This is a genomic window from Nocardia shimofusensis NBRC 100134 (assembly GCF_001613125.1).
Lineage (GTDB): Bacteria > Actinomycetota > Actinomycetes > Mycobacteriales > Mycobacteriaceae > Nocardia > Nocardia shimofusensis.
Window position 1 is genome coordinate 1 of the sequence record NZ_BDBT01000031.1, and the last position, 55,062, is coordinate 55,062.

Genomic DNA, 55,062 nt, shown 5'->3' on the forward strand with positions numbered 1-55,062 from the left:
CCCGCAGCCGCTGCCGCCGGCACACAAGCTCAGCGCTCGCGAAGTGCTCTTCGGCTCCCACGTCGCACCCAAGGCACTGGCCCTGCTGGCCGCGCTGGCGCTGGCCATCGGCGTGGTCGGCGGCCTGGTCGGCCGGCTGACCGCCGAGACCAGCACCAACCTGACCTCTCGCAAGGTGACCCTGGAGCAGAGCGAAGGCATCGACGGCCCGAGCGGCCGGATCGCCCAGGTCGCCAATGCGGTCCTGCCCTCGGTGGTCTCCATCCGCACCACCGTCGGCGACGGCAGCTCGACCGGTTCGGGCGTGGTGCTCGACGGCGAGGGCTACATCGTCACCAACAATCATGTGATCTCGATGGCCGCTCAGGACACCAGCAACCGGGCGAGTATCCAGGTGACCTTCGCCGACGGCAGCCGGGTGCCCGCCGAGATCGTCGGTCGCGACCCCAAGACCGACCTGGCCGTGCTCAGGGTGGACGTGAAGAACCTGACCGTCGCCGAGCTCGGCAAGTCCGAGGACGTGCAGGTCGGCGAGGACGTGCTGGCCATCGGGTCCCCGCTCGGCCTGAGCAAGACCGTCACCTCCGGCATCGTCAGCGCGCTGCACCGTCCGGTGAAGCTCTCCGGCGAAGGCAGCGACACCAACGCGGTCATCGACGCGGTGCAGACCGATGCCTCGATCAACCCGGGCAACTCCGGCGGCGCGCTGGTGAACATGGCCGGGCAGGTCATCGGCATCAACTCCGCCATCCGCAGCGAGACCGGCGGCTCGGTGGGCCTGGGCTTCGCCATCCCGGTCGACACCATGACCGAGGTCGCGCAGACCCTGATCCGCGACGGCGTCATGCACCACCCGAAGATCGGCGTCTCCGCGCGCACCCAGACCGTGGCCAACGAGGTCATGAGCGGCGCGGCGGTGGCCGATGTGGAAGACGGCGGCCCTGCGGCCAAGGCCGGCATCGTGGAGGGTGACGTGATCGTCAGGGTCGGCGACCGGGAGGTCACCGGACCCGAGGAGCTGACGGTGGCGGTGCAGTCCCGCGACATCGGCGAGACGGTGACGGTCCGGTTGATTCGCGACGGCAGGCAGGTGGACGTGCCTGTGACGTTGGAATCCGACTGACCTATCCGGCGTACGCCCAGGTAGCCTGGATTCGTGTTCAGCAACATCGGCTGGGGCGAGATGATGATTCTGCTCGTCGCCGCCCTCGTGATCCTCGGGCCGGAGCGGCTGCCCGGCGCCGTGCGCTGGACCACGAACTCGCTACGGCAGATCCGCGACTACGCCAGCGGCGCGACAGCGCAGTTGAAGGAGGAGCTCGGTCCGGAGTTCGACGACCTGCGCAAGCCGCTGGCCGATCTGAACGAGCTGCGCGGAATGACCCCGCGCTCGCTGGTCACCAAGCACCTGCTCAACGGCGACGACTCGGTGCTGCGCGACTTGGAGAAGTCGGTGCCCACCAAGGACGAGGTGTACGGCACCGGTTCGCCCGGCGGCGGTTCCTACGGGACATTCGGGTCGAAACCGAGCCTCAGCAAGCCGTCGCTGGAAAAACCCTTGGCCCGCAACGAACATCCCCCGATCGACCCTGACGCCACCTGAGTCACACAACTCGGCGTGTCTCGCACGAAACGCCGGGAAATTACCAAACCGACTGGGCTGTAGGAAAGTACAGCCGTCAAGTCGGGTATACACGGACGGCTGTCGAGCTGTCTAAACTTCGGACATGTCGGCCGATGACGTGGCGCGGGTCTTCGCGATAGAGGACAAAGTCGAAAGACTCAAGGCCGCGACCGAAGGGGTGGCGGCTGCGCAGCAGACGATCAACGAACTCACCAGAATTCGTCGAGCGGTGATCCGGGAACTGCACGACGAGGGGTGGACGTTCGCCAGAATCGGTGCCGCCGCGGGGCTTTCCCGCGCCCGCATCCATCAGGTGAGTACCCAGGGCCCCGCTCCGGAGGGATTGTTCTTCGGGCACAGCGCGATCACCGTGCTCACACCCGAGGTACGCGCGGGCAGACTGCTCGGCGCACCCGATCCCAGCGCGGCGACCAAACTCGTCGACCTGTTGCGCGACTTGGGTTTTCCGGCCACGGTGGAGTACTTCGCGCCGGGACGCCCGGTGGATCTCAACCGCGACGGCCTGATCGTACTCGGCGGCCCGGAACTCTCGCCCAGCCTGCGCCAGCTCGCCGCCGCCGATCCCCGGTTGCGGCGCACCGTCGTCCGCCCCGGCGACGCACGCCGTGGTATCGAGGACCGCGCCGCCCGCCGCGTCTACCGGCCCGCCGGTCCCGAGCCGCACGACATCGCCTATCTGGCCCGGCTGCCACGCCCCGACGGACGCGGCAGCTGCCTGCTCATCGACGGCCTGCATCCGCCGGGCTCGCTCGGCGCGGTTCGGCTGCTGGCCACCCGCCTCGCCGGGCTGCACGAGCGCGCCGAGCACCACCTGTTCTCCGTGCTGATCGCGGTCCGCTACGACCGGTCCAGCGGCGAACCCGTGGACGCCGATCTGCTCACCCCGGTCTACCTGCATCAGGGCGACCCGCGCACCAACGGTCGCGTCCGCCGCTGATCCGGCCGACCGTGCGGGAAGGTCAGGCGGCGACGCGCGAGGGACGCAGAGTGTTCATCGGCGGCCGGTCGTCCAACGAGACCTCGGTCTGGTGCGCGATGAATTCGTCGTCGATCACCGGGAACTGGGTCAGTGCCGCGCCGGAGTCGGCGACCCCGCTGCGCCCGAGCACCGTGCCCAGGATCTGGCGGCTCATCACGCCGAGATCCGACAGCGGGCGGTTGCGATGGGTGCGCACCCCCAGATTGACCTGGCCGATGGCCGGCAGGCCGAGCTGGTCGTAGGTGTCGAGCAGCAGCCCGATCTCCACGCCGTAGCCGGGTGCGAACGGCACCGAGGTGAGCAGTTCCCTGGTGCCCGCGTACTCGCCGCCGAGCGGTTGCAGGACCGCGGACAGCTCCGGGCGCAGCGCGGCCAGCAGCGGGCGCGCCACCAGTTCGGTGACCCGGCCGCCGCCGTACGCGTCCACCGCGCCGCCTTGGCGGAGCGGACGGCGGTAATAGGCCTTCACCAGATGCATGTTCTCCACGCACAGCAGCGGCCCGAGCAGTTTCGGCACGAAGGCCGGGTCGGGGTCGATGAGGTCGGAGTCGACGAAGGCGATCAGGTCGCCCTCGGTCACGGCCAGCGAGCGCCACAGCGCTTCGCCTTTGCCCGGCACCGGCTCCAGTTCGGGAACGGCTTCTTCCCTGGAGACGACCTCCGCACCGGCCGCGCGGGCCCGGTCCGCGGTGGCGTCGGTGGAGCCGGAGTCGAGCACCACCAACTCGTCGACCAGGGTACCGAGCAGCGGCCGGATACTGGCCACCACGTCGGCGACGGTGTTCTCTTCGTTCAGGGCGGGCAGCACCACCGAGACGGTGCGCCCCTGCTTGGCCTCGACGAGTTCGTCGATCGTCCACGCCGGGGTGTCCCAGGTGTTCGTACGTGCCCAAGCGGGCTGACGGTGTTGGGTTTTCATACCAGACCTCGCAAGGTTCGTGCGGGGGGCCGGAAGCCCTGGATCGCGGCGATCATGTCCACCACGCGCCGGGTGTGCGCCACCTCGTGGACACGGAAGACGCGGGCGCCCGCGGCGGCCGACCACGCCGTCGCTGCCAAGGTGCCCTCCAGTCGTTCGGAGAGTCCCACACCAAGAGTCTCCCCGATGAAATCCTTGTTACTCAGTGCCATCAGCACCGGCCATCCGGTTTTTACGAGAACGTCCACTCCCCGCAACAACTCGAGGCCGTGATAGGTGTTCTTGCCGAAATCGTGGGTCGGATCGATGAGGATCGAGTCCGTGCGCACCCCGGCGTCGGCGGCCTGCTCGGCGGCGCGCACCACGGTCTCGGTGACCTCGGCCACCACGTCGGCGTAGCGCACGCGGTGCGGCCTGGTGCGCGGAATGGCGCCGCCGGTGTGGCTGCACACGATGCCTGCCCCGAGGTCGGCCGCCACACGCACCAGATCCGGGTCGGCGCCCGCCCAGGTGTCGTTGATCAGATCCGCGCCCGCGACCACCGCGTCGCGCGCCACCTGCGAGCGCCAGGTGTCGACGCTGACGAGCAACTCGGGGTAGGCGGCGCGGATGGCGGCCACGAAGGGCACCACCCGGCGGGTCTCCTCCTCGGCGTCGACCACCTCCCCCGGCCCGGCCTTCACCCCGCCGATGTCGACCAGGTCGGCGCCTTCGGCGACGGCGCGGTGGACCGCGGCCATCGCCGCCTCGTCGGTGAAGGTGGCGCCGCGGTCGTAGAACGAGTCCGGGGTGCGGTTCACGATCGCCATCACCAGCGCCCGGTCCGTCGCCACCGCTTTGCCGCAGAGCGTGGGCTGCGGTACCGCGGGTGCCGCGGGCTGCTGCGCTCCTGGCTGCTGCGCTCCTGGCTGCTGCACTGCTGGCTGCGGCGTCGCAGACGGGCTGAACATGCCTCGACTGTACCGACCACAGTGGCGACCGCCGGGGCTCAGCCGGGCAGCGGACCGCCCGGCTCGGGCCGCAGCGCGACGAAGGCGGTGCTCAGATCGGTGGCGACGGTCAGCCGGGCGCGTGCCCGCGTGGGCACGACGCCCTCCCCCAGTCCATCGATCCAGTCGAACAGGCCGCGGTAGTACCCGTCGTGGTCGAGCAACACCACCGGCTTGCCGTGCTCGCCGAGATAGCCGCCGGTCCATGCCTCGAAGAACTCCTCGAGGGTGCCGATGCCGCCGGGCAGGGTGAGGAAGGCGTCGGCGCGATCCTCCATGACCTGCTTGCGCTGGCGCATCGTGTCGGTGACGATCAGCTCGTCGGAGTCGGTGTCGGCGACTTCCTTGTGCACCAGGTGTTTCGGGATCACCCCGATGGTCTCGGCCCCACCGGCCCTGGCCGCGGTCGCCACCGCGCCCATCATCGAGACGTGGCCGCCGCCGGAGACCAGTTGCCAGCCGCGGCGGGCGATCTCGGTGCCGACGCGGGCGGCCAGGTTCAGCAGTTCCGGATCGGTGGTGCTCGACGAGCAGTAGACGCAGACCGCGAACCTGTCGCTGCCAGGGGATTCGGCGCTCACCACAGATCCTCGGTGCCGTAGGTGCTCACGTCGGCGCGGAAGTCGGCGGCGCGGGCGATGATGTCGACCACCTCGTCGACATGATCGGTCACATACAGCAGGTCGAGATCCCCGGGCGAGATCTTGCCGAAGCCCTCGAGGGAATTGCGTATCCAGTCCACCAGGCCGGACCAGTAGGAGCGGCCGAACAGGATGATCGGGAACCGGGTGATCTTGCCGGTCTGCACCAGGGTCAGCGCCTCGAACAGTTCGTCCAGGGTGCCGAAGCCGCCGGGCAGACAGACGAACGCCTGGGAGTACTTCACGAACATCGTCTTGCGCACGAAGAAGTAGCGGAAGTTGATGCCCAGATCGACCCAGTCGTTGATGCTCTGCTCGAACGGCAGCTCGATGCCCAGGCCGATCGAATATCCGCCCGCCTCTCCGGCGCCCCGGTTGGCCGCTTCCATCGCGCCCGGCCCGCCGCCGGTGATGACCGCGAAACCGGCCCGTGCCAGCGCCGCGCCGATCGCGTACCCGGCCTCGTACTCCGGGTGGTCGACCGGGGTGCGCGCCGAACCGAACACCGTGACCGCGCGCGGCACCTCGGCGAGCGCACCGAAGCCCTCGACGAATTCGGCCTGGATGCGCAGCACCCGCCACGGGTCGGTGTGGACCCAGTCCGCGTCGCCGCGGCTGTCGAGCAGATTGCGGTCGGCGGTGCGGATGCCGGGCTTGCGGTCGCGCCGGTACATGACCGGTCCCCGGAACTTCGCGGCGGACCTGGCTTGCGCGGCGGCTTGCCGGTCGGCGACAGTTCCCCGGTGATCGGCGGGGTTCGTACCCGCGCCGCCGGAATCAGCGCCGCCGGAGGGGGAATGGCTGCCGGGGTCCGCGCTGCCGGAATTCGCGCTGTCCGGGTTTCTGCTGTCGGTGGGGTCGGCGGCGTCGGTGGACATGGGTCCACGCTACCGGGCCGGGTGCACCGCGATCTGTCGCCGTGGTGAATGCCCCGGGGCGGGGCGGCGACGCTTGTCAGACCGGTGCCGCGCCCCCGGTCAGGTAGGCGCGCAACATGGCGGCGACCGCGGTGATCTGCGCGGTCGGCACGTGCTCGTCGCGCTTGTGCGCCAGATTCGGATCGCCGGGGCCGAAGTTCACCGCGGGGATGCCGCGCGCCGCGAAGCGGGACACGTCGGTCCAGCCGTACTTGGCCCGCACTCCGCCGCCGCCGTGCGCGTTCACCGAGTCGATCAGCGCCTTCGCGGCGGGGGCGGTGAGTCCGGGCAACGCGCCCGCGGCGGCGTCGGTGACCTCGAAGCCGATGTCCGTACCGGCGAAGACCTCACGCACGTGCGCGATCGCCTGGTCGACACTGCGGTCGGGGGCGAAGCGGAAGTTGACCGTCACGCCCGCGGCGTCGGGAATCACGTTGCCGGCGACCCCGCCGTCGATCGCGACCGCCGACAGACCCTCCCGGTAGACGCAGCCGTCGATGTCGACAGCGCGCGGGGTGTAGTTCTCCAGCCGGGCCAGTACCGGCGCCAGGCGATGGATGGCGTTGTCGCCCATCCACGCTCGCGCCGAATGCGCCCGCACGCCCTCGGTGCTCAGCCGCACCCGCAGCGTGCCCTGGCAGCCCGCCTCGATCCAGCCGCCGGAGGGTTCGCCGAGCACGGCCAGGTCGCCGTCGAGCCAGGCCGGCAGATCGCGTTCGATGTGGCCGAGGCCGTTGTATTCGGCGGCGATCTCCTCGCCGTCGTAGAAGATCAGGGTCAGATCGTGCACGGGGTCGGCGACGGTGGCGGCCAGATGCAGGAACACCGCGTCGCCGGATTTCATGTCGACCGTGCCGCAGCCGTGCAGCAGCTGCTCGCCGTCGGCGCCTTCGCCGAAGCGGCTGGGCACATTGTCCGCGATCGGCACGGTGTCCAGGTGCCCGGCCAGGATCACCCGGGTGGGCAGGCCGCGGTCGGTGCGCGCCAGCACCACGTTGCCGTGGCGCAGCACTTCGAAGCCGGTGGTCTGCTCGCGCAACGCGCGCTCCACGACGTCGGCGATCGCGCGCTCGCCGAGGGAGACGCTGGGGATGTCGACCAGGGCGGCGGTCAGGGCGATCGGATCGGCGGACAGGTCGATGCTCACCGGGCCAGCCTACGACCTGCCCGCCGGGCCGGAGGTAGCTCACCACCCGCGCCGGGCGAGTGGGTAACCTCTGACGACGTGAGCATTCAGGGAGCAACAGCAGTCGGTATCGCCAACGTGACCGCGGACGGCACCGTCCTGGACACCTGGTACCCGAGCCCGGAACTCGGGTCCTTCGAGACAACCGGCACCGAGCGCCTCGACGAGGCCCCCGAGAGCTTCGCCGACCTGCTCGGCGTGGACGATGCCCGCGGTGTCGAGGTGATCGCGGTGCGCACCACCATCGCCGACCTGTCCGTCGCCCCGGTCGACGCCCACGACGTCTACCTGCGCCTGCACCTGCTCTCGCATCGCCTGGTCACCCCGCACTCGGTGAATCTGGACGGTCAGTTCGGCCTGCTCAGCAATGTGGTGTGGACCAACCACGGCCCGGCCGCCGTGGAGGGCTTCGAACAGACCCGCCTGAAGCTGCGCGCCCGCGGCCCGGTCACCGTCTACAGCGTCGACAAGTTCCCGCGCATGGTCGACTACGTGGTGCCCTCCGGCGTGCGCATCGGCGACGCCGACCGGGTCCGCCTCGGCGCGCACCTCGCGGCGGGCACCACCGTCATGCACGAGGGCTTCGTCAACTTCAACGCGGGCACCCTGGGCGCCTCCATGGTCGAGGGCCGCATCTCCGCCGGTGTCGTGGTCGGCGACGGCTCCGACATCGGCGGCGGCGCCTCCACCATGGGCACGCTCTCCGGCGGCGGCACCACCGTCATCTCCATCGGCGAACGCTCGCTGCTGGGCGCCAATTCCGGCCTGGGCATCCCGCTCGGCAACGACTGCGTGGTCGAAGCGGGCCTGTATCTGACCGCGGGCACCAAGGTCACCACGTCCGAGGGCCGGGTGGTCAAGGCCGCCGAACTCGCGGGCCGCGACAACCTGCTCTTCCGCCGCAACTCCACCACCGGCGCGGTCGAGGTCGTGCACCGCAAGGGCACCGGCATCGAACTCAACGAGGACCTGCACGCCCACAACTGATCCCCCACTCCTGACGCGCCCGCTCCGGGTGCGTCAGGGGATTCGGGTGTAGGCGACCGGGCGGCCGAACCGGATCAGGCCTCGGCGGCCAGAACCTTCTTCTGCACTTTGCCCATGGCGTTGCGCGGCAGCGATGACACGATCCTGACCTCGCGCGGGCGTTTGTGCACCGAGAGCTGTCCGGCCACCAGATCGATCAACTCCTCGGGCAGCGCGGCGGTATCGGCGTCGGCACGCGGGACGACGAACGCGACGATGCGCTGGCCCAGATCGTCGTCGGGCATCCCGACCACGGCCGCTTCGGCGACAGCCGGGTGGCCGAGCAGGGCGGTCTCGACTTCGCCCGCGCCGACGCGGAATCCACCGGACTTGATCAGGTCCACCGATTCTCGTCCCACGATGCGGTGGAATCCTTCGGCGTCGATGGCCGCGACGTCGCCGGTCTTGAACCAGCCGTCCTCGGTCCAGCTGTCCGCGGTGGCCTCTGGCCTGCCGAGATACCCGGCGAACAGCATCGGGCCACGAACCTGCAGACCGCCGATGCTCTCCCCGTCGTGCGGGACCGGAGCGCCGGTCTCGTCGCGCAGCCTGGTCTCGACACCGCGCACCGGCAGGCCGACCCAGCCGGGCCTGCGTTCGCCGTCGGCGCGGGTGGACAGGGTGATCATGGTCTCGCTCATGCCGTAGCGCTCCACCGGAGCGTGCCCGGTCAGCTCGCGCAGCCGCTCGAACACCGGCACCGGCAACGGCGCGCTCCCGGAGACCAGCAGCCGCGCCCCGCTCAGCGCCTTCGCGGCCGCCTCGTCCTCGACGATGCGCGACCACACTGTCGGCACCCCGAAGTACAGCGTGCCCTCGGCCTCGGCGTAGGCCTGCGGCGTCGGCTTGCCGGTGTGCACCAGCGGGCTGCCGAACCGCAGCGCGCCCAGCACGCCGAGCACCAGGCCGTGCACGTGGAACAACGGAAGGCCGTGCACCAGAGTGTCTTTCGAAGTCCAGTCCCATGCCTCGGCCAGCGCGTCCAGACCAGCGGCGATGGCCCCGCGGGTGAGCACGACACCCTTGGGCGGGCCGGTGGTTCCGGAGGTGTAGAGCACGAAAGCCGGTGTCCGGGCGGGCGGTTCGGGGTAGGTGTGCCACGAGCGCGCGTGCAGCCGGACCGGGATCACCGGCAGGCCCGCCCCTTCGGGCGCTTCACCGAGCCAGGCGTGGGCGCCGGAATCGGCCAGAATGTGCGCGAGTTCGGCCGCGCCCGAATCCGGCGGCACCGGCACCACGGTCACCCCGGCGATCAGGCTGCCGACCACCGCGAGCACCGTGCGCAGGTTCGGCCGGGCCAGGACGGCGACCCGCTCGGCGCGCGCGACACGCTCGGCCACCGAGGTCGCCGCGCCGAGCAGATCCGAACGCGACAGCGTCACACCGTCGATGGTGACCGCGTCGGGAATGTCCGCACCCGCCGCGACCGCGGCCGGATTCAGGGAACTGAGCAGCAAGGAGGGACCGGACGGCATGGTCTCGAACCTACTGTGCGGCACGCCGGGACCCGGCTACCGCCCCGCGACATCACACCCCGGCCTCGATCGATGGTGACCGTTGACACACCCCGGAGAGAATGAGAATGTCGAGTCACATCCTTCTCAACGACGAGAACGGGGATCGAGATGGCCAGCCCACTGCGCGCATCGCGCCCGACCGCGCCCACCTCGGGCAGCGCCGACGGTTTCGACATCCGCGACCACGTCGACGCCACATCCGCGTTCTTCGGGGCCGCCGCCAACGTCATCCTGCAATTGAGCATGCCGCCGGTCGGCTACGGCGTGGTGGAGAGCAAGGTCGACAGCGGCAACATCATGGTCCACCCGGTCAAGCGCGCACGCACCACGCTGACCTACCTGGCCGTGGCCATGGTCGGCACCGACGAGGATCGCCTGGCCTATCGCGCCGCCGTCGACAGCGTGCATCGCGCCGTGCGCTCCGGTCCCGAGAGCCCGGTGAAGTACAACGCCTTCGACCGACGGCTGCAGTTGTGGGTGGCGGCCTGCCTGTACTGGGGCGCGCGCGATCTGCACGAGCGCATGCACGGCCCCATGCACGCCGCCGAGGCCGACGCCTTCTACCGCAACGCCGAACGGCTGGGCACCACCCTGCAGGTCCATCCCGGGCAATGGCCCGCCGACCGCGAAGCCTTCGACGCCTACTGGCGCGAGCACCTGGCGACGACCCGCATCGACCCGCCGGTGCGCGAGTTCTTCTGGGATCTGGTGAATCTGAAGATGTTCCCGCTGCCGGTGCAGCTGACCTTGGCCCCGTTGCACCGCTGGGTCACCGCGGGCCTGCTGCCCGAGCGCCTGCGCGAGCAGATGGGAATGCGCTGGAGCCCGGCCGACGACCGCAGGCTGGCCGTGCTGCTGAGCACCGTCGGCGCGGTCGAGGATCGACTGCCACGAGCGGTCAAGACGCTGCCGATCAACGTCCTGTTGTGGGACATGCGGCTGCGCAGGCGGCTCGGGCTGCCGATGGTCTGAGCAGCCGAGCCGGTGGGAAGCAGAGCCGGTGGGATGCGGGCCGGTGGAAGCGGAGCCGGATGTCGGGCTACTCGCCGGCCCGGCCCGCGGGCACGGATTCGTTCTGCGGCTTCGCCGGGACGCGGAACGACACCACCACGTGATCGCGGGCGAACGCGCGCGCCAGCTCGTCGTCCCCCACCGGGATGACGGTCTGCGGGGTCAGCGCCATCGACACCGCCGTGCGGGCGATCATCTCCGCCAGCGGCTCGGGATCGTATTCGGGCAGCTTGCCCTCGGACTGCAACCGCCGGATGAACTCGGTGAGGTAGTCGCGGCCGAGTTCGATGATCGGCGCGCCGCGCGTGGTGAGGAAGGGCAGCACCAGTTCCGGCTCGGTGGCCAGCAGCCGGTGGATCAGCTGGTTCTCCCGGAGTCCGTTGATGAATGCCACGAACAGCTCGACGATCTGGTCTTCGGCGCCCGCGTCGCGGTCGACCTGACGGGCCAGCACCTCGTCGACGCCGTGGATGAACTCCCTGGACTGCCGCAGCGCCACCGCCTCGATGAGATCGGACTTGCTGGCGAACCGGCGATAGAGCGTGGCCAGCGACAGCCCGCAGCGCCGGGCGACCTCGACCATACTGGTCCGCTTGATCCCGAAGTCCAGAAAGGCCAGCAGGGCCGCGTCGAGGACGCGGGACTGGTTGCGGTCCTCGGGACCGCTGTTGCGGACCGCCGGGAGAAGCTTGTTCAGCCTTGCCATGTTCTTCCTCACCTCATCCGCCGCCCCGAAACGATGACACTTTCAGCATCGCATACCCCCAGCCACCGCCGGCTCGATTGACAGCAACCACGGACGATGAGAAGGTTCATGACACTTCATCTCATTAGGGCACAAAGTCCCATTGACACACAAGACCTCCGAGTGAGAGTCTGAGGCAATAACCTTCTCATCGTGTCACCGCGGCGCTGTATCACGCAGCACTGGCGACCGCGAGCCGGAAAGACGAGGAATGATGAGCGCGCCCCTTCGTGCAACGACGCCCGAAACACCGACACCGAGCCACAGCCGCCCCGGCGCCGCCGACGACTTCCGGATGGACGAATTCTGGTACGGGAGCACCGCCCTTCTCGGTGGCGTGGCCAACGTCATCATGCAGCTCAGCCACGCTCCGGTCGCGTACGGCGTGCTGGAGAGCACCGTCGACTCCGGAAAGGTCACTCTGCATCCGCTCAAGCGCCTGCGCACCACGCTGACCTACCTCTCGGTCGCCATGATGGGCACCCAGGCCGAGATCGCCACCTACCGCGAGGCGGTCAACACCTCGCACCGCACGGTGCGCTCCGGCTCCGACAGCCCGGTCAAGTACAACGCCTTCGATCCGAAGCTGCAGCTGTGGGTGGCCGCCTGCCTGTACTACGGCATCGTGGACCTGCACGAACGGCTGCACGGCGGTCTGGACGAGGCCACCCTCGACGCGCTCTACGCCAAGTCCGTCAATCTGGGCACCAGCCTGCAGATGCGCCCGGAGATGTGGCCGGCCGACCGCGCGGCCTTCCAGGCGTACTGGGACGCCGAGCTGGCGGAGAAGAAGATCGACGCGCGGACCAAGGCCTACTTCGACGGCCTGATCGATCTGACGATGACCCCGCCGCCGGTGCGCATCCTCTTCGGCTGGTTCCACCGCTTCGTGGTCACCGGCCTGCTGCCCGAGCACCTGCGCGACGAGATGGGCATGACCTGGTCGCCCATGAAGGAGCACACCCTGCGCCTGCTGCTGCTGGTGATCGGCAAGGTGCAGTCCAAGACGCCCAAGGCGGCGCGGATGTTCCCGATGAACTACTACCTGTGGGACTTCCGCAAGCGTGTGCGCAGCGGCAGGCCGCTGGTCTGATCTCTCAGTCCCCCATATGGGGATAGCGGTGGCCGGTGGGTGGCGCGAAGGTCTCCTTGATGGTGCGTGGCGCCACCCAGCGCAGCAGATTCAGCGGTGAGCCCGCCTTGTCGTCGGTCCCGGACGCCCGGGCGCCGCCGAAAGGCTGCTGACCGACGACCGCGCCGGTCGGCTTGTCGTTGACGTAGAAATTGCCCGCCGCGTAGCGCAGGACGTGCGCGGCGCGATCGATGGCCGCCCGCTCACGCGCGAAGACAGCTCCGGTGAGCGCGTAGGGCGCGGCCGATTCCGCCTCGGCCAACACCGATTCGAAGGCGTCCGGCTGACCGTCGTCGTAGACCCGCACGGTCAGGATCGGGCCGAAGTACTCCGTGCGCAGCGCCTCGTCGGCCGGGTCGTCGCAGAGCAGCACCGTCGGGTCAACGAACCAGCCCTGCGCATCGTCGTGCCCGCCGCCGGCCGCCACGGTGAGACCCGCGTCCCGAGCCCTGGCGAGCGCGGCCACATTCTTGTCGTAGGCGCGCTGATCGATCAGCGCGCCACCGAAATTCGCCAGATCGGCGACGTCGCCGTAGCGCAGATCCGCCACGCCGCCCAGGAACCGGTCGCCCATCTCCCGCCACACCGAGCGCGGAATGTAGGCGCGGGACGCGGCCGAACACTTCTGCCCCTGGTACTCGAAGGCGCCGCGAATCAGCGCGGTGGTCAAGGCTTTCGGGTCGGCGGAGGGGTGCGCGAGGATGAAATCCTTGCCGCCGGTCTCCCCCACCAGCCGCGGATACCCCTGGTAGCGGCCGATATTCGCGCCCACCTCGCGCCACAGGTACTGGAACGTCGCGGTCGAGCCGGTGAAGTGGATGCCCGCCAGGCGCGGATCGGCCAGGGCGACCTCCGACAGGTGCGCGCCGTCGCCGGTGACCATGTTGATCACGCCGGGAGGCAGACCAGCGGCCTCCAGCAGACGCATCGTGTAATAGGCCGAAAGCGTCTGCGTCGGTGCGGGTTTCCACACGACGGTATTGCCCATGAGCGCGGGCGCGGTGGGCAGATTGCCCGCGATGGCGGTGAAGTTGAACGGGGTGATCGCGTAGACGAAGCCCTCCAGCGGGCGGTACTCCATCCGATTCCACACACCGGGCGAGGACTGCGGCTGCATGGCCAGGATCTCGCGGGCGAAGTGGACGTTGAAGCGCCAGAAATCGACCAGCTCACAGGGCGCGTCGATCTCGGCCTGCACCGCCGATTTGGACTGCCCGAGCATGGTCGCGGCGGCCAGCGTCTCGCGCCACGGGCCCGCGAGCAGTTCGGCCGCGCGCAGGAAGATCGCGGCCCGCTCGTCGAAGGGCAGCGCGCGCCAGCCCGGACCGGCCGCGACGGCGGTCTCGATCGCGGTCTCGGCTTCGGCGTGGGTGGTATCGGTGTAGGTCCCCAGCAGCAGGTCACGCCGGTGTGGCGCGAGGATCGCGTGCCGCTCGCCGGTCCCCGGCCGATGCTTGCCGCCCACCACCAGCGGCACATCGACGGTTTCGGCGGAGATCTCCGCGATTCGCGCCAGCAGCAGCTCCCGCTCCCCGCTTCCGGGGGCGTAGGAGTGCACCGGCTCGTTGACGGGCGTCGGGACCACTGTGGCAGCGTCCATAACCAAGGCTAGCCCGGCTCCTGTGCCCCTGGCGACGATTCTCCGGCCCGCGAGTCGCCGCGCCCTCGGAAATCCGGCCGTTCGCCCGACCGGTGACCCGCTCAGGCCCGCGACGCCTTCAGCCGCGCCACGGCGGCCGCGATCCGTTCGTCGGTCGCCGTGAGCGCGATCCGCACGTGACTGCCGGAGGCCGGGCCGTAGAAGTCGCCCGGAGCGGCGAGGATGCCGCGCTCGGCCAGCCACTCGAGGGTCGTGCGCGCGGACTCGCCGCGAGTCGACCACAGGTACAGCCCGGCCGCCGAAAGATCGACGGTGAAGCCCGCCTCCACCAGAGCCGCGCGCAGCACCTCGCGCCTGGCCCGGTAGATCTCGCGCTGACGCTGTTCGTGGGCGTCGTCGGCGAGGGCGGCGGTCATGGCGGCCTGGATCGGGAAGGGCACCATCATGCCGGAGTGCTTGCGCACCTCGAGCATCTCGGCCACCAGGTCCGGATCACCGGTCACGAAACCCGCGCGGTAGCTGGCCAGGTTCGAGGTCTTCGACAGCGAGTGCACCGCGAGCAGGCCGGTGTGGTCGCCGTCGCAGACCCGGGGATCGAGGATGGACACCGTGGGCTCGTCCCAGGCCAGGCCCAGATAGCACTCGTCGGAGGCGACGATCGCGCCGCGCTCGCGGGCGAAGTCGACCACCTTGCGCAGGTGCTCGACGCCGAGCACCTTGCCGGTCGGATTCGACGGCGAATTCAGGTAGATCAGCGCGGGCGACTGCGGGCCGAGCTGAGTGAGCCCGTCGGCGCGCAGCACCCGGGCGCCCGCCAGCAGCGCGCCCACCTCGTAGGTCGGGTAGGCGATCTCCGGGATGACCACCAGGTCGCCGGAGCCGAGGCCCAGCAGCCGGGGCAGGCCCGCGATCAGTTCCTTGGTGCCGATCACCGGCAGCACGGCCGAGGCAGGCACACCGGTGATGCCGTAGCGGCGCTTCAGCGCGTCCACCGCGGCGGCCCGCAGTTCGGGAGTGCCGTGCGTGGTCGGGTAGCCCGGTACGTCGGCGACAGAGCTCAGCGCCGCCCGGATCACCTCGGGCACCGGGTCGACCGGCGTACCCACCGAGAGATCGACGATGCCGTCGGGATGGGAAGCGGCCTTCGCCTTCACCGAAGCGATGGTGTCCCAAGGGAAATCGGGCAGCAGCGCGCTGACCCGGCCACGTGCGGCCACTCGGGGCTGACTCACCCGGTCTCACTCACCCATCGGAGGGAGTTCCTTGACGAACGGCGGGTCGTAGTCGACCTTGCCGACCTTCGTCGCGCCGCCCGGGGAGCCCAGATCGTCGAAGAAATCGACGTTCGCGCTGATGTACCCGCTCCACTGGTCCGGAGTGTCGTCTTCGTAGAAGATCGCCTCCACCGGGCACACCGGCTCACACGCACCACAGTCCACGCACTCGTCGGGATGGATGTACAGCATGCGACCACCCTCGTAGATGCAGTCCACGGGGCATTCCTCGATGCATGCCTTGTCCTTCACGTCAACGCACGGTTCAGCGATGATGTACGGCACTGCCGTTCTCCTAGTCTGTCCTGACCTGTGGGGTGGTACGCCCTGCAAAACCCTATCCCGGCCGCCGCGCTCGACACCGACCAGCCTGCCCTAACTCGCCGGTATCACACGACAACCGCGACCGCTATCCCACCGTCGCGACGGGCACCTGCGCCCGGTCCACGCGGCCGTAACTCGTGGTGCGCTGACGCACCGGCCTGCCGATGCCCTCGGCGATCTCGGTGAGCTCGGCGACGGTCTTGGCAGATCCGTGCTGGGAGCCCGCCATCCGGGAGATGGTCTCCTCCATCAGCGTGCCGCCCAGGTCGTTGGCGCCACCCTGCAGCATCACCCTGGTACCCGCGATGCCGAGCTTGACCCAGCTGGTCTGGATGTTGTCGATGCGCCCGTGCAGCATGATCCGAGCCAGCGCGTGCGCGGCCCGGTTGTCGCGGATCGTCGGGCCGGGTCGCGCCGCGCCCGCCAGGTACAGCGGCGAACTCTGATGCACGAACGGCAGCAGCACGAATTCGGTGAATCCGCCTGTCTCGTCCTGGATTCCGCGCAGCACCCGCAGGTGCCCGACCCAGTGCTTCGGGGTGTCCACGTGCCCGTACATCATGGTCGAGCTCGACCGCAGCCCCACCTTGTGCGCGGTGGTGACCACCTCGATCCATGCCGAGCTGGGCAGTTTGCCCTTGGTGAGCACCCAGCGCACCTCGTCGTCGAGAATCTCCGCGGCGGTTCCGGGAATGGTGTCCAGGCCGGCTTCCTTGAGCGCGGTGAGCCAGTCGGCGATGCTCTGACCGCCACGGGAGGCGCCGTTGACGATCTCCATCGGGCTGAACGCGTGCACGTGCATGGACGGCACGCGGGCCTTGACCGCCCGGACCAGATCGGCGTAGCCGGTCACCGGCAGTTCGGGGTCGATGCCGCCCTGCATGCAGACCTCGGTCGCGCCGTCGACATGGGCTTCCCACGCGCGGTCGGCGACTTCCCGCGCGCTCAGCGTGAAGGCGTCGGCATCCCCCTTGCGCTGGGCGAACGCGCAGAACCGGCAGCCGGTGTAGCAGATGTTGGTGAAGTTGATGTTCCGGTTGACCACGTAGGTCACCTCGTCGCCGACGGTGTCGCGGCGCAGCCGGTCGGCCAGCGCCGTCACCGCGTCCAGATCGACGCCTTCGGCGGTGGCCAGCGCGAGGTACTGCTCGTCCGACAGCGCCGCCGGGTCGCGTTCGGCGGCTCGCAGCGCGTCCGCCACATCGGAGTCCAGCCGTTGCGGAGCCCCCACCGGCACTTCGGCCAGGCCGCGGGCGTGCTCGCGGATGGTGTCCCAGTCACCGAACGCGCCGAACGCCTCGCCCGCGCCGCCGAGCCCGGCATCGCTGCGGGTCTCGGTGTTGCGGCCCTCGGTGTCGATGGCGGTCTCGAGGTCCACCCGGCCCGCCGACTCCCACGACTCGTCGGGCTCCTGCCACGGCAGGCCCACCGGCAGCGCGTCGGGACGGGCCAGGCCGGTGGCCGGATCGGTGAGCGCGGCGACGTGCGCGCCGATGCGCGGGTCGATCCACGGATTGCCCGCCCGGACGTACTTCGGGTGTGCGGAGGTGCGCTCGGCCAGGGTGAACCCGGCGGCCTCGGTGAGCTCGCGCAGCGTCTCGAGGTTCGGCCACGGCCGCTCCGGGTTGACGTGGTCGGGCGTCACCGGGGAGACCCCGCCCCAGTCGTCGATGCCCGCCTCGATCAGGTCGCGGCACTCCTGCGCGGAGACCAGATTCGGCGGCGCCTGCACCGTCACGTCCGGCCCCATCAGCACGCGAGTCACCGCGATGGCCGCGCGGAACTCCTCGAGTCCGGCGTCGGGCCGATCGCGCATGGGGGTGTCGTCCTTGGCCAGGAAGTTCTGCACGATCACTTCCTGGATGTGCCGGAATTCCTTGTGCAGCTTGCGAATCGCCATGATCGACTCGGCCCGCTCGGTGACCGTCTCACCGATGCCGATCAGGATGCCGGTGGTGTAGGGCACCGAGAGCCTGCCCGCGTCGGTGATGGCGCGCAGCCGCACCGCCGGGTCCTTGTCGGGACTGCCGTGATGGCACTGCCCTTTTTCGGTGAACAGCCGGGTGGAGGTGGTCTCGAGCATCATGCCCATCGACTGCGCGACCGGCTTGAGCCGCGCGATCTCCGCCCAGCTCATCACCCCGGGATTCAGGTGCGGCAGCAGGCCGGTCTCCTCGAGCACCAGGATCGAGACGGCGCGCAGGTAGTCCAGGGTGGAGTCGTAGCCGCGTTCGTCGAGCCACTGCGCGGCCTCGGGCCACCGGTCCTCCGGGCGGTCGCCGAGGGTGAACAGGGCTTCCTTGCAGCCGAGTTCCGCGCCGCGCCGGGCGATGTCGAGCACTTCGTCGGGTTCGAGGAACATGCCCTTGCCCTCGGCGCGCAGTTTGCCGGGAACGGTGACGAAGGTGCAGTAGTGACACCGGTCGCGGCACAGCCGGGTCAGCGGGATGAAGACATTGCGGGAATAGGTGAGGACACCGGAGCGACCGGCCGATTCGAGCCCGGCGTCACGCACCCGCGCGGCGCTGCGACACAGGTCGAGCAGGTCTTCGCCGCGCGCCTGCAGCAGCACGGCGGCTTCGTCGACGTTGAGGCTCACCCCGTCCCTGGCCCGGCGCAGCGCCCGGCGCATGGCCGACGGCGAGGGCGGGGCGGGCGGAACGGGCGGGGTCGCTAGCTCGGTCACGCCCTCGATCATGCGCTAACCATCCTGGACTGTCTCCCTCCAGTGCGTCCGGTCGAGCCTAGCGAGCCGGTCGACGACCCGAGTGGCAGGTGGTCACGGGCGGCGCTCGCGAGACAGCGGACGCAGTCTCGTCGTGAGCGTTCACAACCTCTCCCGCGCTCTCCCTATTCCACCTCCGCGCACCGCCCCTCCCGAGCCGTCGTTCTTCATCGGGCACGGGCGGGCACGGCCGGCGCGTGCGAGTATGGCGGACATGGCACAGCCGCGAACGATCCTCGCCGGGCCGGCCTGGCGGCCGAGCCCGAAGGCGAAACTGCTGTGGACCGTACAGACCGCGAGCGGGTGGGCCGCGCTGCTGGTGGCCGTGATGGTATGGGCGGTAGTCGATTCCGGCCACCGCGGCTGGCAACTGCTCGCCGCGCTCGCGATCCTGGTGGCGGGCGCGATCGCCGTCGCGGTGGTGCCGTGGTGGCGCTACGCCGTGCACCGCTGGGAGATCACCGCCGAAGCCGTCTACACCCGGGTCGGCTGGCTGAGTCAGGAGAGCCGGGTCGCGCCGATCTCGCGGGTGCAGACCGTGGACATCGAACGCGGCCCGCTGGAACGGTTGCTCGGCCTGGCGACGGTGACGGTGACGACCGCGTCCTCGGCGGGCGCGGTGACGATCACCGGTCTGGATCTGCCGGTGGCCGAGAAGACGGTGGCCGATCTCACCGAGATCGCCGCCCGGCATCGCGGAGACGCGACATGAGCGCGTCCGAGGTGTCAGCACCGCCCTGGGCGCGGCTGGACCAGCGGATGCTGCTGGTGCATCCGGTGACCGAGGTGGTCAAGTTCATTCCGGTGCTGTTCGGCTCGGTACTGGTCGGCACGAGCAGCGGCAATCCACTGTGGAGCGTGATACCGCTGGTCGCGATCGTCGGCTTCGCGCTGTCCCGCTGGTTCACCACCACCTACCGGGTCGGCCCGACCCATGTCGAACTGCGCACCGGGCTGGTGCAGCGGCGCACCCTGTCGGTACCACGCAGCCGGATTCGCTCGGTCGACATCGAAGCCGATCTGCTGCACCGACTCCTGGGCCTGGCGGTGGTGGTGGTCGGCACCGGACAGCAGGCCGAGAGCGGGGAGAAATTCGAGCTCGACGCGTTGTCCGCGCAGGTCGCGCCCGTACTGCGCGCCGAACTGCTCGACCGTAGGGCCGACGGCGACACCGCGGTGAGCGACGGCGGCATCGCCGCCCCGCCGGGCGCGCGTGGCCGGGAAATCGGGCACTGGCAGCCGGGCTGGGTCCGTTACGCTCCGCTGTCGCTCACCGGTTTCGCGGTCATCGCCCCGCTGCTCGCGCTGCCCTTCCAATTCGGCTTCAGCGAGTTGTCCATCGATGCCGACACCCCGCGCTGGATCGAGGACAACGTCGTCCTGGTGCTCGGCGCCGCGGTACTGACGTTTCTGCTCGCCGTCGTCGTGGTGGTCAGCCTCGCCGCCTGCGGCCGCTACCTGGCCACCTACTTCGGACTGCGCGTGATCGACGACGGCCGCACCCTGCACCTGAGCCACGGGCTGTTCACCACTCGCCAGATCACTTTGGACCTGGCGCGTTTCCGCGGCGCCACGGTCAACGAACCACTGCTGCTGCGGCGGGCGGGCGCCGCCGAACTCGAAGCCATCATGGTCGGGGAGAATCCGCGCCAGAAGATCCTTCCGCAGGCCCCGCGCGCCGCCGTCGAACGCACTCTCGGCGAACTGCTCGGCAGCAGGCAGCTCGCCTCGGCGAAGAACACCGCGCCAGATCGCCTGGCGATCGACGCCACCGCTCACTTGTCGGCCCCGCTCACCCCGCACGGCCCCATCGCGCGCCGCCGACGCTGGTTCCGCGCCCTCGTGCCCGCCTGCGTCCCGGCAGTCGCCCTGCTGGTCCTGACTGCTTCCGGCGTGTCCTATTCGCCCTGGTTGTGGCTGCCCGCACTCGCCCTGATCGCGCCGGCCGCCCTGCTCGCCGAAGACCGCTACCGGGGCCTCGGCCACACCGTGCTGCCCCGCACCGCGCACGGCCCCGCCTGGCTCATCACCCGCTCCGGCTCCCTGGACCGCGACCGCGACTGCCTGGAGGCTCCCGGCATCATCGGCTGGACGGTCCGCCAGACGTTCTGGCAGCGCCGATCCGGCATCGCCACGGTCGTGGCCGCCACCGCCGCGGGCAAGAAGAGCTACCGCGTCATCGACATTCCGCTCGAAAGAGCTTGGGAAATCATCGAAAACGCCACTCCGGGCGCCCTCGGCCACCGCTAACGGGTCGGCTGGTGGCGATGCCGTCGCCAGGCCGCACGCTCGAGGTGCCCTTGCCGGTCCACCGACGCCGCTACCGTCGGGTCGGTACCGGGGCAGGGGGCGCGACGGCGGTACTCACGTTGAAGGCGTACAGCAAGGGCGGAACCGTTCCGCAGACCAGGAGCAGCAGCGTGGGCCAGTCGCCCATGAGCAGCGTGTCGGAGCCGGGGCCGGGGAAGGTGCACAACAGGAAGCCGAAAGTCCAGGCGAGGACGGGCAGCAGGGCAAGACGCAGACTGCCGGTGAACGTGCGCATCGCGGCGACCAGGGCGATGTTCACCGCGGCCGCGATCAGCGCCGTCACCGGGACCGGGATGGCCCCGGAGCCGAGCGGGGCGGCCAGGTGCGCGCCGGAGGCCAGCGCGAGATCGGAGGGCGTCACGGCGGAGGTCCACGAACCCCCGACGTAGAAGGGCAGATACAGCACTTCGACGAAGACGCTGAAGAGTGCGGCCACGACGAGCAGGGCCATCGTGAGTCCGCGTGCCACCGCGGCGAACCGGGCACGGGTCACAACATCGTTCACATCGGCCTGCCGCCCCGGGATCTCCACGGCAGCGAGTCTAGGCCGACAGTGCGCCGAGCCCGGCGAACAGATCGTGCTCGCGGCCGTCGGCCCCGACCGCGCCGCGCCTGCCGCGCACCAAGACGAAGTGTTCCTCCGGCAGGACCGGCTGGGCGATGTCGTTGGAAAGGGCGAACTCCCGGCCCGAGGGCGCGACGCTCACCTGGGTGACATGCGCGCGCAGCGCGGCGCGTTTGGCCGAGAGCACCTCGGAGACATCGACGACCGTGGTGATGGTCTCGCTCTCCACTCCGGCCAGCTCACCGACGGCGGGCAGCCGCCAGCCCGCGGGCAGTGCGCCCGGCAAACCTTCGGCGGTGCGCCGGGCCAGCGATTCGGTGTGCAGGGCGAGCAGATGGAGGTCGGTGACGGTCCAGTAGAACTTCGGTACGTCCCAGCCGAGTTCGGCCGCGGCCTGGACAGCGGCGGTGGTGATCTCGTGGGCGCGGATGTGATCGGGATGCCCGTACCCGCCGCGCGGGTCGTAGGTGATCACGACGTGCGGCCGCAGCTCGAGCAGCACCTCGACGAGCGCCTCGACCGCTTCCGGCCCCGAGTTCACGAACGCCCGCGGGTGCCTCGCCGCAGGGGTGTCCGCCATGCCGGAGTCGCGCCAGCGGCCCGCGCCGCCGAGGAAACGAGGCGCGCTCACGCCGAGCGCGGCCAGCGCGCCGGTCAGCTCCATTATCCGATAGCCGCCGAGCTGGTCGGCCTGGTCGGCGGTGAGCTGGGCCCACTGCTCGCCGATGACCTCGCCCTCCTCCCCGAGCGTGCAGGTCACCACGGTCACCGGAACACCGCGGGAACGGTAGAGCGCGATGGTCCCGCCGGTGGTGATCGACTCGTCGTCGGGGTGGGCGTGCACGAGGAGCAGTCCACCGGTGGTCACGGTCACGGGATCCTCCTCCACATCGCCGCATCACCGAAGATACCGACCGGGATGGCCCCGCTCAACGACGCGCCGTCCACGTGGGGTCCGGCCGCCGCGACCAGGTTGTCCTGCACGATCGGCAACACCGTCGACAGATTCCACAGCGCGGGCTCGGCCTCGGCGAGGGTCTTGGGTACATCGATACCGCGCAGCGCCGCATCGATCGCGGGTTGCAGGGCGACATCGCAGATCCCGGACAGATTGGCCGGTGCGCGCCTGGCCGCCTCGAGCACCGCCTCGACCTCGCTGTCGGCGGCGGGCTCGGCACTCGGCGGGCAGCCGTAACGGGAGGCGAGCATGTTCGCCGGATCGCCGCCCGCCACTTCCCAGCCGACGATGGCGTCGACACTGCCGTCCACCAGTTCCTTGCCGTAGAGCTCGTCGGCGGGCAGCGCGCGCACGGTCGCGTCGATGCCCGCGCTGCGCAGCTGGTCGGCGGCGGTGTGCGCGACGGCCTGGGCGGTCGCGTCGTCGGTCACCGTTCCGATGCGCACCGTCAGCTTGCGACCGTTCTTCGCCAGCGACCGCGGCTGGGGCGCGGGCGAGGTCGGCGACATCTCCTGCGGAGTCTCGGGTTCGCGCGCGAATCCGGCCTCGCCCAGCAGCGCGAAGGCTTCCTCGGCCGAGGGGCGCGGCGGATCGGTGGGCACGTAGCCGGGATCGGAGGGCGAGAGGATCTGCGCCCGCACCGGGTCCACCCAGCCGCCGGTCTGCGCGCCGACGGTGGCCAGCAGGGCCGGATCGAGCAGCGCGAGCACACCGCGCCGCACGCGCGGATCGACCAGATCCGCGCTGCGCCCGTTGAGGACGAGCCGCAGCGTGCGCGACTGCGGCATGATCGCGGTCCGCACCGAGGCGATCGCCGCGAGTTGTGCCTGGGTCGCGACACCGCCGTGCACCAGCGCCATCTGCGCGTCACCGGTGCGCAGCGAATCGGCCAGCTGGGCGGGAGTTCCGCCGCGGCGCAAGAGGATCTGATCGGGGGCGGCCGGGGTGCCCCAGTAGCGGTCGTTGCGCTCCAACAGGATCTCGTCGCGGCCCTGGTCCACCGATTTGATGGCGAAGTTGCCGCCGGAGACGGCGATCCCCTCGGCGAGCCCGTTGACGAACCCGCCCGGCTGGTCCTTGATCAGATGCGAGGGAAGCAGATTGGTGAACAGCTGGGGCCAGGCCGGATAGGGCCGGTTGAGCACCACGTTCACCGTCTTGCCGCCGCCGGAGGAGGTGACATCGGAGATCAGCCGGTAGGCCGCCGGATCGACCACGCCCGGCTGGGTGATCATCTGCTGCCACAGGAACCGGAAATCCTCGGCCGCGATCGGCGCGCCGTCGGACCAGTTGGCCTGATTGCGCAGCGTGTAGGTGATCGTGAAGGGCTCCTGCGCGGTCACCTCGGCGGAGGTGATCAGCGCGGTGTCGGGCACCCACAGCGCCGCGCCCGGCACCGCCGGATCGGGGACCGGACGGAACGGGCTGGGCAACACCATCGCCGCGACCGCCGAGGCGGCGGGCGACTGATCGGCGCGCAGATGCGGATTGAATCCGACGCCGACGTCGTCGATCGCCACCACGACGGTGTTCTTGCTCGGCTTCTCCGTCGTCGTCTTCGGAGAGTCCGTGCTCTCGATGGGCGGCGGCGGGTTCGCGGTGCAGCCCGCGAGCACCGCGACCGACACCGCGGCCAGCAACTGGATGACACGCGCCGTCGCGCGCCGTCGGGCCCCCGGAATCACGCTGGGCACTCTACAGCGCGGCCCGGTCCCGTGCCTTCCGCCGCGACAGCTCGCGCGCCCGCTCGTTGGCATTGAGCACGACCTTGCGCACCCGGATCACATCGGGGCCGACCTCGACGCATTCGTCGCCGGCGCAGAACTCCAGCGCGCCTTCCAGATCCAGCACCAGCGGGCGCGACAGCGTCTCCAGCACGTCGCCGGTGGCGCTGCGCATATTGGTCAGCTTCTTCTCACGAGTGACGTTGATGTCGAGATCCTCCGCACGCGGATTGATGCCGACGACCATGCCCTCGTAGGTGTCCGCGCCCGGCTCCACGAAGAAGGTGCCGCGATCGGCCAGCTGCAGCATCGCGTAGGCGGTGACGCTGCCCGCGCGGTCGGACACCAGCGAGCCGGTGTGCCGAGAGCGGATCTCGCCCGCCCAGGGGGCGTAGCCGTGCGCGACGGCGTTGGCGATGCCGGTGCCGCGGGTCTCGGTGAGGAAGTCGGTGCGGAAACCGATCAGGCCGCGCGAGGGCACGATGAATTCCATGCGCACCCAGCCGTGACCCTGGTTGGACATCTGCACCATCTTGCCCTTGCGCGCGGCCAGCAGCTGGGTGACCGCACCCAGATGCTCCTCGGGCACGTCGATGGTCAGTTCCTCGAACGGCTCGTGCACCTTGCCGTCGACGGTCCTGGTGACCACCTGCGGCTTGCCGACGGTGAGCTCGAAGCCCTCCCGGCGCATGGTCTCCACCAGGATCGCCAGCGCCAGCTCGCCACGGCCCTGCACCTCCCAGGTGTCGGGGCGCTCGGTGTTGAGCACACGCAGCGAGACGTTGCCGATCAGTTCCTGATCCAGGCGCGCCTTGAGCATGCGGGCGGTCAGCTTGGTGCCGCCGTTGCGGCCGGCCAGCGGCGAGGTGTTGATGCCGACGGTCACCGAGATGGCGGGCTCGTCGACGGTGATGCGCGGCAGCGCGACCGGATTCTCCGAGTCGGCCAGGGTGTCGCCGATCATGATCTCCGGGATGCCCGCGACCGCGACGATGTCGCCCGCGACGGCTTCCTCGGCCGGGTTGCGCTCCACGCCGACGGTGGCCAGCAACTCGGTGATCTTGACCGTCTTGGTGCCCTCGGCACTCATCCAGGCCACGTTCTGCCCCTTGCGCAGGGTGCCGTTGTGGATGCGGACCAGCGCGAGACGGCCCAGGAAGGGCGAGGCGTCGAGGTTGGTGACGTGCGCCTGCAGTTCGGCCTTCGGGTCGCCCTTGGGCGCGGGGACGTACTTCAGCAGCACGTCGAACAGCGCGTCCAGGTTGGGCGCGTCGGGCGCGTTGCCGTTCTCGGGCTGCTCGGTGGAGGCCTTGCCCTCACGACCGGAGGCGTAGAGAACCGGCAGGTCGAGCGCGAGCTCGGCGGCCTCGGCGGCTTCGTCGTCGAGATCGGAGGCCAGGTCGAGCAGCAGATCGTGGCTCTCCTCGACGACCTCGCCGATGCGGGCGTCGGGCCGGTCGGTCTTGTTGACCACCAGGATCACCGGCAGCGAGGCGGCCAGCGCCTTGCGCAGCACGAACCGGGTCTGCGGCAGCGGGCCTTCCGAGGCGTCGACGAGCAGTACGACGCCGTCGACCATCGACAGACCGCGCTCGACCTCACCGCCGAAGTCGGCGTGGCCGGGGGTGTCGATGACATTGATGACGGTCACCGAGCCATCGGGGTGATGACGGTGCACGGCGGTGTTCTTGGCGAGAATGGTGATGCCCTTCTCGCGCTCGAGATCCCCGGAGTCCATGACGCGGTCCACCAGTTCGGCCCGTTCGGCGAAAGCGCCGGACTGACGGAGCATGGCGTCGACCAGTGTCGTCTTGCCGTGGTCTACGTGCGCCACGATGGCGACGTTGCGAAAATCGCGTGCAGACGACACGCTGAATCCTCCTGCTGATAGGTATGGGTGCCGACACCTGAGAACAGATGGAGAATGGATCCACCGGGCGTCGCGGCCGAATACACACACTACCGGCAAGTCCCCACTTCATATGCTTCAGCCACTGGTTAGGTTATGCTAACCAATATGGGCAAAGTCAAGGCAAAGAAGGTTTCGAGCCTGAAACCCAAGAAGAAGTGCTGCCGCAAGAAGACCCGCTGCGTGAAGTGCCCGGTGGTCATCATGCGCATGAAGAAGGCCGAGGCCGCGGGACTGCACGGCAAAGATCTGAAGAAGGCGCTCGAGCGGGCCCGCGCGGCCTGATAACCCGAATTTCGCCGCCGCCCCGATCAATTCGCCCCGCTTCGGGTAGTACCGGGGCATGACCGCAGAACTGCTCCCCGAGGACCGCATCGCCACCGCCATGACCAGCCTGCCCGACTGGTCACGCGCCGATGCGCAGATCTCGCGCACCGTCACCGCCGCGTCCTTCCCCGCCGCCATAGACCTGGTGCGCCGGGTCGCCGACGCGGCGGAACGTGCGAATCATCACCCTGATATCGACATCCGCTGGCGAAAGGTCACCTTCACCCTGTCGACCCATTCCGCGGGCGGCCTGACCGCCGCGGACTTCGCCCTGGCCGAGCAGATCGACGCACTCGTCGCCGGGAGCGACAGTTCGGGCGCCTGACGATTCAGGCGACGTCGGCGCGCTCGGCCTCCGGGATCGCGGCACGCGCCCGCCTGCCCGAGACGATCACCCAGACGAGCAACGCCAGCACGCCCGCCACATTCACCGCGCCGAGCCAGGCCAATACGCCCGGCCGGGAGATCTCCCAGATCGTCGGCTGGAAGAACGACAGCACCCACGGCACCCCGATCAGCGTCGTCACCAGCCAGTACCCCGCGAGTATCCGCGCGCCCGGCGCTTCGCGCAGCGGGCCGTAGAGCAGCCACAGCACCAGCGGCAGCAACCACACCCAGTGATGGGACCAGGAGATCGGCGAGACCATCAGGCCGAACACCTGCACCAGCAACAGCGTGCCGAGCCGGTCGTCCGGGCCGAGGGATCGCCAGGCCGCGAACGCCAGCGCCGCGACCACCAGGACCGCGCAGATCCAGACCGGCCCGGTCTCCACGTCGTGGCCGAGGATGCGACTGATCGTCCCGCGCAGTGACTGATTCCACACCGAGCCCACCGGCCCGATCCGGTCCGCGTCCCCGAGCAGGGTGCCGAAATAGCGGCGTGCCTCATGGTCGTTGAGCAGGTAGCTGATACCGACCGTCAGGCCGAACGCCACCGCCGCGAACATTGCCGCGCCCCAGCGGCGCCGCGCCAGGAAGTACAGCCCGGTGATCGCTGGCGTCAGCTTGATGCCCGCGATCACACCGACCAGCCCACCGGAGATCCACCATCGCGAACTGCGCACCGCGAGCATGGCGCCGAGCACGAGAAAAACATTGACCTGCCCGTAGTCGATGGTCGTTCGCACCGGTTCCAGCCACACGCCCACCGCCGTCCAGGCGATCGGCGCCACCCGCCAGGCCGGCTCGCGCAACCGCTCACGACCGAGAATCATCTCCAAAGTGATCCACACCACACCGTAGAGCGCGGCCACCGTCGCCAGTAGCCAGCCGATGGCCACCATGGTGAACGGCAGGAAATGCAGCGGATAGAAGACGAACGCGGCGAAGGGCGGATAGGTGAACGGCAGCGGGAAGTCCGGCGTCTTCTCGGCGTAGGTGAAGTCGTAGAGCCGATCGGTGCCCACCGAGGCCGAGCCGTCGACGTAGACGTGCAGGTCGACCAGATTCATCCCGTTGTCGGACAACAACATCCACAACATCCGGGCGAGTACGGACAGCCCGAGCGCCAGCACCGCCCATCGCCATCGGGCAGCGGCCGGACGTCCGTCCGTCCGAGCGCTCTCTCGGTTCAAATCGCAGGCTTTCGGGGTGGGGGGCGGGTCGCGAAGGGATTTCCGCTGTTCGGCACACGCGAGCCGAAGGTGCTGACTAGATTAACCGGAGGTCACCGGTCGTCCGGCGTGGCCTATCCCCCATCTGTTGACCACAGCGGTAACATTTGCATCAATCTTCACTCCAGTAACGCCCGGACAAACTACTCTCTGGTAACACTGATCGTCCACGACAGAAACTCCGGAGCGCGGCGGCTGTACAAGCCGGTACCGATGTACTTAGAGTGACCCGGAAAACAACGGGCCCCGCGCCCGTTGCACCAGATGTACCCGAGGTAAGGACGGCAAGACCAGTGCTTCGCACCCGAGGATCGCGGATCGCCATGACCGCACTCGCCCTGGCGGCGAGCGCTTCGCTCGCCATGCCGGCCGCAGTAGCCGCGCCGGACACCGCCCCTGCCGCGGCCCCCAACAGCGTTCCGATGGTGCCCGAAGGCGTCCCGGTCGACGCGATCGCCGCACTGACCCCCGCCATCGTCGGCGCCATCGCGGGCCCGGCCGATATCGCCGACGGCCCGCAGGCCGCGATCCTGGCCCAGGCCCGTGCGCTGCTCGCCACGCTGAACCTGCCGCCGCAGATCAAGTCGACGCTCGAGCGGATCATCACCTTCCTCGACGGCAGCGGTGGCGGTGGCCCCGAGCTGCCCGAGGACGGCCCGGTCATCGCGCAGTTCCTGTACCCGACCATCGGGAAGGCCTGCATCAGCGATTCCGGCGATTCGATCGGCACCGCGCTGGCCGTGACCGGTCCCGCCGAGCTGCCCCCGCCCGGACCGCAGGCCGGCCAGACCGGTTTCGTGTTCACCGCGCTGGGCACCAAGGCTCCGACGGCCGAGCAGAACCCGCCGCTCACCGTGCAGTGGCTCAACCTCGACACTCGTCAGTCCGGCGTCGCCCAGCTGACCGACGAGGCCAAGATCAACCCGGACGGTCCGGCGACCCTGTCGGCGATCGTCGACACCGGCCGCGGCCGGATCGCCGCCGTGGTGGGTGGCTCGCTGACCACACAGGCCGAGGGCGCCGAGCCGCGTACCTGCTCGTTCCTGCCCACCCTCGGGTTCTTCACCGCCTGAGTCGAATACACGCGAAGCCCGGCCGCCGGATCTCCGGCGACCGGGCTTTCGTCGTTTCACATCCGGCGATCTTCCACGGGTTCGCGCATATGCGATTGACCGAGCCTCGACCGTGGTAGACCGGGGGCATGGTTACGAGCGACATCACGCCACACATCCCGGGCTCGATCAGGAGCAAACGCTCGCGCCGGTCGATCCTGTCCATCCGATCGGAAGGCTCGATACTGTCGATCGGCTCGGCCTACTCGATCCTGTCCATCGGCAGCGTGGGGTCGGTGCTGTCGATCGGCTCGGTGGGCTCGTTCGGGTCGATCATCTCCACCGGTTCGTTGGCCAGTCTCGCCTCGGCGTTCTCGGGTCTGTCGCGCTGGTCGCTGTTCTCCTGGCGCGGCGATCACCAGACTCCCGACGATCGGCCCTGCCTGCGCGTCGTCCCCGACGACGAACCGGAGATGCGACTCACGCCCGCATCCCACTCGCAGACGTAGCGCTCTACCACTGCCCGTATTCGGGCTTCAGGATGCTGTTGAGGTCGACCCCGATGCCGTCGACGGCTCGCTTGTCGATCTCGAACTGGTGCAGATGCGCGGCGGGATGCACGACCCCCTTCGGCGTGCCCCAGTTGTGCTGCCAGTACCACGCGCCCAATCCCGCGACGCGGGCCAGTTCGATGGTGGGCGCGTTGGCGTAGACGCCGACGTTCTCGCGCCCGAGCACCGCGTGCCAGCCGAGCAGGTACGGCGCGATCATGGTGGCGAACTCGACCGGGGTCGGATTGTCGTCGATCGAGGCGTAGATGGGCCGACCGGCCGGACCGCCCGCGGCCGAGTGCAATTCCAGACCACGCTCGGCGTGCCGCTTGCCCGCCTCCAGACCTCCACGCCAGTCGGCGGTGGCGGCCTTGCCGTACTGGTAGCAGGAGACGATGCTCAGCCCGTGCGCGCGCAGGTCCTCGACCTCGGCCGCGAGCAAGGGTTTGCCCTCCATCCATTCCGCGCCCGGCCGCCGGTCGGAGACATAGCGGATGACGCCGACGTGCCCGGCGGCTTTGATCTGCGCGGCGGACGGCACTCCGGCGGCGTAGTCGAGCAGGGTGCCGTGACCGGGATTCGCGGCCGCGGTGCCTGCCGTGGCCGTCATGCCCAGAGCCGCCGCGGCGGAAGTGCAGGCCGCTGCCGCGGCAGAGGTGTAAGCGAAAAATGTACGACGGGACAGATTCGAAGAACGCATCGCCGACTCCTTCGACCGAACCCCCGACCGATGTGGGCAAAAGCAGGCCCGGCGCGCCTTCCCCAGATCCGTTCGCGCGCCGGGAGCCTCGAACGTGGACTCATTCCACCACATTCACACTGAGACCACCAGGCCCCAGAGACAACATCAACCCCACAGGCAACACGCCGTGTCCGCACGTCGCCGGGTGTATCGCCGGTGCCTCGATCAGACGAGGCGATCGATCCGCGCGCCGACGTCGATGATCCGGCCCTCGGCGCGGCTGATTTCCCGCTTCACGACCCCGAGTACCCGGGCCAGCATCTGTTTCTTGATACCGGCCAGGGCGCCGAAAGCCGCCGCCCGCATGCCCTCGGCCTTGAACTGCAACCGCAGGTCCTCCGGGCGGGGCGGGAACGGATCGATCACGACCCACAGCGGTTCCGCCGCGCGAGCGGTCAGCAGCAATGGGATCTCGACCTCGGCGCGGTAGCGATTGGCCCTGAGCACCCGCACCGTGATGTCCAAGGCGACCGGGAGCACCAGCTCGAACCGGTGGTACCCGTCGTGGGGCTCGGCCGGTTCACGCGCGGCCAGCAATGGCGTGCCGATCGCGCCGCGCACGGTGACGGTCGCGCGGTCTCCCGGCCCGGTGCGCAGCGGGCCGATCTCGATGGGACGGCCCGCCATCCGGTCGACCACCTCGCCGATGCGCCGCGTGGTGACGATCCGCTCGAAGAAGCGACGACCGAACTCGCCGTAATCGATCCACTCGAACCGCTCGGGTACCGGACCGCGCGCGCGGCGTCCGTCGACCAGCGCCTCGAGGTCGAAGATCCGGGCGCGACGGGCCTGCGGCTCGGCGAGCATCGCGTTGACCCGCTGGGCGACCTCGCGCTTCACCCAGCCCGCGATCGGCTCGAGCAACGACTCCCACGCGGCGTCCACCGCGGAGGCCCGCACCAGGAAACCGACGTTCTCCGGCGCGATCGGCGGGATGTCGATGACGATGAGCACCGGTTCGGCGGTGCGGGCGTGCAGGGTCAGGTCGATATCGACCAGGGCCTCCAACCGCAGCGTCTTGCCGCCGAGCAGCACCTTCACCGCCAGGGTGACCGGCACGCTGACATGGAAGACGACGGCCTCGTCGTGGCGCGAGACCCGGGGAGTGCCGACCTTGCCCTCGGCCAGGAACCCGGCGATACCCGCCGGAGCCAGATTGACCGGGCCGACGGTGACGCCCTGCCCGACCATGCCGGAGACCGCCGCGATGATGCGTTGCTCGGTCACCGCGTGCTCGACGAAGCGTTCGCCGAACTCGGCATAGCCGATCCAGTTCGGCCCCTCCCGGCCCTCCACACTGTGCTGCATGAGCTCTACCGCCAACCCTCACCTCCGCACGGACATTCGACACGCTACGCGACGAGGGTGACCGAAGCGCGGCGGCAGCGGGTGCATCGGGCGGGCCCTGTCCTGCCGATGAGGGGCGAGCAGGACAGGGCCCTTGTCGACAGCGCTGCCGGGCACTGTCGCCCTCCATAGTAGAGGCGAGCCGGGTTCCTAGAATCGCCCGTAGCCGACGACATCGGCCACGTCGGCGAGCCGGAACCGATGGATGCGCACCTGGTCGAATTCGTTGCCGCCGATCGTGGTCACCGCACCGCCGTCCGCGGCGAGCACGAGATTGGTGTGCTGACCGAACGGACTGTCCGGCCCGTAGAGCAGCACGTCGCCGGTGCGCGGCTGATAATCGGCCTCGACCGGCACGAACCGGTCCACGCTCTGGTAGTACTCCTGCAGCGTGTAGACCCCGGGAATCCGCCAGGAGCCGGAGTGCGGGTTCGACAGCGGCCGGCCCGCCTCCCGCATCGTCCAGCTGACGAAATCGGCGCACCATGCCTCGACCTGACCTTCGGCGTAGTCGGGACCGGCGCCCGGGTCGGCGAACTCGCGTTCGAGGACCGCGACCAGTGCCGACTGGTCGGCGTCCAGCACCGACCGATCCACCTCGGGAAACGACGTGAGCCGCTCGCCGACCAAGGCGCCACCGCCCGAGGCCTCCTGCCACCACCGCACCCCGAGCACCGCGGCCACCGCCACCGCCACCGCCAGTGCCACGGCCCCCAGCCACAGCCGCGTCCTCGCCACCCGCATCGACTTCCCCCTCCGTTGGGCAACCGTCCTGTTGCGCCACACATCGTGGCGCTACCCGCCCGCGCCACCCGACGCGCGCGAAACATGTCCACAGACTAGGACGTTCGCGAGGGCCGGCCGGTTCCCTTGCGCGCGCTCCGGCCCGCGCGAGGCCCGGCATCGAGAGCCCGATCCGCCTGCGCGGTACCGCGACTCGGACCGCCCGGTCGGATAGCGGTCTGTTTCAGCGGCGAATTTCGAGGCACTTCCATGGCAGAAGCTCGACAAAGGAGAATCCCGTGTCCACCTCCGTGCTGATCGCGCTGGTCGTGGCGGTCGTCACCGTCATCGCGGCGCTGTTACTGCTCACTCCGAGATTGCGCACCAGGCGACTGCGTCGCAGGTTCGGCCCCGAATACGACCGAGTCGTGGCCGAGGCCGACGACCGCGCCGCCGCCGAACGCGAGCTGCGCAGGCGTGAACACCGCCATGCCGACCTCGACCTTCGCCCCTTGCCCGAGGAACGCAAGCGCTACTACCTCGACGAATGGGTCGCGGTGCAGGAACGTTTCGTCGACGATCCGCGCGGCGCGCTGGGCGAGGCGGACCGTCTCGTCGCCGCGGTCGCCGCCGAGCGGGGCTACCCGACCGGCGACCATGACCAGCAGGTGGCCGATCTGTCGGTCGAGCACGCCGCCGCACTCGACCACTACCGCAGCGGGCGCGAGATCGCCGCCCGCGCAGGCGAGGACAGCACCACCACCGAGGAGATCCGCATCGCTCTCGTCGGCTACCGCACGCTCTTCCGCGACCTCGTGGACGGCGACCTCGTGGACGACGACCTCGTGGACGACGACCTCGTGAACGACGACGGCACGTCGACGACGAACGCCGCGACGCGGACGGAGGCGACGGCCGAGACCGGCGCCGATACCAGCATTCCCAGCAAGAAAGGCATCCTCCGATGAGCACCGAACCCCGGATCCACCACTCCGCCACGACGTCCGAGCGTGCGGACGCGTCCGCACCCGATCCGCGCACCGCCACGCCGGACACCGCCGAGCCCGGCACAGTCGACGCCACTCCCGACACCCGTGTGACCGCCGGCCCCGATGTCGCCGCGGGCGCCTCCGGCAGCGAAGTCGCACACGATGTCTCGCCCACCGACCGGCCGTCTCCGCCGTCGGCCGGTGACACGGCCACCGGCGGCGACCCGAGGCTGGTTCCCGTCGACGAGGTCGATCAGCTGCGCACCAGGTGGCACGAGTTGCAGGCGCACTTCGTCGACGATCCGCGCGAATCCGTCACGCGGGCCGACGAATTGGTCGGGGAGACCATCGAACGCCTGACCGCCCTGTTCGCCGAACGCCGCCGCACCCTGGCGGCCGGCTGGTCGGGTGCGGCCGAGACCGAGCAACTGCGCACCGCGCTGCGCGACTATCGCTCTCTTTTCGAGCGCCTGGTCTCCTGAAAACCACCGGTCAGTTCTGCATGCGCGCGAGCATCATCCCCATCAGCCCGGCCTCCTGGCCCTGCGAAGTGATCATGTCGCGCGCCGTCCGCTTCACTGGACCATTGCTCAACAGTCGATCGGCGGCCTGCGCCATCACCACCGCCCCCTGATGGTGACGTTGCATGAGCCGCAGGAACAACGCCTCCGCGTCCCGGCCGCGGGCGGCCGCGAGTCGATCGAGTTCGTCCTGGGTGACCGCGCCCGGCATCGTGACGGATTCGGTGTCCGCCGAACCGTGGTCGTGACCGGACGCGCGCATCCACGCCATCGGCTCGGGATTGGTGACTGTGGCCCGCGCCAGGGTCAGCCAGCCCAGCATCATCCCGAGCTCGGTGCGCTGGGTGTCGGCCACCTGCCGGGCCAGCAGCAGCACGGTCGGATCGACATCGTCGGCCAGCCGCTGAGTCAGCAGCAGCGCCTGCTGGTGGTGAGCGATCATGTCCTGCACGAAAGCGATCTCCACCGGGCCGAGCACCGGAGCGGGCTCGGTCTCGTCGGCGATCAGCAGCGGCCGGGCCGCCGCGCCGAGCGCGAGCAGCAACAGCGCCACACAGACCGCCGCGCCGACGGCGAGCCCGCGGCGCACCGTCACGACCCGACGGTGGAGAGCTGGTCGGCGGGCGGGGTGTAGACCGCCGGATCGAGCCGCAGCGTCATGAACCCGTTGTCGGTGCAGGTCACATAGAGCATGTCGCCGCGCCATTCCGGGGCGGAGAAACACCAGTCGCTGGAGAGGTCGCCGGCGACGACCATGCCGCTGCGCTCACCGAGCGCCTGACCGGGATCGAACTGACCCGCCACACCGGACTGCAGCACCGCGGGCAGCTCGAGAATCGGAACGCCGATGATCGAGGCCACCGCGTGTACGGAGTTCCACAGTTCCGCGTTGCGGCCGGTCTGCGCGGGCGGGTTGTAGTAGGCGATCTCGCGAGGGTGGAACGGATCGCGCACATCGAACACCCTGATCCCCGAGGAAGCCCAGCCGCAGGCCAGGGCGGTGGGGTCCACCGGGCGGTCGGCGGCGCAATAGTGCGAGTCGTAGGCGAACAGCGAGCCGCCCATCGCCGAGGACAGCATCGAATCCTGGTTCGAAGGCAGATTGATCTCGAGTTTGATCGCGTGCGCGATCCGCGGCGCGGCCGGATCGGCGACATCGATCAGCTTCACACCTCCGGAACCGGCCTCGTCCACGGTGAACAGGTACGGCCGCCCGTCGTAGGTGACCGCGATGCTGTGCTGGGTCGCCCAGCCGTCGGTCCATGTGGTCTGCGACAGCACCGGCACCTGCGGGTTCGGTTCACGACGCTGCACCGCCGAGGTGTCGAGCACGGTCAGCCCGCCCAGATTGTTCGACAGGTACATCCGGGTGCCGTCCGGGCTGAATCCCATGCCGTGCATGGACATTCCGGGCAGACCTTGCCAGAGGACGCGCGGCGCGGACGGATCGGTGATGTCGACGGCGCTGACGATGCCCGGCGCGGTGCCGGAGGTCCAGTAGGTGTTGCCGTCGGGCGAGAAGCCGCCCTCGTGTGCGGTGATCGGTAACGGCATGGTCAGGTCGGTGCCCGGCCCGGGATTGAGCAGGCGCGGACGCGCGCAGTCGGACACGTCGTAGATCGAGAGCAGCCCGAAGCCGGTCAAGGCGGGCACCCCGGCGCCGACGAGGAGCTTGCGGCCCTGGTGGACCTTCAGCGTCTCCCAGGTCCCCGCCAGCATGGCCGGTTCGGTGAGGACAGTCGAGAGCACGGGCGCGGTGGGCGTCGACGCGTCGACCACCTGCACGCCCGCCAGCGGATCGAGCAGATTGCCCGGGAAGAAGGTGCCCATATAGGCGCAGTGCTCGAAGCTGGTCGAGGTGATCGCCCCGCCGCGTCCTGGATAGGCGCCCAGGCGGGTGATATTGCAACTGTAGCCCTGGGTGCTGCGGCCGCTGGAACGGTCGGCGGCGGGTACGTCGCCCTGCAGGCCGGTTTCCGGCGCCGCCCCCGGGCCGCACACGGCGCGCTCGGCGGCCACGTCGACGACCCCGGCGGCCTCCTGCACCACGACGCCCGACGGCTGGGCGAGGACACTGCCGAACGGCAATACGGTGGCCGCGGCAATCGCCGGCACGGACAGCCGGGCCAGGCGGGACAGCGAGAACAACATCATGTCGGCACCTCGACGTTGAGGGCACTTTCGTGCGACTACGGCGGCCGACATGGCCGACAGCCGAACCGGACTAAGCTGTCCGGTTGATAAAGTAGTGTGCGTGACATCACCTCGCCGCGTCAACCGTGGTCCGAGCGCCGCCGCCGACAATCGCGCGGCGTTGATCGCCGCTGCCCGAGAGGTTTTCGCCGCGAGCGGCTACGACGTGCCGATGAGCCTGATCGCCCGCACCGCCGGTGTCGGCCAGGGCGTGCTCTACCGTCACTTCGCCAGCAAAGAGGCGCTCGCGCTGGCGGTGTTCGAGGAGAACATCGTCGAGGTGGAGAACATCGCCGCCGACCCGAACACCACTGTCGAGGACGTCCTGAAGGTCATCATCGGCCAGATCACCACCTCGGCGGCCTTCATCGCCATGCTGAACCCGAGCAGCGACGACCCGCGCATCTTCGAGCCCGCGTTCCGCCTGCTCACTCTGCTCGGCGACAAGCTCGCCGATCCCGTGCAGCGTGGCGCGATCCGCGCGGGCATCGAGGCGACCGACATCGTGCTCGCCGTGGGCATGGTGGCCGGTGTGCTGGCCCGCACCGACGCCGCCTCCCGGCAATACACCGCCGAGCACGCGTGGTCGCTGCTGCTGCACGGCATGCACGCCTGACCTGGGCTCGTTAACCCTCGCGAACGCCTGCGCGATCCCCGTACACACATCGAAAGGGGTCGATTACATGAGCATCACCACCGGAGATCCGGCCGTCGCCACCGTGGAGCAGTTCGCCGGGCGGGTGTTCGAGTCGGCGCTGGGCGCCATCGATCTGCTGGCTATCCACCTCGGCGACCGGATGGGCTGGTACCGCGCGCTCGCCGAGCACGGCCCCGCCGACGCCGCGACATTGACCGGCCGCGCGGGCGGCGACCCGCGCTACGCCCGGGAGTGGCTCGAACAGCAGGCCGCGACCGGGATTCTGCGCTACGACGGCGACGGGCGATTCGCCCTGCCCGAAGCCGCCGCCGAAGTCCTGCTCGATCACACCAGTACCGATTACCTGGCCCCGCTGGCCCGTGCGTTCGCCGCGGCCGCCGTGCAGACCCCCGCGCTACTGGAGGCCTATCGCACGGGCGGCGGCGTCGGCTGGGATCGGTTCGGTACGGACATGCGCGAAGCGCAGTCCGATATGAACCGTCCGTGGTTCGAGCAGCGGCTGGCGGCCGCGCTCGACGACGTGCCCGCGGTCCGGGAAGCACTGACCCGCCCGCAGGCCCGCGTCGCCGACGTCGGCTGCGGCGGCGGTTGGTCGGCGATCGCGCTGGCGAAGGCCTATCCGTCGCTGCGGGTGGACGGCTACGACATCGACTCCCCCTCGGTGCGCATGGCCACCGCGAACGCCGAGGCGGCCGGCGTCGGCGACCGGGTGCGTCACCATGTCGCCGACGCCGCGACGGCACTGCCCGCCGAAAGCTACGACCTCGTGTTCGCCTTCGAATGCCTGCACGACATGCCGCACCCCGTGCGGGTGCTCGACGCGATGCGCCGCGCGCTGCGTCCGGGCGGATCGGTCATCGTGATGGACGAGGCCGTCGAGCCCGAATTCGGTGCGCCCGCAAGCGATATCGATCGGCTCATGTACGGATTCAGCCTGCTGATCTGCCTGCCCGACGGTCTTTCGCATCCCGGTTCGGCGGGAACCGGAACGGTCATGCGGCCGGCGACCCTCGACCGCTACGCGACCGAAGCGGGTTTCGGCCGGGTGGAGATCCTGCCGATCGAGGACTTCGGCTTCTGGCGGTTCTACCGCCTCACGGCGTGAACGCCCGCGACTAGACCTCGAGGTCTTCTTCGATGCCCCTGAGCCGGTGCCGGGCGAGCGCCAGATTGGCCCGGCCACGGTCGAGGGCGAGGTAGAGGAACAGGCCCTTGGACTTGCGCCCGGTCATCGGCCTGATGATGTGGTACTGGCCCGACAACGTGATGAGGATGTCCTCGATCTCGTCGTTGAGGCCGAGGCTGTCCATGGTGCGCATCTTGGCACGCACCACCTCGGTATTGCCCGCGGCGGCGACCTGCAGGTCCATCGCTTTCGAACTGCCGAGCATGCCCAGCGCCATGCCCGAGTTGTAGTCGACGACCGCGGCGCCGATCGCGCCGTCGATCACCATCATGTCCTTGAGGGCCAGATCCATATTGCTCATTCGTGTTCCTTTCACTCGACCTTTGTCGACTGTTTGTGTCTCGGCCCGTTCGACAGCACCGTCAGATGATCGGCGATGGCGCGAGCCACCGGCCGCGACTCCAGGTGGAGACGGCCGACGTTCACTTCGGATTCCGCGAGGACGGTGAGCGAGGCCCAGCCCGCCGTGTAGATGACGACGTAGCCGCCGGAGCCGTGCACGACGACCTCGTCGAATCCGCCGCCGTGCGCGGTACTGGCCAGTCGATAGGACAGCGCCAGATGCGAGGCGGTCAGCGCCGCCATGCCGTCGGGCTCGATGTGGCCCGGCAGGTCGTGGGTGATCAGCAGACCGTCACCGGAGGCCACCAGCGCACCGGTCAGCCGGGGGACGCGTTCGCGCAGCCCCTGCAACTCGGCCAGCACCACCGCGTACGGTTCGGGTCCCGACATCGCCACCTTGGTCAACCTTCCCATCCAATCGCCGAGCAGTTTCTTCCGCGCGGTCACGCAAGCTCCTCCAACGCCGCCCGCACCCGGACGAGCACGCTCGGATCCACCTGCTGCCAGTGCTCTCGCTCCGCGGCGGGCACAGCCTGGCGTATTCGCTGCCGAAGTGGCGCGGGCGGTGCGTCTTTCGACGCGGGCGCCGTGCGGGTCACCGGCGCGACCGGACGGGGCGATGGGGCGATGGGCGCACCGCGCACCGGCCTGACCACAGCGGGCAGCAGTGCGGTCTTCGCCCGCCCCTGCTGTGCGGACACGGGCGCGTGCTCCGACGGCGGGATCGGTTCCGCACGAGCGGACATCGACACACGTCCCGGCCGCGACGGCAACTCCGCACAGCCCGAGCCCGGCTCCCGCTCCGACTGCGGCGGTCCGGCAGGGCCGGACACCGGGACCCACGACGACTGCGGCGGTTCGACGCGATCGGGCAACGGCGTTCGCTCCGGCAGAGCGGGAAGCCCGGCGCCCGAAGGCGGCGAATCCCCCAGCGCAGTCTCCAGCGATCCTGCTCGCGGCGAATCCGGTTCGCCCACAGCCGGTTCGATCAGCCCGGCGACGGTGAGTTCGCGGACCGCCGTCAGGCATCCGTAGGTGGTGCGGCCGAGGTAACGGGCGATCTCGGTGACGCTGCGCCTGGTGTCGGCGGCGGCCAGCACCTCCGCCTGCCCGGCGGTGAGCACCACCCGTCGCCGATGCACCCGGCGCGCGGGCACCACCGGCGCCAGGTCGACCAGATCGGCGGGCCACGGCCCGGACCCGGGATCACCGCGCCGCTCGCATTCGCGCACCAGCTCTCTCGGCCGCACGTGGCAGACCCGGGCAAGCCAGTGCGGGGGCGCGGGCCGGAACTCCGGTTCGGCGCCGGAGGAGAGCAGGAAGTAGGCGGCGTCGTAGACCGAGAGCAGGGCAAGGGTTTCCAGCTGCGGCTGCTCGAGCACCCGGCTGGGGTCACCGGCGCCCGCGCGCCGCCAATCCTCATGGGTCGCCACACCCGCTTCCACCACCAACCGATCCAGACCGGTCGCCCGATGGCAGTGCGCGGACGCTATCGCGCCGTAGGCGAGGTGGAATTCTCCGTCACCGGCCAGCAACACGCCGGTGCTGCCCTGCTGCTCGAGCCTGCGCAGTTCGACGGCGAGGTCACCGCTCATCGTCACCCCCGACGAACTCGGTGAGGACGGCCTTCAGCTGGAAACGAGCCAGTCCCAGATTGCCGGTCTCCGCGTCGCAGACCACGTGCACGAATATCCGCCCGTCGAAATCGCCGTCGACCAGATACAGCAGGTGATAGCCGCCCCCGCCGCAGACGATGATCTCGCTGATGTCGTCCTCGCCGGACCCGCTCGCCAACGCCGAGCAGCCGAGCACCGTGCGCACCACATCCGTCGTCCCCGCGGCGTCCTCGTGCTGATCGACCAGCTCGTGTCGGCCCGCCGCCGCGATCGCCAGACCGCTCGCACCATCCACCATCGTCACGCTGCGCGCACCGGGAATGTCCATGATGCGTTTCAGGCAGCCGTCTATACCGAGCACCGCTTCACCGCTTGTCTTCCGAAGGTTTGCCCTCGTTTCTCCCCAAGGGCTTACAAGTGCCCGACGCTACACACGGAAGGCGAAAGTTGCACGGCGAACACAGGGAAAATCCGCTATTCCGCGCATTTCCCCCGCTCACGCAACAAACAATACCTTTCGGTTTTCAAACCGAAAGGTACTTCATACCAGTTGGTACAGTTTGCCGACCTCCGCGCCGACAGCAGATCGAATATTGCAGAATGAAAATTCCACCGCGCATCCGCGCCACGGACCAGCCCATCGGATCGAGCCCACGGAGGGGGCCGATCGCCCCGACTCCGCCCGCCGCACCGCACGAGCCAGGCAGAACCAACCCCTGAACGGGCGAAAGCCAGACGCCGCCGGCGACGCTGCGTCCTCGACCCTCCGGTGGCGCACCGCCTCCGCCCGGCGCGGCACCCGGACCCCACACGCCCACCCCGGCCCTGTCCATACTCCCGTCGGCACAGTTCTCCACATTTGCCGAAATGGAAAACAGATCATGGGACAAACGAAATGATCCCGATGATCCCCACCTCGGAGTCAACCGCGGAGCACAGGGAGCAAATTCTTCGGAAGCAGTTTACCGGGACCATTGAACCCAGAATTCGCCACTCATATCCTGCGTATTCCACACCGATTCGAAAAACTCCGCGAAACCGCTCTCAATATACCCGCTCGGCGACGGTTCGCCGCAGAGAATTCCGCATCGCGGATGCTTCGGCACCCGCGAACCGTCGGGCCGTCGACACACGTCGGTACAGGTGCACCTCCACCGATTCGGAGCGCGCACCGTCGCCTCCGAGCGGTAGGACCACACGAAGGCGTCGGTCCACTCCACGTGGACGCAGTGGACGCTCCGACTGTCCGCCGGCCGGCCGGGGACGCCGGGGTCCTGGCAGCAGTCGTTCAGCCGGACCGTCGGGACCCGCGGCGCCACTCACGACCGCGAGCGCCACACCAGTTCCCAAAAGTGCGAACGCAAATCTGCGTCCGATTTCCGGCGTGCGAATCGTCATGGCGAAAAGCTGATTTCATGGATCTGCGGCGACACGAGCGAGCGAGGACACAGGCTGCTCAGTTTACGATCCGCAACCCCGCCGCGGCCGTTTTCCGGATCAGAGCTCGGCGACGGGAGGCGCGAGAGCGGGCCGATCGGCGAGATAGGCGTCGGCGAGGATATCGCCGAGCCGGATCGTCTGCCTGATGAGCCCGGGGATGTCGATCGCGACCACTCCCGCCTGCCAGGCGCCGGTCAGCTCCACGAACCCCCCGACAGCCATCAGCACCATGCGATGGAACTCGCCGAAATCGACACCGGCCCGCAGGTAGGGCTCCAGACTCGTCGCCAGCATGTCGGTGACGATCAGCACCAGATCACGGCGCCGGCGTTCCAGCACCGCACTGCCCGCGTGATCACCGAAGAGCACCTGGGTGCGACGCGGATCGTCGGCCAGACCGTGCACCACCGCCTCGACCGCGCGATGCAGCACGTCCAGCGGCAGGTCCTCGCGCCGATCCCCGATCGCGGCGGTCAGGGTGGCGGTCGTCTCGTCGCGCACGTGGTCCCACGCGGCCGCGAGCAGTTCGGAGCGATCGGCGAAACTCTCGCGGAAGTACCTGTCGTTCAACCCGGCTCGCGCGCAGACACTGCGCAAGCTGACCGCCGCCCAACCGCTCTCCACCCACACGTCGATGGCGGCGTCGATGAGCTGGGCGCGGCGAGCGGCGCGGCGCGCCTCGACGGTCCGCCCGCCCCATGTCGATGGGCTGGTCATGGGTCCATCTTGACAAAAGGAGGCATCACGGGAGTCAATTGGTGACGAGTCGTCACCAATTGGGTGGCGCACCGGCTCGCCTCGACCTTCGCAGCGCCGCGAAAGGACAGCAGATGTACACACGACTTCGCCGTGGGCTCAAGCAACGTGCCGCCGATCTCGCCGACCTCTACCCCGCCAGGCCGGCCCCGCTCGCCGAGCCACCGGCGGGCAGCGGCCTGCTGCCCGTACTCGGCGACGGCGGAGCGCCGCTGCTCGGCCACTCCCTGCGCGTCTACCACGACCCGATCATCTGGGCCCGCAAGGCCTTCGACAAATACGGCGAGGTGTCCTGGACGAGCGTCTTCGGCCGCCGTGCCGTCGCCGTCTTCGGCCCCGACGCACTGGAAGTCGTCTGGAGCAACAAGGACAAGGTCTTCTCCAGCGAGCAGGGCTGGGAGTACTGGATCGGCCCGTTCTTCCGCCGCGGCATCATGCTGCTCGACTTCGACGAGCACCTGCACCACCGACGCATCATGCAACAGGCGTTCACTCGCCCGCGCCTGATCGGCTATCTCGACATGATGCATCCCGGCATCGACCGTGAACTCACCTCCTGGCAGCCCGAACCCGGATTCCTGGTCTACGACCACATCAAGCAGATGCTGCTCAACCTCGCCACCGAGGTCTTCGTCGGCGCCGAACTCGGCCCGGAGGCCAAGGAAGTCGAGCACGCCTTCGAGGCCACCGTGGTCGGCGGCCAGGCGCTGATCCGCACCCCCGTCCCCGGCGGCACCTGGGATCGCGGCCTGCGCGGGCGGCGCCTGCTCCAGCAGTACTTCCGCGACCAGCTGCCCGCCAAACGCGCGGGCAACGGCACCGACCTGTTCAGCGTCCTGTGCCGCGCCACCAGCGACACCGGTGACACCTTCGGTGACGAGGACATCGTCAACCACATGATCTTCGTGCTGATGGCCGCCCACGACACCAGCGCCGTCTCGCTGTCCATGCTCACCTACCTGCTCGGCAAGAATCCGCACTGGCAGGAGCGCCTGCGCGCCGAATCCCTCGCCCTCGGCAAGGACTTCCTGGAGTACGACGACCTCGACAAGCTCACCTCGCTGGACCTGGCCTTCAAGGAAACCCTGCGCATGTACGCCCCCGCGGGCGTGCTCATGCGCCAGGCCGTCCGCGACACCGACATCCTCGGCCACTACGTCCCGGCGGGCACCGACATCATCATCGGCGCCTACCCCTCCATGCGGCTGTCCCGCTGGTGGCCCCGCCCCGACGAATTCGACCCCGAACGCTTCGCCGACGACCGCCGCGAGGACAAGATCCACCGCTACGCCTGGTCCCCCTTCGGCGGCGGCGCCCACAAGTGCATCGGCCTGCACTTCGGCGGCATGACGGTGAAGTCGATCATGCACCGCATGTTGCTGCAGTACGAGTGGAGCGTCCCCGAGAACTACGAGGTGCCGCTGGCGTGGGGCACGGGGCCGACCCCCGAGGACGGTCTGCCGATCAATCTGCGCCCGCGTTATTCGCGCAGTCCCGAACAGGGATAGCCGACGACAGGCCGTACCGCGAATACTCCCGATGTTCTCATGGCCCGAGCTCCTCGGGTTGGCTACGGTTGCGCCATGACCGCACTGCCCGACTGGATGCGCCCACCACGCGCCGAAGGCTGGTTCGCGGAAGACCTCGACCGCCTTCCCGAGGCGCCTCGCCACACCGAACTCATCGACGGAGCCCTCGTCTTCATGATGTCGCCGCAGCGCTCATGGCACGGCCGCCTGGTCACCGCGTTGACCACGACCCTGGCGAGACAGGCGCCCGCGGGCTTCGAGGTCGAGCGGGAGATGACCGTGCGCCTCGACGCGCGCAACCGGCCGGAGCCGGATCTCCTCGTCACCACCGCACCCTACGACCCGGACCGCACCTGCTACCAGGCCGACGAAGTCCGACTCGTCGTCGCGGTGGTCTCCCCCGAGTCCGCCCACCGAGACCGCACGGTGAAGCTCCGCAAATACGCCGAGGCCGGCATTCCGCACTACTGGTGCATCGAGGAAGAGCAGGGCGCCCCTGTCGTCCATGCCTACGAGTTGGACGGACCAGGCGTCTACGCCCCGGCGGGCATCTTCCGTGGCACGTTCCAGCGGCCGGTGCCCTTCGTAATCTCCGTCGACCTCAACGAACTGATTCCGCAGCCGCGCCGCTGAGAGTCGACGCACGGCGACCGACCGCGACCACCAGCAGCGCCTGCCCGAGCACATAGGTCAGCATCACGAAGAAGCCGTGCCCCGGCAGTTCTGTCCCGGCGAGCACGCGCAGAGCGATCAGCGCATCCGAGATCACGAAGATCACCCCGCCCAGCCCGGCAACGCTGCCGAGGCCGGTCGCCAGGGCGGCCATGGTCACCAGGGCCGCTCCGTACACCGCGACCGGAACCACCAGCACGCCCGCTCCCCACACCAGGGCCATCAGCACTCCGAGCGCGAGGATGTACACCGTGACGGCAGCACCCGGGCGCGCGAACAAAGACGCCGCCCGGAACGGCCAGAACGCCACCGCGTAGCAGACCTGCGCCACCAGGAAACAGGCCATCAGGATCAGGAAGCCGCCCTCGCCGGCCACGAACCTCGGCACCGTATCGCCGAGCCAGGAGAACAGCAGCGCGACCAGGACGAGCTGAACCAGGCGGCCACGCGGCCGGTCGGTCCCGGCGAACAGTGCCGCGGCCAGCAACGGCATCAGCAGAACCTGCGTGACGGCCACGACGAGACCATCCGGTGCGGCCACCTGCGCGACCAAGTGGACCGCGGCGACCGAGACCGCCGCCGCGAGGACGACCGGCAACAGCGACCGGGCCGCGCCGGACGCCGCCGTCGAACGCGGTGCCGCCGGCCCGTCGATCGGCCACATGCCGACCCCACCACCTTCCGGTTGTCCCGAACCCCCTATTTCTCGGGGCAGAACTTCTTGTCACACATCGCTTTTCGTGTCCGATAGGCCCATCGACACCATTCGTCAGCCTATGCGAACCCGGCGGCGCCGCCCTGTTCGATTCCGTGCCCCGACCCGAACGTGCACCCCGAGCCCAGGAGTACCTCACCATGACGCGACCCAGTTCCACCACAGCCGTCCGCATCATCTCCGGCGCCGCCGCCCTCGGTGTCGTCGCGAGCTTCACCGCTCTGGCCGCGCCGTCCGCCTCGGCGACCGTCCTCGAAACCACGATCGCGCCGGGACTCACCCTCGGCACCCACGCTTACGGAACAACGTGCTCCTACACCGTGACCGTGCGGGTGGACGACAACACCAAGCCCGTCTTCTTCTTCGAGGAAGGTCAAGGCCCCAGCGGCTTCGCCGAGGCGATGCCCTCCGGCGGCGTCGCCACGGCGACGTGGATCCCGTCCTCGACGGAGATCGACTACATCTACGCCTTCCAGCCGAATGCGACGGCCCAGCTCAGGGTGCCGGTCGATGTCGGTACCGGTATCGACCTCGGCTCCGCCTGCGTCGCCACGTAGATCCAGGGATCGGCCGGCTTTCCTCCGGCGACCGGGGGATTCGGGCCGATCTGCCAGGATTGTCCGTATGAGAACAGCCGCCCGGGCAAGCACGATCCCCGTCGGCACCCTGGTTCTGTTGTCCGCCCTGTATTTCGCCCAGGGCCTGCCCTACGGCTTCTTCACCCAGGCGCTGCCGGTGGTGCTCCGCGAGTCCGGCTTCTCGCTGGTCGAGATCAGCATCACCGGCGTCCTGTTCGCACCGTGGGGATTGAAGTTCCTCTGGGCGCCGTACGTCGACCACTACGGCACCCGGCGGCAGTGGTTGCTGTCGCTGCAACTCGCGTCGGCGGCGGTGGCGCTCGGGCTGGCCTGCCTGGACCTGTCGTCGTCGTTGCGCTGGCTGTTCGTCGGTATCGCGGTGGTCAATCTGGTGTCCGCGACGCAGGATGTCGCCACCGACGGGCTGGCCGTCCAACTGCTCGGACCGCGGGAACGCGGTCTGGGCAATGGGATTCAGGTGGGCGCCTACCGGATCGGCATGATCGCCGGCGGCGGCGCGCTGCTGTGGCTGTTCGCGCTCGCGGGCTGGCGCAGCCTGTTCGTCGCGATGGCGATCCTGTTGCTGGTGACCGTGATCCCGGTCTGGTGGCTGCCGCAGACCTCGACTCGAGGCGCCTCCGGGAGTCCGCGAAGGCAACCGGTCACGTTGGCGACCGACTGGTGGAGGCGTCTGCGCAGGCCGGGCATGCTCGCGTTCATCCTTCTCATCGGCGGCTTCAAGTTCGGTGACTCGATGGGCTCGTCGATGGTCGGCCCCTTCATGTCCGACTCCAGCCTCAGCCTGGGGCAGATCGCGCTGGTCAAGGGCGTCCTGTCGTCGATGGGCGCGCTCGCGGGCGCGGCGGCGGGCGGCTGGCTGTGCTTCCGGCACGGACGCCGCCAAGCCCTGCTGATCGGCGGTGTCACCCAGACCGCGAGTCTCGGCCTGTATGTGCTCGCCTCCCTGGGCGTCGGCGGATTCGGGCTCATCGTCTCGGCGAGCCTGGCCGAACACGTCCTCGGCGGCGCCGCGACCGTCGCGGTCTTCGCGCTGATGATGGACGCCTCGGACCCGGATCACGCGGGCAGCGACTACACCCTGCTGGCCTGCGCGGTCGTCACCGTGCAGGGACTCGCCGGATTCGCCGCAGGCGCGGTCGGCGACATCCTCGGTTACCCGGCTCTGTTCGGGACCAGCCTGGTCCTGTCGGGAATCGGTTGCGCGGCATTGATCCTCGCCATCGACCGTGGCAGGGGACCGAGCGGAGTCCATGGGGTGTGGGCGGAGCCCGTCCCCGCCGCACAGTAGAGCCGTAACCGAACCACCGCTCGCAGTCTCCGCCCCGGGAAAGAGCCGGCGGTCCTCGCTCTCACCGCCGAGGCGGTGACGGCACTGTAGGGGCGAAAAAAACAATACTGGGCGGTTGCTATATCGCCGCCTATGCTTCTCCGCATGCAAGCGGACCTTACGACCGAACACGACGCCGACGTGATCATCGTCGGCAGCGGCTTCGGCGGCGCCGTGAGCGCTTTGCGACTGGCTGAGCAGGGCAAACGGGTCATCGTCCTCGAACAGGGACGGCGCCACACCCGCGACGACTTCATGGCCGCCCGGCGCGACCCGCGCAAATACCTGTGGCTGCCCGAACTCGGCCTTCGCGGATTCTTCTGGCAGCGCGTCCTCGCCCACGTCGGCATCATCGGCGGCGCGGGCGTGGGCGGCGGCAGCATCGTGTGGGCGGGCGTCCTGCTCGAACCCGAGGAGGAGTTCTTCACCGACCCGGCCTGGCCGGAATCGCCGACCGGCTGGCGTGCCGAACTGACCCCGCACTACCGGACGGCAGCGCGCATGCTCGGCCGCGCGGTCTCCCCCTTCGCCGGGCCGATGGACGAGCACCTGCGGGCCGCCGCCGAGACCCTGGGTGCGGGCGACACCTACGGGCCGACCCCGATGGCCATCTATTTCGGCGAGGAGGGCGTGACGGTGCCCGACCCGTTCTTCGACGGCGAAGGCCCCGACCGCACCGGTTGCCGACTGTGCGGCGCCTGCCTGATCGGCTGCGCCTACGGCAGCAAGAACACCCTCGACCTCAACTACCTCTGGCTCGCCGAACGCCGCGGCGCCGAGATCCGCGCCGAGCGGCAGGTGACCGAGGTCGCCGAACTCCACGGCGGCGGCTACGAGGTCCGCACTACCTCCGGCGAACGGTTGCGCGCACCGGAGGTGGTGCTGGCCGGAGGTGTGCTCGGCACGGTCGAACTGCTGTTCCGCTCCCGCGCGGCCGGACTGCTGCCGCGCGTATCCGACCGGCTCGGCATGGGGGTGCGCACCAACTCCGAAGCGATCACCGCGGTGCTCGCCGACGACGTCGACACCGACTTCACTCGCGGCCCCACCATCTCCAGCAAGTTCTATCCGGACGCGAAAACCCATGTGACACAGAACCGCTACGTCGGCGGATGGCACATGCGTTTCCAACTCGGCCCGCTGGTGGACGGCGACGATCCCGCGCGACGCCGCCGCTCCGCCGCGCACGCCCTGCTCACCCACCCTGTCCGGCAGTTGCGCGTCGTCTTCGCCCGCAACTTCCTGCGCCGCCTCAGCGTGTTCACCGTGATGCAGAGCGTCGAGAACGAGATCCGGCTCGTGTTCGACCGCTCACCGGTGCGTCCGTGGCGCAAGGTCCTGCGCTCGCGATCGGTCGCCGACAAGCAGGCCCCCAGCTACCTTCCCCAGGCGAACGAGGTGGCCCGCGCCTTCGCCGCCTCCGTCGGCGGCCGCCCGCTGAACCTGCTCCTCGAGAGCATCGGCGGCAAATCCATCACCGCCCACATCCTCGGCGGCGCGTCGATGGGCCGCGACGCCTCCGACGGCGTCATCGACACCGACCACCAGGTCTTCGGCCATCCCGGCCTGTATGTCGTCGACGGCTCGGCCGTCCCCGCCAATGTCGGCGTCAACCCGAGCCTGACCATCACCGCGATGGCCGAACGATTCGCCGCCCGCCACGCGGCCCGCACCGAAAGAGCAGTCAGCTGAACGTTTCCCGCCCCGAAATCCCGCAATCCCTCGCCCGGCTGCGAGGACTGTTCGGCACCTCGTCCGCCGGGGACACACCGATCACCGGCACCTACCGCGCCGAGTTCGTCGGCCCCCGGCCGCTGCGGTTCGCCGCACCCCGCGCCATCGCCCTCGGCGGCATGCGCCGCTGGCACGGCAAGCGGTTCGCCGGCGACGGGACCGCGATCAACGTGCTCCGCTCGCCCGGTGACGAGGGGTCTCTGGTCGAACGGCTGCCCATGACCGTGGCCACCGAGCCGTCCTGGCTGGACGGGCGGCCCGCGATCGCGGTCTCCTACGGCAGCGGCGGACCGATCCCCTGGCGGTGGGTTCGTGACGAATTCCGGGTTCTCGACGAGAGCACGCTGCTCGGGCTCACCTTCGTCGGCGGCCGCTGGTCGCGCATCGCCGCCGCGCCGTTCCTGCTGATCCGCGAGGATTGAGCCCGCCGTCCCACGGGCGCTGACGAGGGCGCCCGGAAAAGCAGAAAACCCGCGCCGTGGCGCGGGTTTTCTTGTCTGTCAGCTCTTAGATAGCGCGGACGCTCTGAGCCTGCGGGCCCTTCTGGCCCTGCCCGACCTCGAACTCGACACGCTGGCCCTCATCGAGGGACTTGAAGCCGGAGCCGGAAATCTCGGAGTAATGCACGAAAACGTCCGGACCGCCACCGTCTTGCGCGATGAATCCGAAGCCTTTTTCGCCGTTAAACCACTTCACACTGCCTTGCGACATACTGTTGTCTTACTTCCTGTTGCGAGCCGAGCGATCACTTCAACAACTCGTGCTCAGCACCGAGCATGCCACAGTACCGGCCGCCTCAGCGCCAAAGGTGAGGCAGCGCACGTCCGCGAATACGTCGGCACGCCCCTCACCCGATCAGCCGCCGCGCACCGTGGGTGAGACCGCGCGGCGCTCGATCAGCCCTGATCAGGCTTGCTCGCCGGCTCGGCGGTCTTGCCCTCCTTGTCACGTTCCGCACGCTGCGCTTTGATATCGGCCTGCCACTTCTCGAAGTCGGCCCGCATCACGTCGATCTGATGTTCGACGGCTTCCCGGGTGTCCGACCACCAACTCTGCGCAGCCTCCCGCAGCTCCGCCGTGGTCTTCTCGAACTCGTTCCCCTCGCGCTCGAGGGTCGCGCTCAACTCCTCGCGCCGAGCCTGCAGTGCGGCGCGGCTCTTCTCCCGCGCCTCGGCCGACGACTCCTCGTACTGCTTCACACGGGCCGCGAGTTCCATCAGTGATTCCGACAACGGTTTCATGTTCTTGCCTCTCGAATTCTCGATCGTCATGAAGAACAGGCATCCCTCCCCCCGAGCGTGGCTGCTCCACCCAGCCGAGCCAAGAGCAGAACGTCACCTGTTATCCCCTGACCTCCCCTCGACGCTCGGACAGGAGGGTCGACTCACCAAGAAGGAGCCCGCGAGATGTCGGCGCCCGAGGCGAGGAAGCCCTTGCGCCGTGCAGTACGGAACTAACGAAATGGACGATCCAGAACTATCCGTCCATTCCTCAGCGCGCGGTCCGGCGATGGCGCACACTGCCTTACCATGCCCACTCCGAAGAAGCCGCCGACCACCATCCCACGACGTCAGCTCGGCCGTCACCTGCGAGACATGCGGCAGGAGGCAGGCATCTCGCTCCAAAACGCCGCCCGGCTGATCGAACGCGGCACCGGCACCCTGCAACGACTGGAAAAGGGCGAAGCCGGCCGCATCCGCCTGCACGACATCCAAGCCCTGTGCCAGGTCTGCGATGCTCCCGAGAAGCTGCCGGGCCTGCTCGACCTGGCGAAAGTCGCCGCATCCAATGACGGTGAGGGCCTGTGGTGGTGTGAGTACGGCGACGCCATCCGAGCCGACTTCGAGCTGTATGTCAGTCTCGAAGCATCGGCCGCCGCACTGACCGTCTACCGCCCGGACATCATCAGCGGCTTGTTTCAGACTCCTTCGTACGCAAGAGCTTTGGACGCGCAGTTCTACCCTCAGGCCACCCCCGAGGAGGCGGACCAACGTGTGGCGGTCCGGCTCAACAGGCAGCGGATCATCAACAGGAAGCGAAGCCCGGTCCAGGTGAACCTGCTGCTGGACGAAACCATCGTGCGTCGAGTCGTCGGCGGCGCGAAAACGATGGCAGGCCAACTCCATCATCTGGCAGCTCTCCCTGCGAACGTCACCGTCAGCCTGCTGCCATTCACCAGCGGATATCCTCTCGGCGTCGCCTGCGGCCCCTTCACCGTGCTCGAATTCGACTCCGCCACCGGCGAGCGGCCGACCGTGTACGTCGAGGGATACCGTGGGAACATGTACTACGACAAGCCCGAGGCAGTCGAGCAGTACATGGAGACCTTTCGCCGTCTGCGCGGCGCGGCGTTGTCCCAGCCAGACAGCAGGCAAGCGCTCCGGCGCGCAGCGAGGGAGTACGAACGGTGAACGCAGATCTATCCGACGCGGAGTGGTTCAAGAGCAGCTACAGCGGTGGCGGAAACGACTGCGTCGAGATCGCGCACCTCGACCACGGCATGGTCGGTGTGCGGGATTCCAAGAACACCGGCGGTCCGGCGTTGATCTTCACTCCCAACGAGTGGGACGCGTTCTTGCGAGGCGCGAAAGACGGTGAGTTCAACCGGCCCTGACGCGGGGCCAGGGGCACCTCGACCTAACTGTCTCGGCCAGCCGCTACGGTCGTCGTTTTGCTGCACAGTCTTTCAGCGTCCGGCAAGGCGTCGCAGCCTTATGGTGAACACGTGGAATGGGTTGTTCAGGCGCGGGCGGGCATCCGGGTCGAATGGGGACCGGCCGGTGCCCGAGCGTTGGGACCGCACAGCGCGGTGCTGGTGGTAGTCGACGTGTTGTCTTTCACCACGGCGGTATCGGTAGCAGTCGATGCCGGAACTGCGGTGCTCCCCTATCCGTGGCGGGACGGCGGCGCGGAGGAATACGCGGTGCGACACGATGCCGCATTGGCGGTGGGGCGGCGCGCGATATCGCCGGAGCAGCCGTGGTCGCTGTCGCCGACCGCGTTGAGGCAGGCACCCGCGCCGCAACGACTGGTACTGCCGTCACCGTGAGGTTCCCCCGCATTGTTGGAGGGCGGATTACCAGCTTTCGGCTGGAACTCGGTGATGGTAGCTGGCTTCGAACTCGTCGGGTGATCGCCAGTCGAGCTTCTTCTGGATGCGCTGGGTGTTGTACCAGCCGTCGATGTAGGCGAACAGGGCGTTCTCGGCCTCCTCCCGGGTCCGCCAGGACCGGCGATAGACCAGTTCGGTCTTCAACGTGGAGAAGAAATTCTCCATCAACGCGTTATCGTAGGAATCCCCGACCGACCCCATCGACTGCGCGATCCCGTTGTCGGCCAACGTGTTCGCGAACCGGATAGCGGTGTAGGTCGACCCGCGGTCGGAGTGATGTATCAACTCGCCATCGCGGATGTCGCGGCTCCAGACCGCATACTCGACAGCGCCGAGGACCATCTCGGTGTCGCAGCGGTCGGAGGTCTTCCATCCGACGATCCGGTTGGAGAACGCATCCCGCACCGCGGCCAGCCAAAACGCTCCCTGACCACACGGGATGCGGGTCGCGTCCGCCACCCACAGCCGGTTCGGGCGATCGGCGGTGAAGACCCGTTCGACCAGATCCGGTGCCGGCGCTGCCCGCGGATCGGTCCGCGTGGACCCGATCCGCCACCGTTTCCGCAGGAACGCGCCCTGCAACCCGGCGCCGCGCATCACCCGCTCCACCCGTTTACGGCCGACCGCGATCCCTCGCCGGGCCAGCATCGCATGCACCCGGGGCGAGCCATAGGTGCCGCCGGAACTGGTATGGATATCGACGATCTCGGCCAGCAGCTCTTCATCGGCGATCTGCCGCGCCGACGGCTCCCGCAGGCGTTTACGCCACCAGTAGTAGGTCGACGACGCGATGCCGAGTACCCGCAATACGAGCTCGACCGGGTGCGAGCTGCCTTCGACGAAGCGCACGATCACCTCCGGGTCTGGTCGAGCTCCGAGGCGAAATACGCACTCGCAGAACGCAGGATGTCGTTGACCCGCTCCAGCTCGGCGACCTGCTTGCGCAGCCGCTTGTTCTCCTCGGCCAGATCCACAGCCGCCGGTTCCGGACGCCGGCCGGCATCCGCTTGGCGGATCCAGTTCCTCAACGCCTCGTGATGAACGCCCAACTGCTGGGCCAACTTCCGGACCGTCGGTTTCGGGTCCGAGTCCTGATACAGCCGAACCGCTCGGGCCTTCAACTCGTCCGGATACTTCTTCGGTGCTGCCACGTGGGGCTCCTTTCTGGCCCTATCGGACCATGCTCAGAGCCCTCCAAGAAAGCGGGGGAACCTCACCGAATGGCTCGGCGATCGCGGCGGCTGTTTCGGGAGTTCCGGTGACAGCTGCCTGCCTGCGCAACGCGACCGCTGTCGCAGCCTGGATGGTCCAACAGGGGTGGGGCACGGCCGAACGGCCGATCTCGATCATCCCTGCCGGGGAACAGTGGCCCGGCCAGGACGCCGTGAGGCCCGCCATCGAAGACTGGATCGGCGCCGGGATGGTCGTATCCGCTCTCGCCGAAGCCGGGGCAGGACCGCTGTCGTCGGAAGCGGCGGCAGCCAAGACGCTGTACGACGGGCTCACCGACGTGCCGGGCTTCGTATCCGAATGCGCGTCAGGACGTGAACTCGCCGACATGGGCTTCGGAAATGATGTCGCGGTTGCCACGGAACTGGACACCAGCGCGGCGGTTCCACTACTCGTCCAGGGCATGTTCGTCGACGGAGTCGCCTTTCGGCGCGCAGTCTGACGCGAGGAGATGGTTCGGGCGGCGAGGCTCTCGTCCACGCTGCGTGATCACACAACGAGTGTGTCGGCGACACGACGGCAATAGCTGCCGGGTACCCCCGGCCGCGAGGGCATCGATCAACCGATGCCGAATGCGGAGAAGGCTGTCGACATTTTCATCACCAGCCGACCAGGCGTGTTTCCCACGGGAATGAAATCGTGCTTTTGATAGAAGGCAGAGGCCTCATCGTCGATAGCATCCACCACGATGAGGCGACCACCAGACGCCTGAGCCGCGCCCATGATCTTGCTGATGGCGTCGACGAGCAGGTCACTCCCATACCCTTGCCCGTGCAGAGACTTGTCGAGGGCGAACTTCGCCAGCAGGAAGGCAGGCACGGACCGCATGCCTGCGGCCATCCGGTTCGAGATACCGTCCTCGGTCCGGTCGACCATCGTGGGGGCGATGGCGTAGTACGCCTTCACCACCAGGGCGTCACCATCGGTCCACACGTAGGTGCGACTGGTCATTCCCGTATCTGCGGCAAGAGCCTTGGTCTGCAACCACTTGTTCAAAACATCCTTGCCGCAATCGAATCGAGACAAGTCGTGATCGGCCCGCAAGCCGGTCGAGAAATAGGTCATCGGCGCACGAACCTTCGTGGCCGTGCGACGACCGCAGCGAGAGTCGGTGCTTCGTCTGCGACATCCAGCGACTCGAGCATGGCGTCGAATTGCTCCGCAGGCATCAGGGTGCGACTGGATAGAGCGAGCACTCGGTCGGCACGCTGGATCGCCGCGTTGCGCACGAATTCGGTCAGCGTCTCACCAACGGCTCCCGCCGCCTCCTCGATTTGATCGCGCCCTTCCGCGGCCAACCGGATCTCGAAACGCTCGGTCTTGGTGCTCATCGCAGCTGCCCTTCGCTCATGTTCCAACGACCGCTTGGTGAACTCCTAGCGCTTGCCGACTCAGAGTGTTGCGATCAGTACAGACGCCCCATTTTGCTGTGGACGACTCAACTGTACGGGCATTGTACGGACAAGGCCAGAGGATTCCGGGAGGAACGCAGCTTCGGCCTAGACGTTGAAACGGAAACTCGACTGCGTTCCGGCACGAAGCACCGTCATGACGAAGGCGCGATGTACTCGCACCGCAGGTCGGACACTCTCGCGATGTGCTCGAAGTCGCGGTCCGCGGCAAGCACGGTCGCATCGTTCACGATGGCGTAGCCAGCGATGAGGATGTCGAGCGAGCCGGCCGCGCGGACGAGTCCCGCATTCCACAGCGCTTCCTGGATATCGAGCACGAGCGATTCGTCGGGTGCGTGCTCGAGCGGGAACCCGAGGGAGATCTGCTCTCGGTAGTGTGCGTACTCCTCGGGCGTTCGGGCGCTGTGGCAGAACTCGAGCACCTGCGGCGGGCAGGTGACGAACAGGTCGGCCGGCGCTCGTTCGATGCGCCGGAGCCGCGCAGTGATACCCGCGTCTCCGGTGGCCAGTTTTGCCCAGACCGAGTTGTCGACCAGGTAGTCGGTCACACAGACTCGGACTGGCTCGGAGAGACCACCGG

The 55,062-nt window shown here is 69.0% G+C and carries 61 protein-coding genes (1 of these 61 only partly in view); 26 read left to right on the forward strand and 35 right to left on the reverse strand.

Translation table 11 applies throughout. From position 1 onward, the window contains the following. From NS3_RS23775 to NS3_RS23785, 3 genes are all read left to right on the forward strand, one after another. A partial coding sequence (locus NS3_RS23775) for a S1C family serine protease (protein WP_067863773.1) occupies positions 1-1,123 on the forward strand: 1,123 nt, incomplete at its 5' end. A gap of 33 nt (positions 1,124-1,156) precedes the next feature. Further along, a complete protein-coding gene (gene tatB, locus NS3_RS23780) occupies positions 1,157-1,603 on the forward strand; it encodes a Sec-independent protein translocase protein TatB (protein ID WP_067863776.1) in 447 nt (148 codons plus the stop codon). A 124-nt stretch (positions 1,604-1,727) separates the two neighbouring features. Next, on the forward strand, positions 1,728-2,582 hold the full coding sequence (locus NS3_RS23785; protein ID WP_067863779.1) for a hypothetical protein: 855 nt from the start codon (positions 1,728-1,730) through the stop codon (positions 2,580-2,582). Between the two features lie 22 nt (positions 2,583-2,604). Here the strand turns inward: NS3_RS23785 and NS3_RS23790 are convergent, their stop codons facing one another. From NS3_RS23790 to dapE, 5 genes are all read right to left on the reverse strand, one after another. After that, positions 2,605-3,543: a glucosyl-3-phosphoglycerate synthase gene (locus NS3_RS23790; RefSeq protein ID WP_067863782.1), complete on the reverse strand. Its 939-nt coding sequence runs from the start codon at positions 3,541-3,543 to the stop codon at positions 2,605-2,607. Then, positions 3,540-4,493: a dihydropteroate synthase gene (folP, locus tag NS3_RS23795; RefSeq protein ID WP_245649780.1), complete on the reverse strand. Its 954-nt coding sequence runs from the start codon at positions 4,491-4,493 to the stop codon at positions 3,540-3,542. The genes NS3_RS23790 and folP overlap by 4 nt, the downstream gene beginning before the upstream one ends. 38 nt (positions 4,494-4,531) lie before the next feature. Beyond that, positions 4,532-5,113 (reverse strand): LOG family protein, encoded by a 582-nt coding sequence (locus tag NS3_RS23800; protein WP_067863962.1) that lies wholly within the window; start codon positions 5,111-5,113, stop codon positions 4,532-4,534. Next, a complete protein-coding gene (locus NS3_RS23805) occupies positions 5,110-5,847 on the reverse strand; it encodes an LOG family protein (RefSeq protein WP_067863959.1) in 738 nt (245 codons plus the stop codon). Before NS3_RS23805 ends, NS3_RS23800 begins: the two co-directional genes overlap by 4 nt. Before the next feature lie 280 nt (positions 5,848-6,127). Continuing rightward, positions 6,128-7,237 (reverse strand): succinyl-diaminopimelate desuccinylase, encoded by a 1,110-nt coding sequence (gene dapE, locus NS3_RS23810; RefSeq protein WP_067863787.1) that lies wholly within the window; start codon positions 7,235-7,237, stop codon positions 6,128-6,130. A gap of 78 nt (positions 7,238-7,315) precedes the next feature. Between dapE and dapD the strand changes: the two genes are divergently transcribed. After that, positions 7,316-8,263 carry a 2,3,4,5-tetrahydropyridine-2,6-dicarboxylate N-succinyltransferase gene (gene dapD, locus NS3_RS23815; protein ID WP_084495870.1) on the forward strand — a complete coding sequence of 316 codons (948 nt, stop codon included), beginning with the start codon at positions 7,316-7,318 and terminating at the stop codon, positions 8,261-8,263. Positions 8,264-8,337: 74 nt separating this feature from the next. Here dapD and NS3_RS23820 read toward each other — a convergent pair whose 3' ends face one another. Next, the gene (locus NS3_RS23820; protein WP_174550512.1) at positions 8,338-9,777 is read right to left on the reverse strand and encodes an acyl-CoA synthetase; all 1,440 of its coding nucleotides are present in this window, start codon (positions 9,775-9,777) and stop codon (positions 8,338-8,340) included. A 150-nt stretch (positions 9,778-9,927) separates the two neighbouring features. Between NS3_RS23820 and NS3_RS23825 the strand changes: the two genes are divergently transcribed. After that, the gene (locus tag NS3_RS23825; protein ID WP_067863791.1) at positions 9,928-10,791 is read left to right on the forward strand and encodes an oxygenase MpaB family protein; all 864 of its coding nucleotides are present in this window, start codon (positions 9,928-9,930) and stop codon (positions 10,789-10,791) included. Positions 10,792-10,858: 67 nt separating this feature from the next. On the opposite strand, the gene NS3_RS23830 is transcribed toward NS3_RS23825, so the two are convergent. Then, entirely contained in the window at positions 10,859-11,536 is a 678-nt protein-coding gene (locus NS3_RS23830) for a TetR/AcrR family transcriptional regulator (RefSeq protein ID WP_067863793.1), read from the reverse strand. Between the two features lie 334 nt (positions 11,537-11,870). Here NS3_RS23830 and NS3_RS23835 point away from each other — a divergent pair, with 334 nt between their 5' ends. After that, complete coding sequence (locus NS3_RS23835; protein WP_245649781.1) at positions 11,871-12,668, forward strand: oxygenase MpaB family protein; 798 nt, start codon at positions 11,871-11,873, stop codon at positions 12,666-12,668. A gap of 4 nt (positions 12,669-12,672) precedes the next feature. On the opposite strand, the gene pruA is transcribed toward NS3_RS23835, so the two are convergent. From pruA to NS3_RS23855, 4 genes are all read right to left on the reverse strand, one after another. Then, complete coding sequence (pruA, locus tag NS3_RS23840) at positions 12,673-14,307, reverse strand: L-glutamate gamma-semialdehyde dehydrogenase (protein ID WP_067863795.1); 1,635 nt, start codon at positions 14,305-14,307, stop codon at positions 12,673-12,675. A 101-nt stretch (positions 14,308-14,408) separates the two neighbouring features. Next, on the reverse strand, positions 14,409-15,524 hold the full coding sequence (gene dapC / locus NS3_RS23845) for a succinyldiaminopimelate transaminase (RefSeq protein WP_067863797.1): 1,116 nt from the start codon (positions 15,522-15,524) through the stop codon (positions 14,409-14,411). A gap of 21 nt (positions 15,525-15,545) precedes the next feature. Further along, the gene (gene fdxA / locus NS3_RS23850) at positions 15,546-15,866 is read right to left on the reverse strand and encodes a ferredoxin (protein ID WP_067863804.1); all 321 of its coding nucleotides are present in this window, start codon (positions 15,864-15,866) and stop codon (positions 15,546-15,548) included. 124 nt (positions 15,867-15,990) lie between these two features. Further along, positions 15,991-18,603, reverse strand: a complete 2,613-nt coding sequence (locus NS3_RS23855; RefSeq protein ID WP_067863807.1) for a bifunctional FO biosynthesis protein CofGH — start codon at positions 18,601-18,603, stop codon at positions 15,991-15,993. A 241-nt stretch (positions 18,604-18,844) separates the two neighbouring features. Between NS3_RS23855 and NS3_RS23860 the strand changes: the two genes are divergently transcribed. Both NS3_RS23860 and NS3_RS23865 read left to right on the forward strand, forming a co-directional pair. Continuing rightward, on the forward strand, positions 18,845-19,342 hold the full coding sequence (locus tag NS3_RS23860; protein ID WP_084495877.1) for a PH domain-containing protein: 498 nt from the start codon (positions 18,845-18,847) through the stop codon (positions 19,340-19,342). Next, the gene (locus NS3_RS23865) at positions 19,339-20,880 is read left to right on the forward strand and encodes a PH domain-containing protein (protein WP_067863810.1); all 1,542 of its coding nucleotides are present in this window, start codon (positions 19,339-19,341) and stop codon (positions 20,878-20,880) included. The genes NS3_RS23860 and NS3_RS23865 overlap by 4 nt, the downstream gene beginning before the upstream one ends. 70 nt (positions 20,881-20,950) lie before the next feature. On the opposite strand, the gene NS3_RS23870 is transcribed toward NS3_RS23865, so the two are convergent. The 4 genes from NS3_RS23870 to typA are packed head-to-tail and all read right to left on the reverse strand — an operon-like array spanning position 20,951 to position 26,057. Further along, positions 20,951-21,472 (reverse strand): hypothetical protein, encoded by a 522-nt coding sequence (locus NS3_RS23870; RefSeq protein ID WP_067863813.1) that lies wholly within the window; start codon positions 21,470-21,472, stop codon positions 20,951-20,953. A gap of 10 nt (positions 21,473-21,482) precedes the next feature. Next, the gene (gene mshB / locus NS3_RS23875; protein WP_067863976.1) at positions 21,483-22,379 is read right to left on the reverse strand and encodes an N-acetyl-1-D-myo-inositol-2-amino-2-deoxy-alpha-D-glucopyranoside deacetylase; all 897 of its coding nucleotides are present in this window, start codon (positions 22,377-22,379) and stop codon (positions 21,483-21,485) included. Then, positions 22,376-24,148: an ABC transporter family substrate-binding protein gene (locus tag NS3_RS23880; protein ID WP_067863974.1), complete on the reverse strand. Its 1,773-nt coding sequence runs from the start codon at positions 24,146-24,148 to the stop codon at positions 22,376-22,378. The genes mshB and NS3_RS23880 overlap by 4 nt, the downstream gene beginning before the upstream one ends. Before the next feature lie 10 nt (positions 24,149-24,158). Further along, complete coding sequence (gene typA, locus NS3_RS23885) at positions 24,159-26,057, reverse strand: translational GTPase TypA (protein ID WP_067863816.1); 1,899 nt, start codon at positions 26,055-26,057, stop codon at positions 24,159-24,161. A 147-nt stretch (positions 26,058-26,204) separates the two neighbouring features. Here typA and NS3_RS29575 point away from each other — a divergent pair, with 147 nt between their 5' ends. Further along, the gene (locus NS3_RS29575; RefSeq protein ID WP_169811679.1) at positions 26,205-26,381 is read left to right on the forward strand and encodes a hypothetical protein; all 177 of its coding nucleotides are present in this window, start codon (positions 26,205-26,207) and stop codon (positions 26,379-26,381) included. 58 nt (positions 26,382-26,439) lie between these two features. Further along, positions 26,440-26,748: a 4a-hydroxytetrahydrobiopterin dehydratase gene (locus tag NS3_RS23890; protein ID WP_067863819.1), complete on the forward strand. Its 309-nt coding sequence runs from the start codon at positions 26,440-26,442 to the stop codon at positions 26,746-26,748. A gap of 4 nt (positions 26,749-26,752) precedes the next feature. Here the strand turns inward: NS3_RS23890 and NS3_RS23895 are convergent, their stop codons facing one another. After that, complete coding sequence (locus NS3_RS23895) at positions 26,753-27,937, reverse strand: mannosyltransferase (protein WP_245649782.1); 1,185 nt, start codon at positions 27,935-27,937, stop codon at positions 26,753-26,755. 422 nt (positions 27,938-28,359) lie between these two features. Between NS3_RS23895 and NS3_RS23900 the strand changes: the two genes are divergently transcribed. Further along, entirely contained in the window at positions 28,360-29,109 is a 750-nt protein-coding gene (locus NS3_RS23900) for an Rv1157c family protein (protein WP_067863825.1), read from the forward strand. Between the two features lie 128 nt (positions 29,110-29,237). Further along, positions 29,238-29,597 (forward strand): hypothetical protein, encoded by a 360-nt coding sequence (locus NS3_RS23905; protein WP_067863829.1) that lies wholly within the window; start codon positions 29,238-29,240, stop codon positions 29,595-29,597. 4 nt (positions 29,598-29,601) lie between these two features. Here NS3_RS23905 and NS3_RS23910 read toward each other — a convergent pair whose 3' ends face one another. The 3 genes from NS3_RS23910 to NS3_RS23920 form a co-directional block, all read right to left on the reverse strand. After that, positions 29,602-30,339: a DUF1906 domain-containing protein gene (locus tag NS3_RS23910; protein ID WP_067863832.1), complete on the reverse strand. Its 738-nt coding sequence runs from the start codon at positions 30,337-30,339 to the stop codon at positions 29,602-29,604. Positions 30,340-30,546: 207 nt separating this feature from the next. After that, positions 30,547-31,689, reverse strand: a complete 1,143-nt coding sequence (locus NS3_RS23915) for a hypothetical protein (RefSeq protein WP_067863979.1) — start codon at positions 31,687-31,689, stop codon at positions 30,547-30,549. 189 nt (positions 31,690-31,878) lie between these two features. Continuing rightward, positions 31,879-32,472, reverse strand: a complete 594-nt coding sequence (locus tag NS3_RS23920) for a CHAP domain-containing protein (RefSeq protein WP_067863835.1) — start codon at positions 32,470-32,472, stop codon at positions 31,879-31,881. Between the two features lie 278 nt (positions 32,473-32,750). Here NS3_RS23920 and NS3_RS23925 point away from each other — a divergent pair, with 278 nt between their 5' ends. Both NS3_RS23925 and NS3_RS23930 read left to right on the forward strand, forming a co-directional pair. Further along, positions 32,751-33,419 (forward strand): hypothetical protein, encoded by a 669-nt coding sequence (locus NS3_RS23925; RefSeq protein WP_174550513.1) that lies wholly within the window; start codon positions 32,751-32,753, stop codon positions 33,417-33,419. Beyond that, a complete protein-coding gene (locus tag NS3_RS23930) occupies positions 33,416-33,922 on the forward strand; it encodes a hypothetical protein (RefSeq protein ID WP_067863838.1) in 507 nt (168 codons plus the stop codon). The genes NS3_RS23925 and NS3_RS23930 overlap by 4 nt, the downstream gene beginning before the upstream one ends. 10 nt (positions 33,923-33,932) lie before the next feature. Here NS3_RS23930 and NS3_RS23935 read toward each other — a convergent pair whose 3' ends face one another. Beyond that, on the reverse strand, positions 33,933-34,556 hold the full coding sequence (locus NS3_RS23935) for a DUF305 domain-containing protein (protein ID WP_067863841.1): 624 nt from the start codon (positions 34,554-34,556) through the stop codon (positions 33,933-33,935). Beyond that, positions 34,553-36,112 (reverse strand): LVIVD repeat-containing protein, encoded by a 1,560-nt coding sequence (locus NS3_RS23940; RefSeq protein ID WP_157101511.1) that lies wholly within the window; start codon positions 36,110-36,112, stop codon positions 34,553-34,555. The genes NS3_RS23935 and NS3_RS23940 overlap by 4 nt, the downstream gene beginning before the upstream one ends. Before the next feature lie 103 nt (positions 36,113-36,215). Between NS3_RS23940 and NS3_RS23945 the strand changes: the two genes are divergently transcribed. Both NS3_RS23945 and NS3_RS23950 read left to right on the forward strand, forming a co-directional pair. Beyond that, entirely contained in the window at positions 36,216-36,770 is a 555-nt protein-coding gene (locus tag NS3_RS23945) for a TetR family transcriptional regulator (protein WP_084495878.1), read from the forward strand. Positions 36,771-36,837: 67 nt separating this feature from the next. Next, a complete protein-coding gene (locus tag NS3_RS23950) occupies positions 36,838-37,917 on the forward strand; it encodes a class I SAM-dependent methyltransferase (RefSeq protein WP_067863850.1) in 1,080 nt (359 codons plus the stop codon). 10 nt (positions 37,918-37,927) lie between these two features. Here the strand turns inward: NS3_RS23950 and NS3_RS23955 are convergent, their stop codons facing one another. The 5 genes from NS3_RS23955 to NS3_RS23975 form a co-directional block, all read right to left on the reverse strand. Beyond that, positions 37,928-38,299 (reverse strand): hypothetical protein, encoded by a 372-nt coding sequence (locus NS3_RS23955; protein WP_067863853.1) that lies wholly within the window; start codon positions 38,297-38,299, stop codon positions 37,928-37,930. An 11-nt stretch (positions 38,300-38,310) separates the two neighbouring features. Further along, the gene (locus tag NS3_RS23960; protein ID WP_245649783.1) at positions 38,311-38,787 is read right to left on the reverse strand and encodes a roadblock/LC7 domain-containing protein; all 477 of its coding nucleotides are present in this window, start codon (positions 38,785-38,787) and stop codon (positions 38,311-38,313) included. Then, positions 38,784-39,935 carry a MarR family transcriptional regulator gene (locus tag NS3_RS23965; protein ID WP_067863856.1) on the reverse strand — a complete coding sequence of 384 codons (1,152 nt, stop codon included), beginning with the start codon at positions 39,933-39,935 and terminating at the stop codon, positions 38,784-38,786. The genes NS3_RS23960 and NS3_RS23965 overlap by 4 nt, the downstream gene beginning before the upstream one ends. Further along, positions 39,925-40,317, reverse strand: a complete 393-nt coding sequence (locus NS3_RS23970; RefSeq protein ID WP_067863859.1) for a hypothetical protein — start codon at positions 40,315-40,317, stop codon at positions 39,925-39,927. Before NS3_RS23970 ends, NS3_RS23965 begins: the two co-directional genes overlap by 11 nt. Before the next feature lie 1,136 nt (positions 40,318-41,453). Beyond that, the gene (locus NS3_RS23975; RefSeq protein ID WP_067863862.1) at positions 41,454-42,113 is read right to left on the reverse strand and encodes a TetR/AcrR family transcriptional regulator; all 660 of its coding nucleotides are present in this window, start codon (positions 42,111-42,113) and stop codon (positions 41,454-41,456) included. A gap of 113 nt (positions 42,114-42,226) precedes the next feature. On the opposite strand from NS3_RS23975, the gene NS3_RS23980 reads away from it, so the two are divergent. After that, positions 42,227-43,660, forward strand: a complete 1,434-nt coding sequence (locus NS3_RS23980; RefSeq protein WP_067863865.1) for a cytochrome P450 — start codon at positions 42,227-42,229, stop codon at positions 43,658-43,660. Between the two features lie 75 nt (positions 43,661-43,735). Continuing rightward, complete coding sequence (locus NS3_RS23985; protein WP_067863868.1) at positions 43,736-44,314, forward strand: Uma2 family endonuclease; 579 nt, start codon at positions 43,736-43,738, stop codon at positions 44,312-44,314. Here the strand turns inward: NS3_RS23985 and NS3_RS23990 are convergent. Further along, positions 44,283-45,017, reverse strand: a complete 735-nt coding sequence (locus NS3_RS23990) for a lysoplasmalogenase family protein (RefSeq protein ID WP_067863870.1) — start codon at positions 45,015-45,017, stop codon at positions 44,283-44,285. The two genes, NS3_RS23985 and NS3_RS23990, sit on opposite strands and share 32 nt — an antisense overlap. 191 nt (positions 45,018-45,208) lie before the next feature. Here NS3_RS23990 and NS3_RS23995 point away from each other — a divergent pair, with 191 nt between their 5' ends. The 4 genes from NS3_RS23995 (at position 45,209) to NS3_RS30190 (ending at position 49,150) form a co-directional block, all read left to right on the forward strand. Further along, a complete protein-coding gene (locus tag NS3_RS23995) occupies positions 45,209-45,625 on the forward strand; it encodes a hypothetical protein (RefSeq protein WP_067863873.1) in 417 nt (138 codons plus the stop codon). A gap of 67 nt (positions 45,626-45,692) precedes the next feature. Further along, positions 45,693-46,955: an MFS transporter gene (locus tag NS3_RS24000; protein ID WP_067863876.1), complete on the forward strand. Its 1,263-nt coding sequence runs from the start codon at positions 45,693-45,695 to the stop codon at positions 46,953-46,955. A 144-nt stretch (positions 46,956-47,099) separates the two neighbouring features. After that, complete coding sequence (locus NS3_RS24005) at positions 47,100-48,686, forward strand: GMC oxidoreductase (protein ID WP_245649784.1); 1,587 nt, start codon at positions 47,100-47,102, stop codon at positions 48,684-48,686. A gap of 161 nt (positions 48,687-48,847) precedes the next feature. Continuing rightward, positions 48,848-49,150, forward strand: a complete 303-nt coding sequence (locus NS3_RS30190) for a hypothetical protein (RefSeq protein ID WP_245649785.1) — start codon at positions 48,848-48,850, stop codon at positions 49,148-49,150. Positions 49,151-49,235: 85 nt separating this feature from the next. On the opposite strand, the gene NS3_RS24015 is transcribed toward NS3_RS30190, so the two are convergent. Next, positions 49,236-49,439 carry a cold-shock protein gene (locus tag NS3_RS24015; protein WP_067863882.1) on the reverse strand — a complete coding sequence of 68 codons (204 nt, stop codon included), beginning with the start codon at positions 49,437-49,439 and terminating at the stop codon, positions 49,236-49,238. Between the two features lie 185 nt (positions 49,440-49,624). Next, positions 49,625-49,945 carry a hypothetical protein gene (locus NS3_RS24020; protein ID WP_157101508.1) on the reverse strand — a complete coding sequence of 107 codons (321 nt, stop codon included), beginning with the start codon at positions 49,943-49,945 and terminating at the stop codon, positions 49,625-49,627. 312 nt (positions 49,946-50,257) lie between these two features. Here NS3_RS24020 and NS3_RS24025 point away from each other — a divergent pair, with 312 nt between their 5' ends. The 3 genes from NS3_RS24025 (at position 50,258) to NS3_RS28640 (ending at position 51,777) form a co-directional block, all read left to right on the forward strand. Continuing rightward, on the forward strand, positions 50,258-51,139 hold the full coding sequence (locus NS3_RS24025) for a helix-turn-helix domain-containing protein (protein ID WP_084495873.1): 882 nt from the start codon (positions 50,258-50,260) through the stop codon (positions 51,137-51,139). Beyond that, positions 51,136-51,342 (forward strand): DUF397 domain-containing protein, encoded by a 207-nt coding sequence (locus tag NS3_RS24030; protein WP_067863891.1) that lies wholly within the window; start codon positions 51,136-51,138, stop codon positions 51,340-51,342. Before NS3_RS24025 ends, NS3_RS24030 begins: the two co-directional genes overlap by 4 nt. 111 nt (positions 51,343-51,453) lie before the next feature. Beyond that, a complete protein-coding gene (locus NS3_RS28640) occupies positions 51,454-51,777 on the forward strand; it encodes a hypothetical protein (protein WP_174550514.1) in 324 nt (107 codons plus the stop codon). A gap of 27 nt (positions 51,778-51,804) precedes the next feature. Here the strand turns inward: NS3_RS28640 and NS3_RS24035 are convergent, their stop codons facing one another. Both NS3_RS24035 and NS3_RS24040 read right to left on the reverse strand, forming a co-directional pair. Beyond that, positions 51,805-52,689, reverse strand: coding sequence for an IS3 family transposase (locus NS3_RS24035; protein ID WP_067863986.1), 885 nt, complete (start codon positions 52,687-52,689; stop codon positions 51,805-51,807). Positions 52,690-52,691: 2 nt separating this feature from the next. Beyond that, positions 52,692-52,991: a transposase gene (locus NS3_RS24040; protein WP_067863894.1), complete on the reverse strand. Its 300-nt coding sequence runs from the start codon at positions 52,989-52,991 to the stop codon at positions 52,692-52,694. A 29-nt stretch (positions 52,992-53,020) separates the two neighbouring features. On the opposite strand from NS3_RS24040, the gene NS3_RS24045 reads away from it, so the two are divergent. Further along, complete coding sequence (locus NS3_RS24045; RefSeq protein WP_084495874.1) at positions 53,021-53,512, forward strand: 2-phosphosulfolactate phosphatase; 492 nt, start codon at positions 53,021-53,023, stop codon at positions 53,510-53,512. A gap of 116 nt (positions 53,513-53,628) precedes the next feature. Here NS3_RS24045 and NS3_RS24050 read toward each other — a convergent pair whose 3' ends face one another. The 4 genes from NS3_RS24050 to NS3_RS24065 all read right to left on the reverse strand — a co-directional run. Further along, positions 53,629-54,135, reverse strand: coding sequence for a GNAT family N-acetyltransferase (locus tag NS3_RS24050; protein WP_067863900.1), 507 nt, complete (start codon positions 54,133-54,135; stop codon positions 53,629-53,631). After that, a complete protein-coding gene (locus NS3_RS24055) occupies positions 54,132-54,401 on the reverse strand; it encodes a type II toxin-antitoxin system TacA family antitoxin (RefSeq protein WP_067863904.1) in 270 nt (89 codons plus the stop codon). The genes NS3_RS24050 and NS3_RS24055 overlap by 4 nt, the downstream gene beginning before the upstream one ends. Before the next feature lie 215 nt (positions 54,402-54,616). Further along, positions 54,617-55,030 carry a PIN domain-containing protein gene (locus NS3_RS24060; protein WP_067863907.1) on the reverse strand — a complete coding sequence of 138 codons (414 nt, stop codon included), beginning with the start codon at positions 55,028-55,030 and terminating at the stop codon, positions 54,617-54,619. Further along, positions 55,027-55,062: the 3' end of a type II toxin-antitoxin system VapB family antitoxin gene (locus NS3_RS24065; protein WP_067863910.1), read on the reverse strand. The gene runs 183 nt beyond the window's last position; 36 of the gene's 219 nt are visible here — the last part of the coding sequence; its start codon lies off the right edge, out of view — the gene reads right to left on this strand; it ends in the stop codon at positions 55,027-55,029. The genes NS3_RS24060 and NS3_RS24065 overlap by 4 nt, the downstream gene beginning before the upstream one ends.

Coding starts and splice junctions, on each gene's coding strand:
- NS3_RS23785 (WP_067863779.1), top strand. CDS start 1,728: ATGTCGGCCGATGACGTGGCGCGGGTCTTCGCGATAGAGGACAAAGTC.
- NS3_RS23790 (WP_067863782.1), bottom strand. CDS start 3,543: ATGAAAACCCAACACCGTCAGCCCGCTTGGGCACGTACGAACACCTGG.
- folP (WP_245649780.1), bottom strand. CDS start 4,493: ATGTTCAGCCCGTCTGCGACGCCGCAGCCAGCAGTGCAGCAGCCAGGA.
- NS3_RS23805 (WP_067863959.1), bottom strand. CDS start 5,847: ATGTACCGGCGCGACCGCAAGCCCGGCATCCGCACCGCCGACCGCAAT.
- NS3_RS23820 (WP_174550512.1), bottom strand. CDS start 9,777: ATGCCGTCCGGTCCCTCCTTGCTGCTCAGTTCCCTGAATCCGGCCGCG.
- NS3_RS23825 (WP_067863791.1), top strand. CDS start 9,928: ATGGCCAGCCCACTGCGCGCATCGCGCCCGACCGCGCCCACCTCGGGC.
- NS3_RS23830 (WP_067863793.1), bottom strand. CDS start 11,536: ATGGCAAGGCTGAACAAGCTTCTCCCGGCGGTCCGCAACAGCGGTCCC.
- NS3_RS23835 (WP_245649781.1), top strand. CDS start 11,871: ATGGACGAATTCTGGTACGGGAGCACCGCCCTTCTCGGTGGCGTGGCC.
- pruA (WP_067863795.1), bottom strand. CDS start 14,307: ATGGACGCTGCCACAGTGGTCCCGACGCCCGTCAACGAGCCGGTGCAC.
- NS3_RS23855 (WP_067863807.1), bottom strand. CDS start 18,603: ATGATCGAGGGCGTGACCGAGCTAGCGACCCCGCCCGTTCCGCCCGCC.
- NS3_RS23860 (WP_084495877.1), top strand. CDS start 18,845: ATGGCACAGCCGCGAACGATCCTCGCCGGGCCGGCCTGGCGGCCGAGC.
- NS3_RS23865 (WP_067863810.1), top strand. CDS start 19,339: ATGAGCGCGTCCGAGGTGTCAGCACCGCCCTGGGCGCGGCTGGACCAG.
- NS3_RS29575 (WP_169811679.1), top strand. CDS start 26,205: ATGGGCAAAGTCAAGGCAAAGAAGGTTTCGAGCCTGAAACCCAAGAAG.
- NS3_RS23890 (WP_067863819.1), top strand. CDS start 26,440: ATGACCGCAGAACTGCTCCCCGAGGACCGCATCGCCACCGCCATGACC.
- NS3_RS23900 (WP_067863825.1), top strand. CDS start 28,360: ATGACCGCACTCGCCCTGGCGGCGAGCGCTTCGCTCGCCATGCCGGCC.
- NS3_RS23905 (WP_067863829.1), top strand. CDS start 29,238: ATGGTTACGAGCGACATCACGCCACACATCCCGGGCTCGATCAGGAGC.
- NS3_RS23910 (WP_067863832.1), bottom strand. CDS start 30,339: ATGCGTTCTTCGAATCTGTCCCGTCGTACATTTTTCGCTTACACCTCT.
- NS3_RS23915 (WP_067863979.1), bottom strand. CDS start 31,689: ATGCAGCACAGTGTGGAGGGCCGGGAGGGGCCGAACTGGATCGGCTAT.
- NS3_RS23920 (WP_067863835.1), bottom strand. CDS start 32,472: ATGCGGGTGGCGAGGACGCGGCTGTGGCTGGGGGCCGTGGCACTGGCG.
- NS3_RS23930 (WP_067863838.1), top strand. CDS start 33,416: ATGAGCACCGAACCCCGGATCCACCACTCCGCCACGACGTCCGAGCGT.
- NS3_RS23940 (WP_157101511.1), bottom strand. CDS start 36,112: ATGTTGTTCTCGCTGTCCCGCCTGGCCCGGCTGTCCGTGCCGGCGATT.
- NS3_RS23950 (WP_067863850.1), top strand. CDS start 36,838: ATGAGCATCACCACCGGAGATCCGGCCGTCGCCACCGTGGAGCAGTTC.
- NS3_RS23955 (WP_067863853.1), bottom strand. CDS start 38,299: ATGAGCAATATGGATCTGGCCCTCAAGGACATGATGGTGATCGACGGC.
- NS3_RS23965 (WP_067863856.1), bottom strand. CDS start 39,935: ATGAGCGGTGACCTCGCCGTCGAACTGCGCAGGCTCGAGCAGCAGGGC.
- NS3_RS23975 (WP_067863862.1), bottom strand. CDS start 42,113: ATGACCAGCCCATCGACATGGGGCGGGCGGACCGTCGAGGCGCGCCGC.
- NS3_RS23980 (WP_067863865.1), top strand. CDS start 42,227: ATGTACACACGACTTCGCCGTGGGCTCAAGCAACGTGCCGCCGATCTC.
- NS3_RS23985 (WP_067863868.1), top strand. CDS start 43,736: ATGACCGCACTGCCCGACTGGATGCGCCCACCACGCGCCGAAGGCTGG.
- NS3_RS23990 (WP_067863870.1), bottom strand. CDS start 45,017: ATGTGGCCGATCGACGGGCCGGCGGCACCGCGTTCGACGGCGGCGTCC.
- NS3_RS23995 (WP_067863873.1), top strand. CDS start 45,209: ATGACGCGACCCAGTTCCACCACAGCCGTCCGCATCATCTCCGGCGCC.
- NS3_RS24000 (WP_067863876.1), top strand. CDS start 45,693: ATGAGAACAGCCGCCCGGGCAAGCACGATCCCCGTCGGCACCCTGGTT.
- NS3_RS24005 (WP_245649784.1), top strand. CDS start 47,100: ATGCAAGCGGACCTTACGACCGAACACGACGCCGACGTGATCATCGTC.
- NS3_RS30190 (WP_245649785.1), top strand. CDS start 48,848: ATGCGCCGCTGGCACGGCAAGCGGTTCGCCGGCGACGGGACCGCGATC.
- NS3_RS24015 (WP_067863882.1), bottom strand. CDS start 49,439: ATGTCGCAAGGCAGTGTGAAGTGGTTTAACGGCGAAAAAGGCTTCGGA.
- NS3_RS24020 (WP_157101508.1), bottom strand. CDS start 49,945: ATGGAACTCGCGGCCCGTGTGAAGCAGTACGAGGAGTCGTCGGCCGAG.
- NS3_RS24025 (WP_084495873.1), top strand. CDS start 50,258: ATGCCCACTCCGAAGAAGCCGCCGACCACCATCCCACGACGTCAGCTC.
- NS3_RS24045 (WP_084495874.1), top strand. CDS start 53,021: ATGCTCAGAGCCCTCCAAGAAAGCGGGGGAACCTCACCGAATGGCTCG.
- NS3_RS24050 (WP_067863900.1), bottom strand. CDS start 54,135: ATGACCTATTTCTCGACCGGCTTGCGGGCCGATCACGACTTGTCTCGA.
- NS3_RS24055 (WP_067863904.1), bottom strand. CDS start 54,401: ATGAGCACCAAGACCGAGCGTTTCGAGATCCGGTTGGCCGCGGAAGGG.